The organism is Legionella fairfieldensis ATCC 49588, assembly GCF_000621525.1.
Classification (GTDB): Bacteria; Pseudomonadota; Gammaproteobacteria; order Legionellales; family Legionellaceae; genus Tatlockia; species Tatlockia fairfieldensis.
Genome location: NZ_JHYC01000008.1, coordinates 57,672 through 115,342, shown reverse-complemented (window position 1 = coordinate 115,342; position 57,671 = coordinate 57,672). Strand labels below are relative to the sequence as shown.

The window sequence follows — 57,671 nt, the reverse complement described above, 5'->3', positions numbered from 1 at the left end:
TTCTCTCTTGGATGGTCATATTGTTCTGACCCGTGAATTAGCTCATCGTGGTCATTATCCCGCTATTGATATTCTGCAAAGTGTGTCGCGTCTTGCTTCACACCTATTAACCAATAATGAATATGAACTTGTCCGAAAAATTATTGCCCTGCTAAGTCAATATCGTCAAAATCAGGACATGATTGAAATAGGCGCCTATAAAGCAGGTAACAATCTTAAGCTGGATTATGCAGTCTCTCGTATCGATGCTATTAATACACTTTTAGCACAGACTGATAAACAATGCCTGGATAGAGCTACCTTATTACAGCGTTTAGCGGAGATTGTCGATGAATAAAACGCTACTCGCTTTGATGAAAAAAATTGATTGGCAGTTGAATAATCTCTATCAACATTCGCATACCATTAGAGCAGAACAGGACGAGTTAAACAAAAAAGTTGCGGAAGTAAAGCAAAAAATTTCTGACGCTTGCGCAACATCAGCCATTATCAACCCGGAACAGGAAATCACCCGGCTAAATTTTATGATGCAACAACAACAAATTCATGAAAATTTAATTATCAAAAAGAAAGAACTTGATACTCATTACATGCAATTACAAGAAAAACAAATTCGCTTGACTAGAGAATTAAAAATGCTGGAAAAATATCAGGAAAAGAAGAAAAACACAGCACAAAAAAATATCGCTATAAAAGAGCAAAAAATCAGTGACGAATGGACATTACAACAAAGAGGACGCGTATGAAAATTAATGAAGAAATACCGATTATTAATCAGCCTCCCTTAATACGGGATAATAAGAAGATCCAGAATTTTGAACACTGGCTCCCTTCTCCCACAGGGGAAGCAACAGGCGATGAGTATTATTGGCAACATCAGCAAGATTTGCAACATTCAGCCCTTCATTTTCAACATTTTCAAAACGCCAAAAAAAATGACATCACGCCCATTGAATCCGCAAAAAATACTGATATTTCATGTTTGAAAGTTTTGCCATCAGAAAAAGCGGCAGCTCATTTAATGCCCCCTTCTCCTATAAACTCTGAGCAATTTTATCCATCAGCGTCAATACAGCGCATCTTCCAACAATTTGTTAGATTATTTGAACCTGCGTCAGACAACAATATAATTTATCAAGCTAATATTAACGAACAAAATTCATCGAATGTAGAACCATATAACAAGTCTTTAGTGAACGAACAGACTAAATCAGAGAAGTCTTTTAAAAATTACCATCTATTTATCGATGCCAATCAAGCGGAATTTACCTTCAATACAACCCATCTGGACACTCGTCAGGTAAAAGATCTGAGCCTGTTAATACGACAATGGCTGGGCAAACGAGGAATACGCCTGCAACAACTCATCATTAATGGAGTAACACAATGACTAATCCAATTACTAACTATTCTGATACAAGCATTAATCAGGCCGATTATCTGAAACTATTCATGCAGCAATTAACCTATCAGGACCCATTAAAACCCATTGATAATCGTGAATTCATGGTGCAAATGGCTCAATTTTCTGCTTTACAGGAGGCGCAGGCCACTACCTCAACATTACAAATTCTAGCTGTATTAACCAGCGCAAATCAAGCCCTGATGTTACTTGGCAAAACAGTAACCATCAAAGGTACGGAAACGCAAGGTACTGTTAATAAAATTGAATTTTCCAGCGATGGCACACCGCTTATTTATATCGATACCCAAAGAGGCAATCCGCCTGTACGGTTAAGGGACATCGCTTTTATTTCAAACCGATCTTATGATGATTTTTAAGGACATTGGATGACTACTTATTACACCAGTTTTACCGGCATGCTTGCTGCCAGTTATGCCTTACAAACAACCTCTAATAATGTTGCTCATATGCAAAGCCCCGGGTTTAAGCGCAGTGATGTATTTTATTCGTCTCTGGGTGATGGTCAAAGCCATGATGGACTGGGAGCAGGCGTATCTATTGCAGGAACTCATACCAATTTTGCAGCAGGTACGTATCTGGAAACCAAGAATCCCTCTGATCTGGCTGTGGTAGGCCCCGGATTTTTTATTGTGCGTCTTAAAAACGGCGAATTGCTCTACACTCGCGATGGTGAGTTTGAATTTAATAATGACGGGATGCTCGCTGACAAACACAGCGGCGGTTTGGTACAAGGCTATGATACGCAGGGTAACCTTGTACCCATTCATCAATTCGGCCCTAAAGTGCACACAGGTAAAACGACTCGTTATGTGGAGCTTGCAGGTCAATTAGTTCTGGTAGAAAAGAAAAAAAATGATTCACCAGCTCCCCCTGATCCAGGTTTAGGCAAGAGCAAATATGAAAATATCAGTTTCAATGTAGAGGATATTTTTGATGAGAAAGGCAAAGCGCATAAAATCGGACTTGAATTTAAACCGGTTGATTCGATTAATGAGCAAATAAACCCCGATGGATCTCAATGGGAATTAGTCAGATTAACCTGTGACGGTGAAGAGATTTCTTTTTCTCCCCAAACCTTACAATTCAATCTGGGTATCAACTCTTCGGAAGCTGCTCCTGAAGAGGGTTACAATATCATAAATTTTAATTTAAAAAACAAGCAATCCGTTACCTTAAAATTTGGCAGTTATTTCAGTGACTCTGATAAATCTGTCCGTCTAAAAAAATCAGATACCAATCTTTATACCAAGATCACTACCTACAAAAAAGATGGTTATGGTGAAGGAAAACAAATTGACTTTACTTTCGATGAGAACGGTCAGATTTCCTATAATTATGACAATGGTCAATCCATTGAAGGTATTCATGTCGCCCTGGCAAAATTTGACAATGAACAAACCTTGCAGCAGGCCAGTGATAATCTTTTTCGCACCAAGTCGAACTATGGTCGTCATATTGGCCGGGCAAATAAAGAGGGTTTTGGGAGTCTGCAACCCAAGAAACTGGAATCAGCAAACGTTGATTCAACGATGGAATTTGCCAATATTGTGGTCTTACAACGGATGTTTCAAGCCTGTTCACAAATTATGGATATTGATAAACAATTGCTGGACGATTTATATAAAAAATGAAAACTGAATTTAAACCTTACCGCTTGATAAACGCTAAAGAATTGGCCAATTTTCGTGAAATGTTTACGCCAAAAATTTGCGCCTGGAATCAATGTTATGCTATTGAATCATTCAATTTTGATATTCATTGTGCAACAGTAATAAGAAACTCACAGGAAATGCTTTTATTACGTGCCGAAGAAAATCCATTGGCTCTGCTTGATAAAAACTATCTGTCCATCTTGAAACACAGCCTTTTCGGCGATGGAGCAGACTGTTTTAACGAAGCATCTCGTACAATTTTCATGCAATTACTTAATCATCTGGCAGTTGAGGAAGCGCTTGAATCAGAAGATAATGCTACACGCGATAAAGAATGGATCTACCCAGGTTCACCCTGTCTTTGTTTACGTTTTAACAATAACAATGGATTCTTTCATCTCTATTTTCATCCCACATGGGTGTTGAAGCATTTATCTCCGATGAAAGCCGTTACATCAATAGATAGTCTTGATACAGCGCTGGCGGACAAGCCAATCGATTTATCAGTCCACCTTAAGCCATTGCGTCTTGAAGTAAACAAACTGATCCATCTTGAAGTCGGCGATGTGATTAAAACTGACCATCAACTTGATAAACCCTTATTACTGCAACACCAAAAACAATTCGTTGACAAGGTCCATTTGGGACAATGGCACGATCATAAATCCATTCAATTAACGAGATTATTATGAGTATTACTGTAAAAAAAATTGCTTTGCCTGAACAGATTAAACAAGAAACACCCATTGAAGAGAATCGCCCGCTTGTTGATAATTATTTAAATCTGGTAGGCGCGGTGGAAGTTGAGTGTCAAATTCGCGTGGGTACCCTGACCCTGACCATTGCTGAATTGAGTCAGCTAAAGCAAGGGCAAATTTTACCTCTACATCAAAAAACTCATGAACCGATTGACATCGTACTCAATAATCAGATCATTGCCCACGGCGAGCTAATGGCGGCTGAAGATCATTTTGCTATCCGGATTACTGAGATTGCATCATGATTAAAACATTGTTTTTCATTATTTGGGGACTCTTTACCCAATCTGCTTTTGCTGAAAAAATACCTTTCAAGCAAGCTACAGCGCCTGAACAGGGTTGGTTCATCTATGTAATAACATTCATTGCACTCCTTGTCATCGCATTGGTTCTTGCCTGGAAAAAACGACATCCCTTAGCCCAATCATCCTGTTTGATTGTTGATAGAAAACGCCTGGCTAATAAAACCATGATTTATGTTATTGAATATCAAAACCAGCGTTTTCTTATCGCCGATAATCAACAATCATTAATCTTGCAACCAGTAAGCAATGAGGGTTCTGTTGGATGAAAAGGTATAAAGTTTGTTTGCTAACAGGTTCGCAACTTTTTTTACCATTAACGGCTGTTGCTGCGACCAATTTTTCTGTTGGTCCTTTCCAATTTGATGAGAATTCTGTTTCTCCTGTTTTGCAAACTTTCGCGCTTTTGACTGTATTGAGTCTGGCACCCAGCATTTTAATTATGCTGTCGTCCTTTACACGCATTGTCGTGGTCCTTTCCATGCTCCGTAATGCTCTGGGATTACAGCAGACGCCACCCAATACCGTCATTATCAGTTTATCACTATTTTTGACCTTATTTACCATGATGCCTGTCGCTAAAATTATTTATGCCGAAGCCTATCAGCCTTATCAAGCCCATCAAATGAATACTGAAACGGCTTTATCTAAAGCGGCCGTGCCACTTAAGGAATTTATGCTGAAGCAGACTCGGGAAAAAGATATGCAAATGATTTTACAACTGGCTCAGGAAACACTCCCTGCAAAGGCAAAGGATATTAAACTCTACCAATTAATACCTGCATTTTTACTTAGCGAATTACAAACAGCATTTCAGATAGGATTTATGATCTTTTTGCCTTTTTTGCTGATTGATTTAATTGTTTCGGGCATTTTAATGACGATGGGAATGATGATGGTACCCCCGATGTCAATTTCATTACCCATCAAGTTATTAGTATTTATATTAATTGATGGCTGGGATCTGGTAATCCAGGCTTTAATGGGAAGTTTTCATTAAAAACAGGTAAATCGAGAGCTTGTCGACATTTCGCTAGCTTGAACCAAAATAGTAGAAATCTAAGGAAATTATTAATGGCTACACAGGAACAGCAAACCAAACTAAATCGTTATCTCCATTTTCTGGAGCAAGACCAAAACAATATCAATCTCCTGCTTGCGGTGAGTGATTGCTATTGTCAGTCAGGTGATTGGACGCAGGCACAATTCTATCTCGATAAAGCGAAACAAATCGACAGCCAGGCTTGCCTTACCCAGCAAGGTTTGCTGGATTTAAATACAGGTAAGCTTGAGCAGGCAAAAGACTATTTAAGAAAGGCACTAAAGCAGAAGGTATCCACACTCAATCGTTATAATCTGGCCTATTGTCTCTATTTAAACAGCGAGTTTGAGGAAGCGTTAGCAGTATTAACACCGGTAATTACCGCCAATGATGTTACTGTTGATAGTGAAATTTTAATGGCGAAATTATTACATCAGCTCGACCGGGTTGAGCAAGCCATTGAACTGCTTGCCAGGCAGACATTACCTCGTTACCCTGCTGATGCCAATGTTTTAGGGCTATTAGCTCTTTTATCTTTTGATAATGATGAACAAGATAAAGCGACATATTTTGCAAAACAGGCTTTAACTCTGGATGCTCAAAATTATGAAGCTCGTATAACCAGCCTGATGCTTCGTCTACTGGAAGGTACTCCAACAATCAACGAAATTAACACTCTGTTAACCGAAAAAAAAGATGATGCCCGTCTATGGTTTGCTTTAGGTACTACTCTTTTCCGTAATCTGGAATTTTCAGAAGCAGAACAAGCTTTATTCAAAGCAATTGAAATTCAACCTGCCTTCTATGATGCCTGGATAAGCCTTGGGTGGTGCCAACTCTTTCTCGACAAACTGAATGATGCTCAATCTAGCTATCAACAAGCAATCGCCATTAATAAGGAAAACTCCGAAGCATGGGGTGGTTTGGCTCTAACCAAATCCTTGACTCAAACGCTGGATGAAGCAAAAAATATGATCGAAAAAGCAATGGCCATCGAACCTGAATGCTTCCTGGCTAGTGTGGCACAAATTATTTATGACAATCACGTACATCCTGAAAGAGCTGAGAGACAATTCAACAAGACATTTCCCAAAGCATCTGAACAGATTAACGCAGCAGTAGCAATTGTTTTAAACGAAATGGATAGTAATCAAACCAGGCACTAGTGAAATTGTTTACTGTAATAGCTCAGGATCTGACTTATCCCTCACGAAGAAGCTTATTTTTACACAATTTTGATTTAATAAATAGCCTTTTTGTGTCATTCCGCGCAGGCAGGAATCCATTATGTAAATTGTCACATCACCTTGTCTTGAAAATCGTTCCCGCCTGCGCCCTGAGTAATCCTCTCATTTTTTTGTTTAATTTATTTGAAATTATTTTAATCTCTATGATTTTATTTTTGTCACCCACCGCGAAGGCGGGGGATCTGTCTTTCAATAGAACAACCGTGTAATTTGAGAAATAGATTCCCTTTTTCACGGGAATGACCTAAAAATAATTGAAAAGAGTGTTTAACAATAACACAAAAAAATGAGAGGATTACTCAGCGCCTGCGCCGGAAAGACATGAACCAAGATAAGATACATCAATAATAAAATGGATGACTATTGAAAAATTTCTTTTATATAAAAATCACCATTTTCGTGAGGATCTGTAGTTGTTTAATCATACTGAAATTGAGGATAAGCCTCATCAAAAATATTGCTTTTATTACCTTGAAATGTTTTCTCGCCCAATTGAGGTTTAAAAAAAGAACAATGCTCATGATTACTACTTACATAAACTGGGTTTGATTTTTTCATTTCTTGAGGAACAGCTTCTTTCACTTGGCGTAAATCGGCAATAACTTGAGCTAATTGAACTAACGTAGACTCGTCAGATTTTACATTTTTTATAGTAGGTTGTTTGTTATTATCACCACACAATTGGTGAAAAAACCGATCTACTTCTTTTTGATATTCACCCGATTGGTTTGCTCTTAACAAAAATCGCATAATATTTTCTATATTCTTTCTTTTTTCTTCAGGGAAAGAATTATTTTCAAGGTTTGTCATAAGTAGATAAGCACTTTGATAATTAGCCTTGGCATAAAAAAGAGCGTTGTTATCGATCGTCTGATAAAAATCAACTGCGTCATTTAACAAGCCTTTATTTTCACAATATTGACCTAATGACCACAATCCTTCTCCATTTTCAATAACATTAGCCGCCTTTAATGCATCGGCTATATCTCCCCTATCTATTTTTAATTTATTTTCTTCCAAAAATTCTTTATCAGCAACCTGATTTAAATTCAGCGCTGTTTTTATTTCCTCTCGCATCTTGTCACTAAAAAACATTACTTTATGCACGAGATATAAAAAATCAGCCAATATTTTTATATCTTCATTTTGAAATTCAATACCATTGATTACGTGATTTCCTTCCAGGAGAGCATAAGCATCTTCCTGCTTTTTAATTGCAATATTTTCTTGATCACACTTTTCTATAACTTCATTTAAACAGGACCGGCCTGACGCTGTTATTTCATTAAAGCTACCTTTGCTTAATGTAATAGTGCTTGTAGGTACTCTCACCACTATTTCCAGATTCATTTTTTCAGAAAGATAAATATAGTTGTTCATGAAAGGATTATGCAAATTACGTTCTGTCCAAAAAAAATCAGGTTTTTCGGCACCAGTTTGTTGATACATATTACCCCTCCATAATTTAAAATAATGACACGCCGATTACCTGAATATTTTTTAACACCACCTTTAAATTGATTTAAAAAATATACAGATTGTCACGGATCATCGGTCTTCCATGACTGGTATAAAAACTATTTACTAACTTGATTGGCGTTTACGTATAGATTCCAATGCATAGTCTAATCGATTTATTGTACGTTGCTTGCCGATAAAAGCCAGCGTTACATCAATGGCTGGCGACATACTGCCACCCGTTATAGCAACACGTAAAGGTTGAGCAATCTTCCCCATATTGATATCAAATTCGGCACTTACATTATTAATGCATTCCTGTAAGGCATCAGGGGTCCAATTCTCTAGCTGGGATAGCTGTTTATACAACGCCTCCAGCGGTTCTAAAACAACCGGTCTTAGATGTTTTTTAACGGCTGCTTCATCGTATTCAATAGTATCTTCATAGAAATAGCGGCTCTTTTCACAAATCTCCACTAATGTCTTACATCGTTCGGCCTGAACAGGAATCAAATCAACCAATTTTGGCCCTTGACTACTATCTATACCTTGCTGAATAAAATGCCAACTTAAAGCCTCCGCCACCGTTTCAGGCGAATCACTTTTTTGATAGTGCTGATTTAACCAATAAAGCTTATCGTAATTAAAACTGGATACTCCACGACTCACATTTTTCAAATCAAAGGTGGCAATCATTTCTTCTCTGTTAAAAATTTCCTGATCACCATTAGACCAACCTAAACGTACTAAATAATTTAACAAAGCATGGGGTAAAAAACCCAGTTCTTTAAATTGCAGAACACTCACTGCACCATGCCGTTTTGACAATCGTTTACCATCATCACCAAGAATCATGGGAAGATGCGCAAAAACAGGAACAGGCGCATTTAATGCTCTAAATAAATTAATTTGCCGAGGCGTATTATTGATGTGATCATCACCACGAATCACATGGGTGATTTGCATATCCCAATCGTCAATGACAACAGCAAAATTATAGGTTGGGTGACCATCTGAACGCATTAGAATCAAATCATCCAGTTGATTATTCTCAACATGAATTTCACCGTAAACCTGATCAGTAAAAGAGACTACCCCCATTTGCGGATTTTTAAAACGTACCACATGCGGTTCTTTACTGGCAGGCAAATTTTTATCGCGGCAATAGCCGTCATACCGCGGTTTTTCCTTCGCTGTGAGCTGAGCTTCTCGCAAAGTTTCCAAACGTTCCTTAGAACAGGTACACCGATATGCTTGTCCTTCATCAAGTAATTGCTGCGCAATTTGCTGATACCGTGCATAACGTTGCGTTTGATAAAAAGGTCCTTCATCATAATCCAGACCTAACCAGGCCATACCTTCCAAAATAGCCTGCACAGACTCTTGGGTAGAACGCTCCTGATCCGTATCTTCAATACGCAGTATAAATTCACCATCATGATGTCTGGCATATAACCAGGAAAATAAAGCGGTACGCACACCACCAACATGTAAAAAACCGGTGGGACTTGGGGCAAAGCGGGTTCTGACCACTATCAGGGTACTCCATTGTAAGCAATTAATTAATCGCGCTATAATAGCCGACTTTGTTGGTAACGCAAAATAACCGGATAACGATTATGTCAACTACTTTTACCTTTTGTAGCTTGATTCCCGGACAGGTTAATTCATGAAGGGCCTTGGCATCAAATACCAACTGCGAATCACAACTTTAATACCTGTTTTCCTGGTTGCCTTGCTTTTTGCGGTATTTTACAACGGACAGTTCAATAAAGATTTAAACCAGCATATGTTAAGATTGGGCGAAGCTTATATTCGTCAACTATTGCCCGCTGCGCAGTTTGCCATTCTGCATAATGATAGCCGGACATTACAGGGCTTAATTAATGCGTCAACAGTAAATCCTGAAGTTAAAGCCTTGGCGTTTTACAATGCTCAGGGATTACTGCTTGCTTACCGGGGAGGTAAACATTCTATTCATAAGCCATTTATTCCCCCGGAATTTACCGGCGATTATATAGAAAGCAAACAAATTCAACCTTATACCATTAATTTTCTGGCACCGATTACTATTCCCAAGTTTAATCTTTATTCACCTCCCCCTTTTAAACGTCCATCAACGCCGGTTGATTTTCAGGCCGATGATATTTTAGGCTGGCTTTCTCTCGATATCGATACACAATCCATGTTGATTAAACGCTATCAGATGTATATCGTAACTATTTTCATTACTCTTCTCGGCCTGCTGATCAGTTTAACTATCCACTATTTTTTATCCAAACGCATTTATCTACCTATTTCCCGCTTGCGCCGCAGTATGAAACAAATTTTAAGTAATGAATTTGAGACGCATATCAGTGTGACAAGCCCGGGAGAGTTAGGTTTGATTGAGCAGGGTTGTGCCCACTTGCAAAAGCAGTATATAGATACCATTCATGATATTAATCATCATATTGAAGTAGCTACCGGCGATTTGCAGCAAAGCCTGGAATTACTGGAAGAAAAAAACATTGAATTATCATTAGAAAAAAAGAAAGCAGAAGAAAAAAGCCGGCAAAAATCTGAGTTTATCGCCAATATGAGTCACGAAATTCGTACACCCATGAATGGAGTAATCGGTTTTACCAACGTCTTGCTAGAATCAAAATTGGATCATTTACAATTGGATTATGTAAAAACAATCAAATCATCTGCCCAGGATTTATTAACTATTATTAATGATATTCTTGATTACTCTAAAATTGATGCCGGAAAATTGCATCTGGATTGTATTCCGCTTGACATCCGCAGCTGCATTGATGAAGTGTTAGCTCTCATGGCGCCCAATGCACATAAAAAAGGGGTCGATCTTATTCCCTCCACCTCTACTGACGTTCCTAAAACGGTATTGGGCGATCCCTTGCGTCTAAAGCAAATTATCGCCAATTTAATCAGCAATGCCTTAAAATTTACCGATCATGGTTATATTCTTATTCGCACAGTTATTGAACAAGAAACGGAAAAAGACTACACCCTGTGTCTCTCTGTTACTGATACAGGCATTGGTATTTCCAATGATGATCAAACCAAATTATTTAATGCCTTTAATCAGGCTGACACTACAATTACCCGGCGCTTTGGCGGTTCCGGCCTGGGTCTTGTTATTTGTAAAAAACTGGTTGAAGCCATGCACGGGCGAGTTACATTAACGAGTGAACTTAACAAAGGTTCGACCTTTGCCGTGACACTTAAATTTGCCAAATTGGCCGCCTATGAAGTAGAAAAAAATCAAAGCCACCGCTTCGAGCACCTTAAAGTGCTCTGCTATGATGATAATCCTTTATACCTCGAAGCCATGTGTAATGGTTTAGGTTATTGGGGAATTGAATGTGTGCGGATTACCGCCTTTAATCAACTGGCCAATGCACTAAATCAACACCACGATTGCTCTCTTGCTTTTATTAATGTCAATGAGGGATGCGAGCAACAAGTGGCTCAAATTTTACGTAACAAAACAACACCATGCATTCTGGTTTCCAAGTGGATCATTCATGAACCTCAATCATTGGGTGCTCATGCTTTTTTATTCAAACCAATCAGTATTCAAAAATTACACGAAACTATCGAATCATTACTCAATCAGGCCTCCCGGATTTTAACGTATAATCATGAACTCGACAGTGTGCGTACTCAGCTTCGCCTGGCTTACCCCAAACTCTTAATTGCTGAAGACAATCCGGTTAATCGTATGTTACTTCATTCATTATTACATAATCATACCTCTATCGAAGCAGTAGATAACGGTGAAGAAGCGGTAGAAATTTGTCAAAGAAAACGTTTCGATGTCATTCTTCTCGATCTGCAAATGCCTAAACTCGATGGCCTTGAGGCAGCTTATATCATCCGACAGGAATCCCTGTTGAATAAACAAACGCCTGTTATCGTTATCAGTGCTAATAGCGGCGACCTCAATAACGAACGACTGAAACAAGCTGGCGTTGATTTGTGCCTGCAAAAACCAATTGATGAAAAGCAGCTCTTCAATCATCTTTTGCATCTTTTAAAAAAGACAAAACCTACCGTTATAGACTGGCAACTTTGCGTTCAAAAAGTATCTGGAAATAAGTTATTGGCAGAAGAGTTTCTCACCCGTTTTATTGATGAACTACACAAAAATCGTACTGAATTTTTGCACTTATTTCAAGATAAAGACATTAAAGGATTGGAAAGTGCAGCACACAAATTACACGGTGCATGCTGTTTTTGTGGTGTCCCTCGCTTGCAAAATCATGTTATTTGTTTAGAGAAACTGGCGAAACAAGTTGGAAATATAGAGGAGCTTGAAACCGCTTTTACAGAACTTATTCAAAGTATTGATGAAGTCATTGATGAATTTGATAATTTATACCAAAATCAACCTCTTTAAGTAATGGAGATTTTATGTCTGTTAAAAATGCAATTTATGCACAGTCTGGTGGTGTAACAGCTGTCATTAATGCGTCTGCCTGTGGCGTTATTCAAACAGCCCGACTCTACCCTGAAAAAATAGGGAAGGTTTATGCCGCACAAAATGGCATTATCGGTGCACTCAATGAACTGTTAATTGATACCTCTCTGGAAAGCGATGAAGATATTGGCAAACTAATGTATACCCCTTCGGGCGCATTTGGCTCCTGCCGCTACAAGTTAAAAGATGATGGCGCGGAATACGAGCGATTAATTAATGTTTTCAAGGCACATGACATCGGCTATTTCTTTTATAATGGCGGCGGCGATTCCCAGGATACCGCCCATAAAATTTCCAAACTCGGCAGTCATATGAGTTATCCTGTTACTTGTATAGGCATTCCCAAAACCGTAGATAATGATCTTCCTTTCACTGATACATGTCCCGGATTTGGTTCAGTTGCAAAATATATAGCTATCTCTACTCTGGAAGCTGGCTTTGACGTAGCTTCCATGGCCGCCTCATCAACCAAAGTTTTTATTCTTGAAGTCATGGGACGTCATGCCGGATGGATAGCCGCAGCGAGTGGTCTGGCTGGTGAAAGTGCTGAACAACCTCCTCATATTATTTTGTTCCCCGAAGTACGCTTTAATCAGCAACGCTTCTTAAATAAAGTAAAAGAATGTGTTCAACAATATGGCTATTGCGTTATTGTGGTTTCGGAAGGCATCCGTAATGAGCAAAATCAATTTTTAAGTGATGCAGGATTGCGAGATGCGTTTGGCCATGCCCAACTGGGCGGAGTCGCGCCTGTTCTTGCCCAGTTAGTCAAAAGTGAATTAGGTTATAAATATCACTGGGCTGTCGCTGATTATTTACAACGCGCGGCCCGTCATATTGCTTCGCAGGTTGATGTCGAACAAGCCTATGCTTTGGGTAAAGCGGCCGTTGAGCTGGCTTTAAGCGGACATAACGCGATTATGCCTATTATTAAACGCGAACAAGACTCACCCTATCGCTGGTCAATTGACCATGTACCTTTGGCAGAGGTAGCCAATCAAGAAAAATCAATGCCCGAGGAGTTCATTACTGCCGATGGTATGGGAATTACTGCTGCATGCCGTCGTTATCTGGCACCATTAATCCAGGATGAAGCTTATCCACCTTATAATAATGGTTTACCCGATTATGTTCGCCTTAAAAACGAGCTGGTTCCACAAAAACTACTTTGCGCCGGACAATTTTAAAAAAGCCTGTCCTTCCCGCGCAGGCGCTGAGTGCTCCTCTCATTTTTTGTATGATTTGTTAAACGCCCTTCTCAATTATTTTTGAATCATTCCCGTGAAAACGGGAATCTATTTCTCAAATTACACGGTCACTGCCTTCTCTATGGGCCTCGTGGTCAAGGCCACGAGGCTCTGTGCCGGACAAAAAAATGCAAACGATACCAGAGTGATTCTTACTAACCCCCTAAGTTATGGATAAACATCCCTCCTTTTTGACCATTATATTACATCCCGAATCACCGCGGCATCACCGTTCTAGCAACTCCGGAGAAATCTTTTTTTAAAAAATAAAACAGTTAAATCAAATAATTCATTCTATTTTTTCGTCATGGCACATATTACGAATTGCAAAGCTAAATAGGACACATGATGATTTTATTTTATACAAAATCCGCTTAGAAAGTGCTACACTTCAATTAAGTAAAAACAGCGGAGATAGTATCATGAGTAAACCTAAGCAAGTTACTTTACCCTTCCTAACAGCGCGTATTAAAGAAGAATATATTTATATAAAAGATAGTAACGATGAAGATGAAATTAAAGAAGAAATTTTAAAGCAATTAAAAAAAAGAACACTTGATTACCCTTTTTTGGAAACCAAATCTTTCGATGAAACTGATTTTACTATTATGAAAGTTCCTCAAAACGATGATAGCATAGAGATGCAAGTCAATGATAAAAACAAACTACGATCTATTCGACATATACAAGCAGAATGCTTTATTGAAAACATATTGAATAATAGCGGGCAGCAACTGGTTAGTCCTAGCAAAGATTCCTTAATTGATTTTAAAGGAATACTAAATAAATATAAAGAAATAAAACCTCACCTTTTTCCTTCCACTCAAAAAAGAGCTGAAGAAATGATTGAAAAATACGCTCCGATTGCTGAAAAAATTAATGACGAATGGAAAACAAATAAAACAGAAGCAATATCTAATGCTTTGCAATTCTTTCCTTCAAGAGAAACACTTAAAAAAATAGACAGCAAGAATCTTGAAGAGGATGAAACTAAAATCAATAGTGTTGATTCAACTGGGTCACCCCAGTCATTTCCCTAAGCCTCTAAATTTAAACGATTATCGAAATAAATTTGAAGCTGAGAAATGATAAGCGTCCAATTGTGCATAAGTGGGGTTCATTTTTCCAGCTTATCTACAGCTCATCGGTCGATACTGTTTTGGCAAAGTTCCTTCCGTGCAAGACCAATTCAGATCACCACCGGGCTGTAGGGTGGGCACCAGCAAAAGAGTACCATTACCAGCCAGCTTGGTATAAGTAATAGCGATAACGCCTTTAGGCTCTATTGAAATGGATTGAACATTCGCAGTTGATTTCGGACTCGTGTAGCCTGTCACCTCCTGTGTGGCAGGTAGGGCTTGATTAGTCATTGTTGCTTCAGCGACAGCAAGTTTTGCGGTTGTAGCCAAATTTAACCCTTCGGTTACACGCGCTCTGATCATATAATTCTGATAGGCAGGAACAGCTATAGAAAGCAAAACCCCTATAATAGCGATAACAATCATTAACTCAATGAGGGTAAACCCTTTCTGCTTCATATTATTTTCCTTTCAGAACAAACGATAAGACATCATATTATCACAATCAGACTGTAAAGTTTCTACCATTTTAATAAAGACACTACATTGGAGTAGTCGTCTGTCCACAATTGATTCTTTGTTTCAGCAACAAACCGCCATCCTTCATCTCTCATTAACTCTAAAGCCAAAGGCTCATTTGCAGTAAGCAAGACCCATTCTGCAAGGAATTGACCTTTCTTATTATTTCCCGGTTGTAGTTTGTGTAATACCAGTAGGTCGAGCTGACGACCTGCTGCAGTTAAAACTGGAAGTAAATGGAGGTGACGATTACTGACATTAGCCATAATAACGCCTTCATGAGAAATTTTTTGTTGATAAAGTTTAAATGCTTCCAATGTTAATAAATGAGTAGGAATAGCATCCGATGAGAACGCATCAATAACCAATAGCTCGGAAACTGTTTTTCTTTTTTGCAAAATCAAGCGTCCGTCCCCTTCAATAAGTGAGATAGCCGGTGGGCAGTCACGTATATAAGTGAAAAAATCAGCGTTACTCGCAATCTCAATAACTTGTCTGTCCACATCAATCATATCCAGCTTGTCACTTGCTCGAAACTGACAGGACATCATCCCTGTACCCAGACCTAATACTGTCCCTCGTATCGATTGATGCGATCGTTGCAGGCGTTGCACCACGGGCAATACAGGCCCATAATAAGCCATTGCTCGATTATTCAAAATAGAGTCATTTTGCAATTGAAAACCATGCAATGTACTCTGACTTAGTAAAGCATGCGCGCCGGGTGTGGCAATGACCTGTTTTATGCCATAAAAATTACGTTGCTGCCCTATTGTTTTTAACGGGCCGAACCACGGAGAAAATAAAAAAATAACTAAAATAGCCATACTGGTAAAAAGGTTTATTCGGTTTGTAGATTGACTCAGAATAAGCCCCAACGCTAAAAACTCCATAATATGGTTAGTTTTTACCCATTGAGTCCATCCTTGATTAGGTAAAAAATAATTTACTATTAATAAAGAAAATACGATAAAAGGAGTAAAACGTGTACCGGTAACTCGGGGTAAAGTAATGCATAGCATGGCAAGACTTAAGATTATAGGGTATTCATAAGCGCCAGAAAAAAGTCGTGGGGCTATCAAGCCATTAAATAACCCCGCTAATCCTCCTCCTAAAGCGATACAAAAATAAAAGCTTGTTAACCGATTAACAGGTGGACGAATACTGACTAACTCTCCATGACACAAAAGCGCCAGCATAAAAAAACCTGTCAGATGAAAAATAACAAGCTCCCAAGCACGGAGTGCGTTAGCTCCGGCAATAAAACCCACTAATGGAAAAAAAAGAAAAAACAGGATATTACGTCTAATCCATGCTTGGGAAATAACAGGTTTCCTGGCAAAAGTAATAATAAAAGACAATAAATAAAACGCTAGAGGAAGCATCCAGATTAAAGGAGTTGCTGCGATATCAGTAGAAATATAAAACGTCACACCAAGCATTAAACTACAAGGAAGGAAGCTAAAGCCAAGCCAGCGTACTCTTATCAATAAAGGTAATCTGTCAGCTTGCGCAGTACTCTCCGATAAAAATGAGTTGTTCTTTGCGTGGTTAAAAGAAGCCGATTGCCAATAAGGTAATAGAAGTATCACCATTAAAAGTAACAGATACAAAATAAAAAGAACATTCCAATAATAAAATTGCTGGTTCAAACCGCTATAACTCTCAATTAACCAGGGGTAACTCACTAAAGCAAGAAAGCTGCCTACATTACTGCTTACATACAGAAAATAAGGATCATTAGCCTGTTTTGCTTTAGTCTGACTATAGACAAATTGCAAAAGGGGGGCAGAAGAGGCAATAATCAATAGAGGCAATCCGGCCTGTTTGATCAGGAGAGTTAACAACGACAAATCTGGCGCACCTTTTTCATAAAAAGGAGAAAGTGCTAAAGGAAAACCAATCAAACTTAATAAGACCAGGGATAGATGTAAAAAACGCCAAAACCAGGGATGAGCCAAACGACTAAGAAACCAGACATAACCATAAGCCACGAGCAAAAGCCCTTGGAAAAAAAGCATGCATATCGTCCATACAGCAGGCGTACCTCCATATACAGGAAGCATAAGTTTCGCGCTCATGGGTTGAATGGTAAATAGCAAAAAGGCACTTAAAAACAAAGTGATTGAAAAAAGAACTTGAACCATTTTTCTTCCTGAAAGGTGATCAACCAGATTAAACGTTATTCATAAACAATAAACTCAATAAAAAACCATCCGGATCTCGAAAACCTGCTCGTTCCCTCGATCAAGTAACCGATCAACAGATTGAGGACACGCCCTAAAGGATGATCTACGATTTTCTATGATAATTCACGTCCGTAAAAATTATGTCATCCTATAACAATAGGGACAAACAATGCAATTTCTTACATCGCTCATAGATTACCATTCAGGCCCCCCAGTAAATTGCTCAGCCTGTCTTTTTTGACGTTTGGATGGGGGTTTAAAAAATCCAATCAGTCGACTGAATAATCCAGGCCCGCTATTTACTGTTGCATGCTCATCAATTAAAACCGGATTAATTGTCTGTTGTTGCTCTTCTTTTAAAATTTCATTGCTCACATAGTCTTGGATTACAGCCTGACCTTGTTCACATGCGAACCTGTATTGGATACATAAGTCAATCAGCGTATTAAAATGAGCCATGGTCATATAACCAGGCGGAATATCACACCAGTTAACAGGGGCTAAATTATTCTGATAGGTGATTATCTCTTCAAAACATGATTGCTTTTGCTCTTTTTCCCTGGTACGCAAAATAAGATCGTAAAAAGATTCGAATACTCTGGATAATCCTTCCAGGTTTTCATGACTGATGAGAGCTAAAAAATTAACTTGCGTCAAGAGATCGACCTTTAATAATTTAGAGAGAACCTGGGCAAGATCGCGTGGATTTTGATGCATTAAAAGCTTCGCAAAATTAGCTGGCCCTTGTTCCTGCAAAAGACCTGCATCCTGAAGATAAGACATTGCTTCACTCACCTCATCTAATTTCATATCATTCAAAATAAGGGAATGCATCTTATGACCAATTAGAGTTTGCCCTCCATTTCTCAAAAAACCGATAAGCCCCGCTTGATAAGCGTAGCCCAAAATTTTAACACGACTAATTGGTTTGGGTATTCGTGTAAGCGCCAGGAAATTAGCTTGACTTTCCTCACCATCTAAAACAAGTGAAATCGTTTGGTGGGAAAGGGCTTCAGAAAAAGCTTGCAATTCGGGACAGGCCAGAAGAGCTTCAAAATTAGATTGCGCATTTTGACCACTTAAAAAAGTTATTTTATCTATCTGTATCAAGTCCTGTAACACTACAGCAAGCTCTCTTATTTGTTTATTTCTTACAATGGCTAAAAAATTGGCTTGGGCATATTGCTCATCTAAAAAAATATCCGGTGGTAATCTATTTAAAACGTTAGAAAGCGAATTGGGATCAGGATGTACTATCATGCATTGACTAGACTGTACATTTTTTATGAGGCCCAATTCAAATGCACGAGATAGAGCATCTATGAGTTCATCAGGAGTATCATGTTTGATAATTTCATTAAAATAAAATTGACCCTGCTCACTATTAAAAAGTTTTTCATTAGACGGCTTATCGAATGTATCAAAAGCTAATTTTTTACCTGCAAGCAGCTTGAAATAAGCTTGCATATGCTCAACGCTTAAAAGCTGGAGCTCTTCTGCCCGATTCAATGCGCTGACAAGGTTTTCAAGATCAAGAGCAGACAAACGGTTTTCTACTATCAAATTAAAATTAACCTGGGTTAGTAAATTTCTATTGCATAACTTAATCATACTTTTCGTTAAACAACTTTCGATAAAAGGTCTGATTCCAGGGCGAAAATCAGATAATCTGGACAAAGAAGAAGCTGAAGCTTGATAAACTGCTATTATGGATGCAGTACTTTTCGAATGATATTCATTGAGTGCTTTCTTTAAAGCCGGAGGGAAAACTTCCTTTTGCGTCTTATAATCACGATACAATTCAGTAATATCGTTTTTTATAACATCTTGAATATTCGGCAACATTACAATTCTCGTAAAAAAATAAAGCCCTTATGTCGAGTCAGAATACTTATTGAATCAAAAATAATCAAGAAAAACAAATCGTTTATCAAAATATTTATGTTATTTCTTATAGTCGATAATATCGGAGACAGTTTCTCCTGTAATAGCAGAAATCATTTTTTTGGAAAGAAATTTAGGATACTCTCTTTTAAAAGCAGACTCGCCGTATTGTCGTCCGAATTGATGATGATTGGTTTTTATTATTTCCATATCGATGGCTTTTTCTTCTTTATAATCTTTTTTAGTGAAAGGCCGACTCACAACGCGATATTGATTATTCATTTTTATTTCATTTAACGAGCCTAAGTTTTGCCAGTTTTCATCATCACTTTGTATCCCTTCAATAAAAGCACGAATACTGGGGTGATGTGGATGCAAGTTCGCAAGAAAGGATAATTTGTTAATCAAACGATCAATATCAAATTGTTGTATTTGTTCTTCAGACAATAAAGTATCTAAACCCGATTGTGATTGCTCATACTTTAGTTCTCCTAAGCTGTCTTTCAAACATTGCCATGCTTTTGCATAAGAGGTGTCCGGATCTTGGGGAGACTTCCCATACTTGAGAGAAACCCATCTCCTTTGGGGTGTAAGAGGCGAAATTTCATCTTGTAATGCAACTGCGCCAATGCAAGCTAATACAAAACCCGCACAGGAAAACCCCTTAACCCGTCCATCATAATTAGCGCCTTTTTTCATCAATTTTAAACCCACATTCACTACACTTGTCGGAAGATTTAATGAAGGGGCAACAAAAAATGAGCCCAGAACCGAACTAACACTCGCTCCTGGGTAAGGGAAAAAAGGAGTTTTAATAGGCGCTGTTTCACGTCGTGCTGCGAATTTTAAATATTCAAACACATTTAATATTTGCACTTCTCTACTTATTTTCTGATGTTCATTACAGTTTTCAACTGTATCCGCTAATCTTTTTTCATCATAAGTTACACCTTGTAATAGCCAACGCTCTGCCTGATTTGCAATAGCTTCACCACTTAGAGTTTTACTTCGAAAAATATGTATTTCAAGTGTATTTTTTTGACTGAGGTGAAAGAAATTACCTGCTTTGTTCATACCATGATGAAGATGATACAAGTGAGCAAGAGTCCCTCGTGTTACACCAGAGCGTTTGAACCCTGAACAAGCGTGAATAACATCACCAATATACTCAGGGTTAGAGGCATAAATAGCGGCATGATAAGGGGTGCCATTGTGCATGACAATAATAATGTCCCCTCGCTGTAATTCGGTAATGTTAATCATTGTGGATGATCCTTTAGTTACATTTGAAATGTTCTATCAAGAATTTTTTTAAAATGGAAATACCAATATTTATTTACATGATTAATAGATTCCAGAAATACAAACTAATTTTCTACTTTTAAATACAATGATTCATCGTTGTAAAGTTAACCTTCTCTATTGGTGAATTAACTTTAAAAACCAAATTTAATAATATTATTCTCTCTTGCAATATCATATTCATCATGAGCATCACAATAAAAGCTACCTCTTTCTATAAAATCAGTTTTTAAAGTCCTTTTTTGATATTTATTTTTTATAAAAAATGATTCCGAAATTTTACTATTCTGAATCTTTTTTGTAATACATTCTAAAAAAACATCACAAAAAATTTCTGTAATCTGACGAGCTTGATTAATATGTTCTTGTTCTGGAAAAATAAATTCAGGTAGAGGCAAAGTGGTTTTATTTAAAGTAGCACACCTTTGGACTTTCCTATTTTTGAATGAGGTTAGTGGACCTCCGTTAAATAAATTATTCGCCCTCCCAATACAACCAGACCAATAATCAACAACAATCACAGCATCATCATAAAAATTTTCAAGGCTTATTTCATCTCTCCTGCCAATTAACAACAAACAATGGGCAGATTTTTTATCAGATGCCTCTAATTGGACAAATTCAATGGGTCTTATAGTGGAATGTCCCAGTAGCAAAAACATCATACAAGTCATGTTATTGCACCTTCCTGTTCCCCATAATGCGAAAGCCTCTGCCTCTTTAATGACCTGCTCCATGCCTCTGAGTTTATTTTTACTATATGTATAACATGTTAGACAACTCAATAAAGTCGCGATACTTGCGAGCAAATATTGTTTATTATCAGGAGAAAAATATTCTGATGAAATTTTTAATCCCGCAAAAACCCTTTCCATGTTTTGAACTAATTCGGAAATTGAAGCTTCTTTTATCCCGCTTTTCCTAAACTCATTAATATGCTCTACGAGCTCATTTGCAAAAAATGCGGCCATACCCCTATTTCCTATTGGATATTGTTTATATTTATCCATTAATTGCCAGGCATCTTTAATGAATTTATAACTCTTTTCATCTAACATGTAATTTCCTAATTTTTTATTAAGAACCATAAAAAATATGATTAAATTTTTAAAGTTAAATATATAATTTTTACTCGGATAGAACAATAGAGATATTGGCTAATTTTGTGAAATCAATAAGTCTTGATGCTAACTAACAATATCCAGTGTGATATCTGTATTTTTATTCAATGTTTCGTTTTCTAAATAAAAAGCAATCTCTTTGCAATAAACTACAATGGAAGCCAAATCCCTTCTTTCAACTGCAAGAATATTATTGGCTTCACCAATCAAGTCAGTTTACGCAGCGCCTGTTACCTCAAAATCAACAGCAATATTGCCTCGCGTTGCATGAGAGTAAGGACAAATTTTTTCATGAGCTTCTTTAACTAACTCTGCCAATTCACGCTGAGGTAAATTGTTGTCTTCGACTCGCATTTTAACGGCTAGAGCAAATCCACCGGCCTCCCGCGGACCAATAGAAACACTGCAATCAATTGTTGCTTTGGAAGCATCTTTTTTATGCATTTTAGCCACATAATCCAGAGCGCCGCCAAAACAGGCAGCATAACCTGCTGCAAATAAATGCTCGGGAGTGACTGTATCAGGTTTTGCGGCTCCCCCCATTTCTTTGGGTACACAAAGTGCTACTTTTACAGCGCCATCGCTTGTTTCACTTCGTCCGTTACGACCGCCTGTCGCTGTCGCTGTAATTGTAAAAAGCGGCTTTATTTTATCCATTTTCCTCTCCTTGTTATGCCAGTCGTTATAGTATAATCACAAAAACAGCAAATTAGCGCCCCTGATTAATAAGATTTTATGAACATTTCAAACCCTATCGCCGCAGTCTACATTGCAAAACCCGAATTTCTTTCCGAACTTTGCGAAGAGCTTGGGCATGTTTCTGAAGTGATTGACAACTTAGTCTTTTCCTCTATTAAAAAGCCTGATGTCTGTTTTGCTCTGGATATTTGGTTAGACCCCCACATTATAACATTTCAATCCATATCCGAAGCTGTAAAAATTCTCCGTCAGGCCGGTAAATTCTGGTACTTACACCCTCTTCATCAAATAAGACGTTCTCGATTAATTGAAGAGCAATTACGAAAGTGCCCAACCTTAACGCAATCTTTTCCTGTTCAGCAGGAAATTCCGTTAATAGGAAGCTTCAGTTTACTGGATCAGCATACTTTAATTTACAGCACAACACGTTTAAAAAAATGGCCGGATGGACATTGTTTTTTTGTGGAGGATAAAATTAATCCTCCCAATCGCGCCTATCTAAAGCTATGGGAAGCCCTTACGTTGTTAAACAACTACCCAAAACCGGGTGAATCGGTGCTGGATTTAGGCGCCTCACCGGGTGGATGGACTTATGTGATGCAGTCTTCAGGTACCGTGGTCACCGCTGTTGACAAAGCTGATCTGCACGAAAAAATCGCACAACTTCCCCGCGTTAACTTTTTAAAACAAAGCGCATTTGCCTTAGACCCTGCAACGTTAGAGCAAACGTTTGATTGGGTTTTATCCGATGTGGCCTGCTATCCCGCACGCGCTTTTCAACTTATTATGAAATGGATAAATTCTGGTAAAGCAAAGCAGCTTATTTTTACTATAAAATTACAGGGTAAAACCGATATAAACCTGCTTAAACAATTTCAGGCAATCCCTGATTCCTGTTTATTAAATCTATTTTACAATAAGCACGAAGTCACTTTTTTTTATCCAGCCCCTCGTATGAAAACCTATGACAAAACATAAACAATGCGTATACTTTAGAAAATTATCCAGGTTAATTAACCATGATGTCTCGCGAACACCGAATAAATCAGCTCATTACTGAAAACTTGCAGCCTTCTGTGTTGAAAACTGTCAATGAATCAAATCGCCACCATGTTCCGGAAGGCTCAGAAACTCATTTTAAATTAATTATTGTTTCTGACAAATTTAAAAATACAACAAAAATTAACCGCCATCGCCTGATCAATAAGCTTCTGGCTACTGAATTAAATACCGGTCTGCACGCTTTAAGTCTCTATTTATACACTGGTGAAGAATGGCACAAACTTAAAAACAACCTCCCCGAATCACCAGCCTGCCGGGGCGGCTATGAAGAATAACTCTCCTGTCTATTGGCAAGGTGAATGTATAGTGACCAATAAATCACGCGGCTTTCACTTGATAACGCATGAACTAAAAAAAAGCATGTCTTCCATGCCTTTTATAGGCACAGGTCTACTGCATTTATTTCTTCAACATACTTCTGCCTCACTGGCAATTAATGAAAATGCGAGTATTGACGTCTCTCAAGACCTGGAATCCTATTTCAACAACCAGATTCCCGACAGTAACACATTATATCGCCATACTATAGAAGGCAGCGACGATATGCCGGCGCACATTAAAAATGTTTTATTGGGCGTAAGTCTTACCTTACCGCTGAAAGAAGGACAATGGGCGCTGGGGCAATGGCAAGGCATTTATTTATGTGAACATCGAAACCAACCTTCTATCCGCCGAATTATTATTACAGCTCATGGTATTTAAATAGAAAAAATACTTTTCATGGCTTCCTTCATTCCTTTATAATGACTATCTTTTTACCAATTAAGGCTATCAACAATGAAAGTATGGTCTTCTGAAAAAATTTCAATGATAGCCTTGGTGTTATTAATCACAGGGGCCATTGACAGCATACGAAACCTGCCTGCAACCGCTCTCTTCGGCTCGTCTCTTATTTTTTTCTTTATTTTTTCAGCGCTTGTTTTTCTGATTCCTGTAGCCCTTGTTTCAGCTGAGTTATCTTCCACCTGGGCTGAAGAAGAAGGAGGAATCTACAGTTGGGTTAAACATGCTTTTGGTGAAAGTATGGCATTTTTTACTATTTGGCTACAATGGATTAATACGATGGTGTGGTATCCTACTATCCTGTCTTTCATTGCGGGCACTCTGGCTTACTTGATCAACCCGGCGTTAGCACAAAATAAATATTACTTAATTTCAGTAATACTGATTGTATTCTGGTCATTGACTTTATTAGGTCTTTCTGGTTTGCGCGCCTCAGCGGCCTTTGCCAGCTTTTGTGCCATCGTCGGCATGATTTTGCCCATGGGTTTTATTATCCTCCTTGCAATTATCTGGCTTTTGAAGGGAAATCCTCTTGCTATTGATCTGAGTTTCTCTAACCTGATCCCTCATTGGAAAGACAGCCAATCCTGGGTTTCTTTAACAGCCATTATGACCTCCTTCCTGGGTATGGAATTGGCAGCAGTTCATGTGCGTAACGTGCGTGACCCTCAACGTAATTTCCCGCGCGCCATGTTTTTCTCAGTCTGTCTGATTTTAACGACAATGATTTTTGGCTCCCTGGCTATTGCTTTTGTATTGCCTCAGGAAAAAATTAATCTGGTTGATGGCGTTATGCAGGCTTTTACTGATTTCTTTCAAGCCTATCATTTAACTGCACTGATGCCTCTCATTGTGATTTTATTATTGCTGGGTAGTCTGGGCAGTATGATTAACTGGATTATTTCACCAGCCAAAGGTCTGTTATTAGCCGCAGACAATGGCTTTTTGCCCCATTTCCTTTATCGTTTAAACCGGCATGGTATTGCTTCTCGTATTTTATTGTTGCAAGCCATCCTTGTCACTTTATTATGTAGTGGCTTTTTACTTTTTCCAAGTGTAAATGCCATCTATTGGTTATTCACTGCGTTAAGCACTGAGCTTTATATCATGATGTATGTGTTAATGTTCTTTGCAGCCTGGCGTCTAAAAAGAAAATTCGCTAGCTTACCGCGCCCTTTCGTTATTCCGGGGGGACAATATGGCTATTATCTGGTTTGTCTGTTAGGTTTGACCGGTTGCGCTATTACCTTAATCGTTGGATTTATTCCTCCGGAAAACAGCATGGACGTAGGTGGCGCTAATCATTTTCGTTTGGTTTTTGCTACAGGTATTTTTCTTATGATTATGCCCGCATTTTTACTTTATTTGCGCAAAAAGCGACTGGCGTCAGAGTTATTAAACATTAATAAAGCTATTTAAATAACAATTTTGGTCTAAAATTATACATAAACAATCATTTATCATGCTTGTTCAAGGAACAGGCTTAATCTTGGGCAGAATGCCTGCGGGTGAATGCTTACCCATTTATCAGGGCAAGTAGAAAGCAACCTGTAGGGAAAACGCTGACAGGGAGGAATGCTGCAATGAAAAAAGAAGATGACGCTTTGTTTATTTCCAATCCTCGGCTAATTTCTGCGGCCTATTTTGGAGTATTGGCAGTTGTAGTGACCATTATTATTGATTCTACGCTGTATGCGATTGGCATAAAACAAATATTACCTGCTTTTCAGGCTATTCTTTTAGCAGTGGTGGTTGCGTCTCTTTTCGGTGCAATATTTGGCAAACAAATTATTTACAGTAAAAAACCCTATCGTTGGAAGGCTTTTTTATGGGGGTTTTTGATGGTTATTGCTGCTCTGCCGTTTTATGATTTAATTTTTTTCTTTCTTTTCAAGAAACATTCTTCTCATGCTTTTCCTGGAGACGCAAGCTTGGGAGAACTGGCATTTTCCTATTTATTAATTGTAATATATAGTTTTCTGGTAGCAGGTTTATGGCTGGCGATTGCAGCGGGATTGGCAGCAATATATTTACGCGGTAAACTGGTTTACGACATACTCCATTCAAAATCCGATGGACAAAAACTATCGCCTGAAGAAAAAAAGATGAGTCCAAAACTCCAGGAAACCAAACCAGATAAACATCTTCTTGATTAATGAGCTGAATATATGAGTCAAACTATTAATGCCAAGCGTCCTTTAAGTCCCCGACTTGCGGGAGCCATTTTTTTTGCTATTTATGCTTTACTGTTTACGCTATTTGCTAAATATACCTTATTATCCTTAAGGGATAGCGCGCTACTCCCCCTCTTACCTGCATGCCTGACAGCTCTGATTACCGGTGCGTTCGCTGGAAGTTTATTTGGTGAAACCCTGGCAAAAAAAGCGCATTGGTCGCGCTCTTTATTATCAGGTATCTTACTTGCCTGCTTATCCCTGCTATTAGGCACGCTGGCTATTCTCACTTATCATTATTTGAACAATGCAAGTTTCTTCAGCAATTTTCATCGTTGGCAAGATTATTTATTAATTTATGGAGCCATTCTCCTCTCACTTGTTTTAACAATCGGTGTATGGCTTATTCCGTTGACCGGATTAATCGCTATTTACTTTAATAATTATTTTCTACCGGGCCTGATGGCGATTGATCAAAAACGTTTGCAAAGTGAAAATCAGCCTGTCACCAAAGCATCAAACGATGAAGAAGTCTAATAAAGCCTGGCTTTTAACAGCTCTCCACCAAGGAGCTACTGTTATTACGCCCAACAAACGTTTAAGTATTGAACTGCTACGTGATTTTGCTCATTTCTTTCCGCAAAAAATACAGGATAAACCTGTTTGTCTCTCTTATTCTGCTTTTTTGCATAGCAGTTTCCTTCAATGTTGTCATCGTTATTCACCCTTGCCTCATCCTCTCATTTTAACCGACCATCAATGTCGACATTTATGGCGGTTGACTATTACTTCCTCTCTCAATGAATTGGTTAATGAGGGACTGCTACACGCGGTGGAAGAAGCCTGGACGCGATGCCATTTTTGGCGCCTTGATTTTTGCCATCCTGCTTTCTCTTCTACACCCCAAACAAGGCAATTTCAAAATTGGGCAATGACATTCCAGCAAAAGCTCGACAAACTGGGAGCGATCACTGAGGAACAAATAGCAAACTATCTACTTTCCCAATCGCCCATCTGGCAAAAAAAAACTCTGATATGGGCTTGTTTTGATGATTACACACCTCAGCAGCAAGCCTTGCAACAACATTTTGATAATCAAGGTTACGAACTTTATCATTATGATTTAAGTAGTGAAGAAACAAAGCCGGCTTATTGTTATGAAGCGTCCGATGAAAACGATGAGTTACAACAGCTTATTGGCTGGTTAAAAGAGCGTCTTGCCCAAGGTGAAAAACATATCGGGGTTGTTGTTCCCGATTTGCAAACATGTTCCCTGAGCCTGCAACGCCGCTTGCAACAAGAAATTCCAGCTGATCAGTTGAACGTTTCTTTAGGCCAGGCTCTAAGCGACTATCCCTTGGTTGCTCATGCTTTTTGCTGGCTTCAATTGGATAAAAATAAGCTAAGCGCTTCTCAGGCACGTTTACTATTACACTCACCTTATCTTGCCTGTTCGCAATCAGAAATGCTTGCCAGAGCTCAATTCATGGAAGACAGTACTGTTCTCCAAGAGCATTATTTTACCCAGGATTGTTTTGTTAAAGAATTGCAGTCTACTGCACCTGAACTGGCAAAATTACTAAAGGAAATGGTTGACTATCCTGAAGAGGCATCAATCCAGGCATGGATTACTCTTTTTAAAAATCGGCTTAAAAGTCTGGGTTTTCCAGGTGAATACCCCCTGAATTCTGCAACGTACCAATGTTATCAACGATTTTCAGATTTATTCGATGAATTTAAGCAACTCACTTTACTAACCACTCATTTAGCTAAACGAGACGCGCAACGTGCCTTGATTGATATAGCAAAATCAATTGTTTTCCAACCTGAAACAACGACTTCATCAGTTCAGATTCTTGGTTTGCTTGAAGCATCGGGATGTACCTTTGATAGCCTTTGGGTTACGGGAATGACTGATCAATGTTTACCGCAGAAGCCAAGGCTTTCAGCCTTTATTCCTCTTTCGTTGCAACGCGAGAACAGGATGCCTTATGCTGACCCCGAGAAAGAATTACAATTGGCACAAAAAACAGTAAACCGATTAAACGCCGGCAGCGATTATCTTGTATTCAGCTATCCGCGTTCAAGTGAAGATAAGCCTAATCTGCGAAGCCCTCTTCTTACTGATCTGATCCCTTTTCATGCGCTTGAATGGAACAGAGCTACTGCGTCCATAGACTTGATCGAGACGACAGAAAATTATCAGCTTCCTCTTACCGATCACGAAAAAACAACCGGAGGAACTGCTATTTTGGCTAATCAGGCCAAATGTCCGTTCCGTGCATTCGCTGCACATCGCCTGCATGCCAAAACTGCCAAAATAATCTCTGACGGACCCGATGCCAGAGAACGGGGACAGTTAATTCATCAGGTAATGGAGCTGTTATGGCAGGCATTAACCTGCCAGACAACCCTTTTAGCACTTGATGAAAACCAGGTGAATGAATATATCGAATCAGCTATTAAAACGGCTCTCCAGCCCTTAACCAAACAACGTCCTCATTCTTTCTCTTCACTTATTCAAGAGGTTGAACTCACTCGGCTTAAACGTCTGGTGAAGGTTTGCCTCGATTGGGAACGACAACGACCTTCCTTTATTATTGAAGCATTGGAGCAGGATTTCACTATTAATCTGGCGGGTATTGATTTTAGAGTAAGGGTCGATCGGCTAGATAGAATGGAAAACGATAAAAAGTGGGTCATTGATTATAAAAGCAGTTTACCCGCCAGCTTGCCCTGGAAAGAAGAACGTCCCAAAGAACCGCAATTATTACTCTATGCACTTCTGGATGAGGCAATCAATGGGTTGCTATTTGCACAATTAAAGTCTGGTCAATTAACTTGCAAAGGTCTAAGCGAAGAGAATTGTTCGCTTGTCGGAATAAGCACCATAAAAAAAGAGGAAAGTTGGTCTGAATATAGACAACATTGGCAAACCCGGTTAAATGAATTAGCCACAGAATTCGCTGAAGGTCATTGCCCTCCCAAGCCCCTCAACACCTCTATATGTCAACAATGCGACTACCAAAATCTTTGTCGTTATCACGATTAGTCAATTAATCTCAATTTAAAAAAAGCTTTCAAAAAATGGAAATAGGGAAAAATGTGTAATTAAAACCTGGAAATAAATTTCCCGCTTGGTCCATATCCTGCAAAAAAATTATGCTATTAGGTGAATTTTCTTTGTTATCAATACCATAACCGTTATTTTGTTTGTTTTTTTACCATAATATTATCTCCCTGGAAATTAGACAAAATTCAACGTATTTGTTAGCATCAATCCAGATTAGTTATATTCCGATTCAAAATATATTATTAAACACGGAGGAGTGATGCTTAAAAGGAATTTCTTAATAGCTATGGTTAATATTATAATAATTAATATAACCTGGATAAGTAATGCATACGCTTATTTTGATTATGGAACAGGAAGTTTGCTAATCCAATCGATGATCGCCGGCTTCGGCGCAATTATTATGTTCTTTAATCGCATCAAACACTATTTACATTCATTATTTTGTAAAATCTTTTTTAGGAAAGAAAAGCAAATTCTCCCTCATGACGATTTAAAAAACAACGATGAAGTGATTTGATGACACAAATAGCTGAAGAAGAAATTAGAATGCCATCTTCATTTAGAGATCCGGATGGTTTTATTATTTTTAACAATAACAAAGTACAACGCGTTATCTTACCTTCTTATTATCCACAATATGCTCATCTCATGAACAGCGGGCTATATGCTCATTTGGTTAATTGCCAAAAGCTTGTTAGTCACGATGTAGTTTATGAATCTGAAGCCAAAATCATAATTGAGCCGAAACAAATTCCTTTTGTCAGCTATTTTTATGAGTGGCCTTTTCATGTGTTGAAGGAAGCGGCTTTATTAACATTGGATATCATAAAAACAGCTTTGCAATATGGGATGTGTTTAAAAGATGCCTCCAGTTTTAATATACACTTAATGGCTGGTAAACCCATTTTTATTGATACTTTATCCTTCACTCTGTACCGTGAAGGAGAACCATGGGGAGCTTACGGGCAATTTTGCCGTCATTTTTTGGCCCCTCTCCTTCTTATAAAATATAAACATACCAGCTTTTCAAAAATTCTAAATAACTTCATCGATGGATTACCTCTGGATTTGGTGAGTGGATTACTTCCTGCGAAAACTCATTTTTCTCCTTTTATAAAGTTAAATGTGCACTCCCATGCCAAAAAACTCAGAAAATACAATAGTTCAACGACTTCCCATGTTTACCTGCCTAAGAATAAATTACTTCATATCCTTAATTATATGACGTCCTTTATAAATGCCCTGGATTATTCAGAGCACAAAACTGAATGGAGTGATTACTACCACATCACTAATTATTCACAGGACGCCTTTAATAAAAAGGCTGCAATCGTAAGCAAATGGGTTGAGCAGATTGAAGCTAAAACGATTTGGGATGTCGGAAGTAATAATGGACATTTTTCAAGACTGATTGCACAAAAAAAGGAACTTGTTATTTCTACTGATATTGATCCCGTGGCTGTAGATAACAATTACCTGCTCAACAAAAAAAAGAAGGTCTCATCGATTATTCCTCTTATTATCGATGTAACCAATCCCTCGCCTTCAATAGGTTTTAACAATCAGGAGAGATTTTCATTTTCTGAACGATTATTAACGAGTAAAATTGATTGTGTCCTTGCTCTTGCTCTTATTCATCACCTATGTTTGTCGAATAATTGCACTTTTTCGATGGTTCTTGATTATTTCAAAAAACTGACTCGCTTTTTAATTATTGAATTTATTCCTCCCGGAGATTCCTGGGTTGATGAGTTATTAAACCGAAAACGAGGCAGCAAACATTTGTTTCATTTTTATAATCAGGATGCATTTGAAAAAGCATGTTTGGTTGATTTTTTAATCGTCAATAAAACAAAGATCGAAGGTTCTCAGAGAACCCTTTATTTATTAAAAGTCAAATAAAAGGCCCATCAGATTGTGAAGAAATACCTTAGCCTGTTTTGTATCTGTACGCTTATTGTTGCTTACCCTATTCTTTTTCATGTTTCTAATAATCAGAATAGTTTTTATTTTAAAGATGTTCTTTTTTCTTTTTTAATTATTCTCGGTATAACTCTCGTTTTTTTAACAGGTATTTTTTTAATATTAAACGTTTTGTTCAAAAAAAATGATGAATTTATTTTCAAAGTAAGTACGGGTTCCTTATTTGTTTTACTGCTTATTATGATGCGGCATACAATTTTTAATAATCCTGAATTACCTTTTCTCTTTTATTTAAATCAATCTTCTTTGTATTCAAAATGGATTCTATTTATTTTTTGTTCTGTTTTATTTTTCAGCATGGGATATGTTTTAGTTAACAAGATAACGAAAAATTTCATTTTTATTCTTTTGCTTCTCAATTTGGTTAATCTCATTCCTCTTGTGAAACCGAAAGCCTCTGATTATTTTCATCATTTATATACTCAAAACACTTCATCAGAACCCTCTTTAAAAACAAAACCCAATATATTTTTCATCCTAGTCGACAGTTTAACAAGTATGAAAGGGATGGAATCTCTGGGAATCAAAAAAGAACTTGAAGCGTTTATGAATCAATTAGCCCAAATCGGATTTACGCATTACCCTGATTTTTACACTTCATTACAGCCTACCAAGTATGCTTTACTCACCTATCTTAATATGAGTTACAAAATAAATGAAGAGAATGCCTATCGGATTTCAAAACAGGAGTTGATGTCTTACTCGCTTAATAAGTCCAGAATATATCATGTTCTTAAGAAAAATGGCTATACTCTTAACATTATCCATCAAATGGAATATTTTCTTACCGAAAATTGTCGCGCAGACAGCTGTTATTTTGCATCTAAATTGGAAGATTATTCCTCAGCTCAACGAATTGCATCTATTCTTAATTTTCTTTTGCCTCTTACAACCTATTTTGCCAGGCAAAATATAAATCTTTTCTTTGATCCCAATAAAATGATTGATAACCCCAATGATCGGGATACTGTGGGCTGGTTTACTCAGTTCACTCTTCATCATATTAGCGAGTTAAACTTACACAAACCAAATTTTACCTACATTCACGCATTCACCTTTCCTGGTCACACCGCAGAGCATATCTGTGATGAACAGAAAGAAACAGAGAAATACCTCGAACGTATACAATACACTAAAAAATTTATTAACTTAGTAATTGACAGGATTCAAACCATCGATAAAAACGCAATTATTTTGATAGCGGGTGATCATGGTCCCTATATTTTTAATAAATGCACCAGAGAAGGTATTCACAAAAAAGAGGAAGTTGCTGAACGGCAAGGTGCTTTTTTATCCATTTATTGGGGAGATGATTATAAAGGCCAGTATGATGCTCAAATCAAATCATCTCATAACTTATTTAGATATCTCCTTGCCTGGTTAGCAAAAGATGAAATATTTCTATCAGGACGTGAAAAAGACAATGCTTATACTCTGTATAAAAATGGTTCTATTGCGCTCACAGTTCATGATTGTCAATATCAAAATAATGCTGTTCTCCTCGATAGAACGCATCAAAAAAATTCTTATATCTCTTGATGAGATCCGTGAGCTGATTGTCAATTCCTGGTGACCTCACGCTACGCTTCATTAGAGTTCTTGCGATAAAAAAATAAAAATGATACCTTTCACCTTTACCTGCTTGTTAAGAAACATGAAATGGACATCAGTAAGCGGATATTATTTCTTGATTGGTTAAGAATTTTTTCATTTTCCAGCGTACTGATTGGCCATAAATTTTATGATCTTCTTTATACTATTTCCCAAAATGACTTTATTCATGAATCATTACGATTGATCATTAAATTGTTATTGCCTTTCTGTTTTGGCGGTGGGGCTGGTGTAGTTGTTTTTTTCTTGATTTCAGGTTATGTCATCACTCATGTTTTGCAAAAAGAGCAACCTCTAGAATTTTTTATCAAACGTATTTTTAGAATATACCCTCTTTATATTGTGGCTGTTTTATTGCAATACTGGTTCATGCATCTCCCTGTAACTCCTCACATCCTGATACCACAATTACTTTTACTTGGGGATTTTTTTGACACGCCACACACATTGTCCGGGGTTGAATGGACGTTGAGAATAGAAGTGTTATTTTATATTTTTATGTTATGTTTACGCCATCTTAAAATTATTGGCCAATATGACTATACTTTACCCTGGATCATCATGGGTACAACCTTACTATTAGGGTATATCTCTCCCTTACCACGTGAAACGCTTGCAAACCATGGCTATGTGAATATTTATGCCCCATTTTTGTTTATAGGGGTATTTGTTTGGCTCTATGAATATAAAAAAATTAACCTCACCTTCATTGGCGCTTTTTCTTGCCTGGTCCTGTTACAACACTGGCATCTTATAGACACTTATCAACCTGATTGGCGACATGCCAATTTTGCCATTTTAGGAACTCTTTTATTTTTTGCCTTTTGGCTGCTAAGAGAGCATCTGATCTACAATCGAGTAATCTTCTACGTTTCCAAACTGACTTATTCGGTTTACCTTTTTCATTGCCTTCTTTTTGATGTAATGAAGCGATGGCTAGATTGGAGTGGTCTACTACACTACCATAATCCAATTATTTTAGCCTTGCTGTTTGCGATTTGTGCTTTGCTGGTGAAATTCATTGAACAACCTGGGATTAAAGCAGGCTATCATGTACTTCAATACATCATTACTTTAAAATATTCGCGAAGACCTAAAAAAATAGCGGTAAGTGATTTATTGTAAAAACATGACGAATCATAGGATTTTAAGTTTACTTGACTATGATGCCTACGTACCGTGGCTTGTCCGCGATACCCAGAGATTGTGGCACGAAACTCGACTCTTCCTGCCTGGACCAGCCGGGCTTTGCAAGTGTCAAGTAAAATTTAAGCCTCATTGAAAGAGTCGCTATCCATAGGGATCTTTAACAAGACATTGGATACAGGCTTTCGTTGGCAATTCAATACGCTTTGAATTTTTTGTCCGGCACAAAGCAATAAAATACCAACCAGGTTGTCTATTTTGCTCTTAAAAAAATCATATTAATTACTATTAAATCATAATAAATTTATTATCATGAACTTATGGGAAAAATTATTGATATTGCTATTGAATTGAGTAGAATGCTTTCTAGCATTTAGAGCTTAAGGAATCGCATGATTTATGACAGGAACATTACTTTTCGCCTTCGATTGGTAGAAAGTTATGACGCAGATTTTTTACTTGCTCTCCGTTCTGATCCTGAAATAATCAATAATCTCAGTAGTTTTGTCTTCTTAAATCAAACATTGCAAAAATCATGGATTGAAAACATTAGTAGCACTCAAGATAAAAAATACCTGATTTTTGAAAAAAATGATGAAAATCAATGGATCCAATTAGGTTTGGTTCGGATAGATTGTATTGACTTTGTTAATCGATCAATGCGAGTAGGAGGAGATATTCACCAAAATTACAGAGGCTATGGTTATTCAAAAATCATGTATTCGCTTATTTTTGAACTTGGCTTCCGCGTATGGAATCTTAACCGTTTGTGGTTATTTTTATTATCCAGTAATTCAAGAGCCTTCAATCTTTATAAGAAACTTGGTTTTCAACAAGAGGGCATCCAGAGACAGGCTATTTATAGAAATGGTGTGTATCTTGATCATATTATGATGTCTTTTTTGCAAATAGATTACATTAAGATGTATTGTGCTAACTTTAAGGAAAATACTCATGAAAAACATTCCCTTGTTTAAAGTTTTTATGTCTCCGGATGTTTCTGCTACGCTCAATGAAGTACTTCTTAGTGGTTATGTTGGTGAAGGAGATACTGTTGTAGATTTTGAGTCTCAACTTTCTCGATACATAGGAAACAATCATTTAGTAACCGTAAATAGTGGGACCTCAGCTCTTCACTTAGCCTATCATATGGCTTTAGACGGTCAGACCCCAAAGAACAACACACAGTTTGAAATTATTAGTACTCCTATGACCTGTACAGCAACTAATACTCCAATTATTGCTAATGGGGCAAAAATTGTATGGGCAGATGTAGATCCTTTGACAGGTAATATCGATCCACAAAGCATTAAAGAAAAAATAACTGAATTTACCAAAGCGATTGTCATCGTTCATTGGGGTGGGAATCCTTGTAAAATTGACGAGATTAAGCAAATAGCAAACACACATAATATTAAAGTAGTAGAGGATGCTGCCCATGCGATGGGAGCAATATACAAAGAAAAACTCATTGGAAATCACTCTGATTATACCGCCTTTTCTTTTCAAGCCATCAAGCACTTGACTACAGTGGACGGCGGGCTTTTAGCGGTAAAAAACGAAGAGGATACCAAAAGAGCAAAATTACTTCGTTGGTATGGAATTGATAGAACTGTCAGAGAGGGAATTGATTTAAGATGTGAGCTGGATGTTAAAGAAGCGGGTTATAAGTTCCATATGAACAACGTCTCTGCAGCGATTGGTCTGGAAAATTTAAAATTTCTTGATCAAATAGTAGCAAAACACCGTTCTAACGCTGAATTTTATAATCAGGCTTTCAATAATATTGCAAACATCCGGATTGCCAAAACTGAAAAAGAGGCTGTTTCAGCCTATTGGTTATATACCATGCATGTCAATAATCGAGATGAATTTATGAAAAAAATGGCTTTGGACGGTATCACTGTTTCCAAGGTTCACGCACGTAATGATACGCATACAATGTTTCGTGCATTCTCTGCTTCTTTACCACAAGTTGATGAATTTAATCGTACTCATGTCTGCATTCCTGTAGGTTGGTGGGTAACTCAGGAAGAGCGAGAATACATTGCTGAGAAAGCTATTCAGCACGCCAGCAGTCACTCAAGTAAAAAAGTAGATTCTTGTATAGCGTAAAGGAGAAAAGATGGTGTCTACTAAAAAAAAATGGACGGTTGGATTTGTTAACTTTCATACGAATGTCTATCTAAAATGGCAGTTTAAAATACTGTATGAATTTAATGATCCAAAAGATTTTGACGTTATTTTAGTTGATAACTCTTCTCCCTTTGAAAAACAAGCGCTTGAAAGTTTAAAAAATCATTATGGCCATTACAATAACATCTCTATCATTTATAATGATCAACCTATCCCCGATGCGAAAGGATCAGCACATCACGCGCTGGGGATAGAATTAATAATGCAACATTTAAATAGTGATTATTTGTTAATCCAGGACCCTGATTTCTTTTGGGTAGTTAAACATCATCTAAAGATTTTAGAAAGCTATTTTAAAAAAGGTTATATTGCTATTGGAGCACCTTATAAAAGACCTGTGGGATTTGGCGATCCGACTTTTCCTACAGCGTTTGGTTGTGCTTATAAAGTATCAGAACTAAAAAAAGACGATTTTCTTCCGCTTATGGAAGAAGCGAAAGTAGCCGAAGTCAATGAATTATATCCACATCCCCAATTCGACTTTTCAGGGGATGTTGGCTGGAAAATTCGGCAAAGATTGTCACCATTACCTTTTATTTCTTTTTCTCAACATGATGCATCCGAGCTTACGAAAATTTTGGGGGATCACTCTTTCGAATGTGCTCCTTGTGAATATTTATTAGAAGGAAAAATGTTTGCATTTCACCTTTTTAGGGGAAGCTTTCCCATGGAGTCTTCAAAACTGGCAGATTCTACGGTTTTCTTACCTCCAAAGGCATGGGTTGACGTAAGACGTAAATACGCAAAAGCCTTTTATAACATAACAAAGAACCCTTTAGCCCGAATTCTCTTTCAATTGAAACGTGAATTTACTAATTATCGGTATCAGTCCCAATTATTGCCTCTCAAGCATCAAATTATTTTCATGCAGAATTATAAATATAAGCAAACCGATATTATTTACATGAAAAAACGACTTTCTGAACAATGTAATTATTTAATGGAACAAATAAAATATATTAAAAATAACACACGTTTTATAGAAATTAATTTTACTGAATCAGAAAGTAATCCTTATCTTAATTTAGATATTAATTTTTTCAATATTAAATTTTGGAAAATCAGAAAAGAAAATTTTGCTTTGTTTGGAGAAAATACTAAAACAGCAGAACTGATTCCCATTGAAAAATTATTCACAAAACTAGACGAACACATTTTGAATTTGTCTCATTTTATTGGGGAAATCCAAATAAAATGGAAGCTCTCTAATTTAAAAGAACAAACTGATTTTATTAATTCTCATATAAAATTTGTGGAAGAAAAAATAGAAACCGACATGAAGGACAAGGAGCAGGGAAATGATTGGTTGAAATTTGTCTCATTAGAGCAACCAGCAACATTAATGTTTAAGAACAGTAGAACTCATGAAACACTACCTTTTATTGAGCTTCTTCATCAGCTAGATAATGAAATTACAAACCAATCTAAAATTATTCAGAATATACAATTAAAGAAAGAAGAGTTAATGTCCTGATTATGGATTTTATTTGCTCTCATAGAGGCATTAAAAAAGAAATGGAGGTTAAAGAATCTACACTTTCGTTAACGTATTTGTAGCCCGGCTCTCATAGCCATGATGACGATGATATAAATTTCATTTTTTCTGAAGATAGAGAGGAGCAACAATCCACTGATAAGATAATTCCTGCCAACCTTATTGAGCACAAAAAAAATACTTCAAATCAGCATGATTTCTCCACTACTAAAAATCAACAAAATAATGCTTCTTCCGCAAGAGGTTCTTTTTCATTTTTTGATAGTGCAGCACCTGTTGATAAACACAGTATTGAGAACATGGAACAGCCGCCAGCCTTGACCTAGCAGGATGGAATAATTTACCTGATATAATTATATGATGTCCTACTCTCTGGATTAGACTTTATTCTCTAAAATTTCGAGACGCCACTAAGGTGGTGACTCGGACTGAAGTGAAAGAACTTGAACGACTTTCTCCTCCCTTCGATTTAGAATAACAAGTAGACAGCGTTATATAACATCCTTCTTTTTCAATCATTAATTACCCTTGGTAATAGATTACAACCGCATTTTTCATTTAATTCTCTTTTACTATATAATGAAGCAAACATTCAAGGAAGTCACATGAATCTGTTAATTGCCGGAGCTTCTGGTTTTGTCGGGCGACATTTAGTTAATGCGCTACAAACCACTCATACTATTACTGTCCTGGGCCGCGATCGCACGTTGCTGGAGCGACTCTTTCCTGCATCTGTAAAATTATGTACCTGGCAATCATTAGAAGGGCTGGATGCTAACAATTACGATGTGGTTATTAATCTTTGCGGCCACAATATTGGTGCGTCACGGTGGAACAAAGAAATAAAACAACAACTCATTGATTCGCGTGTTAAAACAAGTACCAATCTGATTAACTGGGCCATTAACTATCATGCCAAACCTCATTTTTATTGCGCGAACGCTGTCGGTATTTATGGCATGCAAAAAAATGGCGATGCCCACGTTTTTGATGAAGATAGTGTTATTGATTTTAATCATCCGCGCGATTTTTTAAGTGAAATTGGCATACGTTGGCAGCAAGCCATGCAACCTGCATTAAATCATGGTATGAAAGTAACCATTACACGTTTTGGCGTTATTTTAGAGAAAGGCGAAGGGATGCTCAAAAAACTTGGCCCCAGTTTTTATTTTGGGTTAGGCGCAGTCATCGGAGATGGACGCCAAGTGATTTCCTGGGTACATATTGATGACGTTGTCAGTGCTTTTTTATTTTTACTCCACAATGAAGAGCTCACTGGCATTTTTAATTTCACTGCCCCTCTTCCTGTCAGTCAGGCCCAATTCGCTCGCACATTAGCTAAAGCAATGCATCGTCCCTTATTATTTAAAATTCCAGCCTTTATAATTCGCGGCTTATTTGGCGAAATGGGCGAATGTTTATTGCTTAACGGCCAACGCGTTGTTCCCAAACGCTTAATTGAAGAAGGCTATCAATTTCACTACCCGGAATTGACAAGCGCATTAACCAAAGAATTTCGGTAGCTCAACAGATGCTATCCTTTCTCGCCATTATTTCTGAGTAGATAGGAAACTATATGAAATCCAATGACAGTTTAGCTCGTTTCAGGTTGAATCTCTTTAAAATTAAGACAGCTCTTTTCCAGATTAAGGCGAACGAAGAATTAGATAAAATTTTAGCTCATAGTCATGATAAGACAGAAGCTGATATTTATGCAGAAACAGAAAAGTTTTTATCCATCAACCAAAAACTGAGACAAGATATTTTACCGAATAATACTCATTTATCTGATGACTTTCCTTCTCACTCTGTAAGCATTGAAAATTTTAAGGCGCTGCTTTTAAGATGCTCTTCAAAAGAAGAACGAGTTGTTCTATTTAAACTCATGGAAGAGAGACTTCCACAAATTATTACAAAAAACGATCAGTTTATTAATATTTGTTTAACGATACCCGAAAAAATAAAAGAAGAACGTATTATTGTTTTACGTACAATGCAAAACAATCTTCCTTTACTGATTACCCAGGTAGAGCAATTTACTTCCATGGAAAGATATCTTACAAACGAACAATTTAACTTTGCTTTTAACATCTTGCAATACAAACTTCCTGAATATATTCACATTAGCTTTCATTTCGCAGTTTGCATGGATCGGATTAACCAGTTTGCTGCTGAGCAATCGGATACTTTTTTGATAAAATTACAGGAGAAGATTCCGTCTCTCATTGATAGCGCCGATGATTTCCGGACAATACTTATATATCTTTCTCTTGAACAACGTACGATAGTATTTAAGCTTATTCAGAACAGGATTAATGACCTGCTTCAGAAAGCAGATGATCTTTCCGATATTCTTTACTATCTTTCTGAGGAACAGAAAAAAATAGTATGCGAAGAGATCTCTCAGGAAAAGTTATTCACTATTATTAAAACCGGGGGAGATTTATTACACATAGAAAACCAGCTCTCTTCTGAGCTATTTACTATTATTTGCACCAGAATACAAGAGAAACTACCCGAGATATTCTTGAAGAAAGGATCAGAGTTTATCAAAATTCTGGAAAGAATGACCCCTGATAACTTCATTATACTTTGTAACTTCATGCAAGAAAAACTTCCCCAAATGTTGGAGAACTCATCAGACTTTGTTAAAATCCTGCAAAAATTGTCCCCTGACCAATGCGCTATATTTTGTAACTTAATACAAAGCAAAGGACTTTTAAAACTCCTCGGAAAACCTCGTTATGCTTTTGCCCAGGAATGGCTCAATAAATTGTCACAATTACAACTGGTAAGTATATTTTTGACCGACGCAATGAGTGAATTTATGGCTCAAGGCTCAATAGATGTTAGAAAATCACGGTATACTTTTAACCATAGGATGTCGGTTTCTTATATTGCTTTTACTCAATGTTATTTTAAAAGTCTTCTAATTACCCTTAAAAAAGTAGAACAGGAAATACCAGCAGAAGAGTCCGACGACAGGGCAGTTATTAAAGAGCTTTACACCAAATTAAAAGAAGAATCTATCGATTATTTTGATAGGTTATTACCCTTTATTGAAAAAGATCTTGTACAGTTAAATGAAAAAGAAACTAATGACATCTATCTCATGTTTCAGAAAAAATGCAGGCAATTTTTAAACCAGGCAAATAAGGCTTTAAATGGGAAATCATGGTTTAGGCAAATTGCTTACTCCATCGATTACTTTTTAGGTGTTCCTACTTCCATGCGTCTCAGAAATTGGATTAATCAAGGAAAACCTGGTTTCTTTGATCAGCAATTTCTTCCTGTTACAGAAAAAATAAATGAATTCCATGGAGACATTACTGGTTTAAATGAAGCACGCTTTTACTAAAGCGGCAAGCAATACCTCGATTCAAGCTCTTAAAAAATCAAAAGCCATTGTCTTGGTAATGGCGTTTTGTTTCAAGGCTAAAGCAATCAATCGGTCTATTCCTAAAGCAACGCCACTACAAGATGGCAAACCATGAGCTAACGCTTGTAAGAGATATTTATCCGGGCCTGATGAAGGTAAATTTTGCTTTTGTCGTATTGCCAAATCCTCCTCAAAACGCGCTGCCTGCATGTTTGCATCCGTTAACTCATGAAAACCATTGGCAAGTTCAATACCCTGCACATAAATTTCAAAGCGCTCCGCCACACCTTGATTCACTTTAGCAAGAGAAGCCTGCGAAGGAGGGAAATTATAAACAGCGACAGGAGTCGATTCTTTAGCTAAAGCCGGCTCCACCACATGACTCATTAATAAAAATAAATAGGGATCAATACATTGTTCATCAGCGGATAACACCTTATCCAAACCAAAACGCATGAGAACCGTTTGCAATTGATCAATGGTTGCTATGAAAGGATCCAGATTACAGACCTCAAGAAAAACATCCTGGTAAGTTTTTCTAAGCATGGGTTTGCAGTGCAATAACGTTTGCAATAAACTATCAACTTCGTCCATTAAGGCGTGATGATCAATATTTAATTGATACCATTCCAGCATAGTGAACTCAGGATTATGCCAACGCCCCAGCTCATCATCGCGAAATACCCGCATGAGCTGAAAAATGGGGCCACTGCCTGCTGCCAGTAAACGTTTCATGTGATATTCAGGCGAGGTTTGCAGATAATAAGAACGCCCTCTGAATGAAGCTTGTATGTTGGATAGATAAACATCGGTAATACCATAGCGTGACAGAGCGGGGGTTTCCACTTCCAGATAACCGCGCTGATTAAAAAAATCGCGGAGTTTCGCTATAAGGCGAGCGCGCGCTCGTAAGGTTTCAATCGATGCTGAAGGCCACCAGAGTTCTTCATTGTTCATTAATAAAAGATCCCAAGCTCCAGACGTGCTGCCTCGGTCATACGCTCTTGAGTCCAGGGTGGCTCCCAAACCAGTTCAACCGTACAATCATTCACACCTTCTACCTGATTGACAGCCTGTTCTACCGTACCGGGAAAAGTTTGCGCTACTGGACAACCCGGAGTAGTAAGCGTCATTTGCACATGAACATGCTGTTCGTCATTAATAGCAATATCGTAAATTAATCCCAGATCATAGATATTAACGGGAATTTCCGGATCAAACACACCTTTAAGAGCTATAATTACCTTGTCTTTCAAAGGCTCATTATCCTGTTTCTTCTTAAGACCAAACATGATAATTACTCCGTACTTACTGTTATGGCATCTTTTTTGAGTGCTGCTTCCAAAGTATGCCAGGCGAGTGTTGCACATTTTACTCGAGCAGGATAAGCCCTTACCCCGGCAAGAACCGTAAGCTTGTCCAGAGAAAATAGTTCTCCTTCATTATCGCAGGTTACCATCGTATGAAAACGCTCAAATAATTCATGGGCCTCTGAAACCGTTTTTCCACGTAGCGCTTCGGTCATCAGGGAAGCAGACGCTTGTGAAATGGCACAGCCACATCCCACAAAACTAAGATCGCTCACTATGTTGTCTTCAAGTTTCAAATACAATGTTAATTTATCCCCACACAGCGGATTAAATCCATTCGCCTGCGCCGTTGCATCCGTCATCACATGGTGATTCCGTGGATTACGATTATGATCAATAATGATCTCTTGATAAAGCTCCCGTAAATCCATCGTCATGCAAATACCTCTTTGACTTTATGCAAGGCTTCTACGCAACGATCAATTTCTTCCTTCGTGTTGTAAAAAGATAAAGAAATACGAGTAGTCGCTGCAACTTCAAAAAAATTCATTAAGGGCATGGCACAATGATGACCACTACGAATTGCAATACCTGCGCTGTCCAGGATGGTGCCAATATCATGAGCGTGAATTTTGCCATGAACAAAAGAAACAATAGGTACTTTTGCCTGAGCAGTGCCTATCAGATTAAACCCTTTTACTGATTTGACTGCCAGAGTCGCATAATCCAGCAAATGATTTTCATAAGCTGCAATTGCTTCCATATCTAAAGACCAGAGATAATCCATGGCAACACCAAGACCAATCGCTCCGGCAATATCAGGAGTCCCCGCTTCAAATTTATGCGGTAAAGAAGCATATTCCGTGGCATCAAACGTTACATGACTAATCATTTCACCGCCACCCTGATAAGGCATCATATCAGCCAATAAGTCTTCCTTACCCCACAGTACACCAATACCCGTAGGACCGTACATTTTATGCCCTGAAAAAGCATAAAAATCGCAGTTTAAATCTTGAACATCAATCGGTAAATGGGCTGTGGATTGTGCGCCATCTAAAAGTACAACCGCGCCATGCGCATGCGCCATTTCAATCATTTTTTTAACGGGATTAATCGTACCAAGTGCATTGGAAGCATAAGTTAATGCGACAAATTTGGTATTGGCAGTGAGTTTTTTTTCAAACTCATCTAACAGAATTTCCCCATCAAATGAAATAGGTGCTACTGTCAAACGAGCGCCCGTTTTTTTACATACCATTTGCCATGGCACAATATTGGAGTGGTGTTCCATACAGGTAATAAGAATTTCTTCACCAGGTCTTATCCGAGGCGCTACAAAACTTTGCGCAACAAGATTAATCCCTTCTGTGGTGCCGCGAACAAAAATACATTCACGTGCTGTTTTGGCATGAATAAACCGTTGTACTTTATTACGCGCTTCCTCATATTGTTGCGTGGCTCTTACACTCAGAGTATGGACGCCACGATGTACGTTAGCATTATCATAAGTGTAATAATGAGCAAGTGCGTCAATCACTGCTTTCGGTTTTTGCGTAGTGGCCGCATTATCGAGATAAGTCAGTGGATACTCATTGACAGTTTGTTTAAGCAAAGGAAAATCATTACGTATTGCATCAATATCCAATGTTTCAATCAAGGCTGTTGCCGTACTCATTTTTAGTTACCTCAATTGTTTATTTAATAAAGTAGCCATCCACTCTGCAAGTCTTTGATGGGGCACCAAACCTAAATTCTCCGCAGCAAAAGCCTGAATTAAATAACGATTCGCTTCAACTTTGCTTATTCCACGGGCGGCCAAATAAAACAATGCTTCTTCATCCAATTGTCCCACAGTAGCTCCATGCGTACAAATCACATCATCGGCAAAAATTTCCAGTTGCGGTTTGGTATCAATTTCAGCCTGAGAGGATAAAAGCAAATTTTTATTTTGCTGCTGCGCCTTCGTATGTTGGGCATCTTTGGCAACAAAAACCTTGCCATTGAATACAGCGCGGGAACGCCCCGTTAAAATGCCTTTATAATTTTGTTCACTTTGACAATTGGGAACAAGATGCTGAACCCTGGTATGGTGGTCGATATGCTGGCCTTCTGTAGGTGCATAAATACCATTCATAAGGCAGCCGGCGCCCTCTTCTTCCAATGCCAAATCAAGATCACTTCGCACTAATTGACCCCCAAGACTCAAAGAATGGCTATTAAACTGGCTGCCAGCAGCCTGTTTAATAGCAAGATGCCCCATATGATAAGCATTTTTTCCTTCACATTGAATCTTATAATGAACAAGTGTTGCGCGAGTAGCTGCAAAAATTTCCGTAATTGTATTGGTAAAATAACTACAATGCTCAGCACCGCGATATTCTTCCACAATAGCGGCCCGGCTGCCTGCTTCGGCAATAATCAAATGGCGACTGTAAATGGCCTGATTGGGTTCATCCTGCCAATGCGATAGTACAATGGGCTCTTCAATAAACACATCTTCAGGTAAATAAATAAATACACCACACTGAAGCATTGCCGTATTTAAAGCCTGAAAACCATGTGTGTGATGTAATATCTTACCTAAATAAGCCCTTATTTTATCGTCATGCTGCTCAATAGCCTGGGCCAGAGGTTGTACAATGACACCCGCGGGTAATTGCCTGGCCAGCTCATCAATACCTGAAATATATCCATTTTGCAGAGTCACTTGCAAAGTGGCAGGTAAATTGGAGCGAGGCACCTTCTCGGTTATTTTCTGGGACTTTTGTGGTACAAAGTGCTGCTGCAGCAATGAGTCAACCACAGTATATTTCCAATCTTCATCATGGCGTGTTGGAAAACCAATAGTGGCCAATGCTTGTAACCCTTTTGCCTGTAATTCGGCTAGCCAGGGAATAGTTGATTGACCTGTTGTTGCCTGTTGTTGATAAAAATTGAGAATATCGCTCATGCTCGCTCCATCTCCTCAAGCCAGCTGTACCCTTTTTTCTCTAATTCCAGCGCCAGGGATTTATCACCCGACTTAACAATACGACCGTTAGCCAATACATGAATAAAATCAGGCTCGATATAATCGAGCAAACGTTGGTAATGAGTTACCAAAATAATAGCTCGCTCAGGGGAACGCATGGCATTAACCCCTTGAGAAATAATACGTAAGGCGTCAATATCCAAACCGGAATCTGTTTCATCGAGAATAGCAAGCCTGGGTTCAAGCGCCAGCATCTGAAGAATTTCATTCCGTTTTTTCTCACCCCCTGAAAAACCTTCATTAATACTGCGATATAAAAAACTTTCATCCATGTCCAAAAGCCTGCATTTTTCGCGAATAAAACTTAAAAATTCAATGGCATCCAGCGTATTTTTACCTTGACCCTTTCGCACCGCATTAACGGCGGCTTTAAGAAAATTAATGTTGGTCACACCAGGGATTTCAACCGGGTATTGAAAAGACATAAAAACCCCTGCCCGCGCACGCTCTTCGGGCGCCATAGCCAAAAGATCCTGATTCAGATAACTCACTTGACCATCGGTTACTTCATAGGCAGGATGACCAGCCAAGACCTTTGACAAGGTGCTCTTACCGGAACCATTAGGCCCCATAATGGCGTGGACCTCACCAGACTTTACAGTCAGATTAATGCCTTTTAAAATGGGTTGCGCATTAATAGCAACATTTAATTGATCAACGACTAACATATTAACCTACCGCCCCTTCCAAACTAATACCTAACAACTTGGTGGCTTCCACCGCAAATTCCATGGGTAATTCTTTTAATACCTGTTTGCAAAATCCATTCACTATCATTGACACAGCATCTTCCATATCAATACCTCGCTGCTGGCAATAAAATAGTTGTTCTTCGCTAATTTTTGAAGTAGTAGCCTCATGTTCCAACTGCGCCGTTGGATTCTTCACTTCAATATAAGGAAAAGTATGCGCCGAACAATCAGACCCCATCAGCATGGAATCACACTGTGTGTAATTACGTGCATTAGCGGCTGTGGGAGCAATCCGCACCAAACCGCGGTAAGCATTGTGTGCCTGACCTGCGCTAATTCCTTTGGCAATAATAGTAGAACGGGTATTTTTACCCAAATGGATCATTTTCGTTCCCGTATCCGCCTGCTGATAGTTATTAGTCAGCGCTACAGAATAAAACTCCCCGACAGAATCATCGCCTTGTAAAATGACACTGGGGTACTTCCAGGTAATTGCCGAGCCGGTTTCAATTTGGGTCCAGGAAATTTTAGATCGTTTTCCGCGACATACGCCACGTTTGGTCACGAAATTATAAATCCCCCCCTTTCCTTCTTTATCGCCGGGATACCAGTTTTGTACAGTTGAATATTTGATTTGCGCCCCATCAAGAGCGACCAGTTCAACCACAGCAGCATGCAATTGATTTTCATCACGCATTGGCGCGGTACACCCTTCGAGATAGGAGACGTAACTATTGGTATCTGCAATAATAAGTGTGCGTTCAAATTGTCCGGTTGACGCCGCATTAATACGAAAATAGGTAGATAATTCCATTGGACAACGGACACCCTCAGGAATGTAAACAAAGGAGCCGTCACTAAAAACTGCTGAATTAAGCGCAGCATAAAAATTATCCCGATAAGGCACTACTGAACCTAAATACTGACGTAATAAATCAGGATATTTGTGTACTGCTTCAGAGAAAGGGCAGAAGATAACCCCTACTTCGGCCAGTTTGGCCTTAAATGTAGTTGCTACAGAAACACTATCAAACACAGCATCTACCGCAACCCCGGCAAGCATTTCCTGCTCTTTCAATGGAATACCTAATTTCTCATAGGTACGTAATAATTCCGGATCAACTTCATCAAGACTTTTAGGCGCATCTTTCTTTGATTTTGGTGCTGAATAATACGAAATGGCCTGATAATCAATCGGTGGATAATGTACACTTGACCATTCTGGCTGTGGCATGGTAAGCCAGTGCCTGAACGCTTTTAAGCGCCATTCCAACAAAAATTCCGGCTCCCCCTTCACTGCGGACAAACGGCGAATAATAGCTTCATTCAAACCAGGTTCAAATGTTTCTACTTCGATATCTGTGAAAAAACCATGTTGATATTCTCTTTCGAGAAGCGAATTAATTTGTTCACTGCTTTTAGCCATGACTCACTCCACTTGCTAACTGCCTGATACGTTCAATATCTGTCGCTGGAAGTGAAGGTTTAGCCAGTACATCCAGACTTACACTATCAAGTGCTGTGTGTATGGCTTGACTGATTAACCGCCAATTGCCTTGAATATGACATACTTCTTGCAAAGAACACTCATTAGGGTGCAAACTACATTCAGTCAATCCAAGTTGTTCTTCCAAAGCAGAAATAATTTGGGCTACCGATATTTCTGACGCTGCTCGTTTAAGACGATAACCACCGCTTACACCTCGCACCGAAGTGAGTAACCCTGCTACAGTTAAACGTTTTAGTAATTTGCTGACTGTGGGGACAGTAAGATGAGTATGTAAAGCGATATCGCGTGCATTACAAAGCGTTTGTTCTCGTCTGGCGAGATACACCATCACTACTGTTCCATAATCGGCCAATTTGCTGATGCGCAGCATACCATCCTCAATCTCAATTATCTAGTACTAAATAAGTCTTGATTTCGAATTAACTCTACTTATATAAAATCAAGCCATCTAATGGCGTCAACTTAAGCCAGTTTTCATTACCTGCGTCCCATAGCTTGTTGCGGGAGCCAAATGAATGTACGTTCTGGATTCCACGGACAAGCCGTAAAACGTAGGTATTCTTCTTAAATTACGTCATTGCGTGAACGCTTACTTTTAATATAGTACCTATTTGGTTCTATTTAAAGCAAAAGGCGAATAATACTCTATTGAATCGAGCGAAGCAAATATTGCATCGTTTATTGCAAAAAAATTACATAATTGACAAAGATACTTGTCAAGGTATAATTTGGCCTTTTATTTTGACCAAATAACAATGATTATTGAGACTTCCGGGACATTTTTTCGCTTATCTTCTATTGTATGTGGTTTTATTTTTCTCTTTTCCACATCTTATGCCGAACCTTTAAATTTTACTGAGCCTCCCAATCTTAGTCTTGTAAAACAGCAGGTAAAAATCTATCACGATTCTGGTCGTTATGAAAAAGAGTTAGCCAGTGTGATTGCAAAAGCACAAGATTATATTCTGCAACAGATCACTGACAACGCTCAACACGGCAATAAAAAGAAACTGGCTGTAATTCTTGATATCGATGAGACTAGCCTGAGTAATTATAATCGAATGGTCCAACGAGATTTCATAGGCGACAAGAATCTCATTCATAAAGATATCCTTGCTGCTGATGCTCCAGCTATTTATCCTATGTTATCTTTCTATCACAACGCACAAAAACATGGCGTAAATATCTTTTTTGTAACAGGAAGACCTCAATCAGAGTTACAGGCCACCAAAATTAACCTGACCAGAGCAGGTTATCATCATTGGGCCGGCCTTTATTTACGTCCTAATCATTATAACCAATCCTCCATTGTTCCCTTTAAATCCCAAACCAGGGCGGCTATTGCTCAACAAGGCTATACCATCATTGCCTCAATTGGTGATCAATACAGTGACTTAAAAGGAGGGTATGCACAAAAAGGGTTTAAGCTGCCTAATCCCTTTTACTATCTGCCGTAATACCTTCGCGCTTTGAAGGGAAAGAGATGTGAACCTTCAAGCAAATGCTTACCGGGGATACCCGCCTATATACAATATTAATTCGAATGTGGCAAAATCAATAGGGTGTACTCAGAGCAACGTTCAAGGATTATTTTGACTAGGATTAGAAAATACCTCTTATGTGGCCTGGCTTTCTTTACTTTAATTCACTCTCCTGAAGGGGTGTGTACTACCGAACGTGATTTCCAATCCTGGCTTAATTTAACGGTAACAGGGAATTTTTCGAAAGAAAATACATCATGGCATGCTTTTAAATACTGGCTAGAAGGTCAAGAACGCATTGGCGATGATAGTAGTCGTTTTTCACAAACTTTATTAAGAACTGGTCTGGGATATTCCATCACCAGAAACACCAGTATCTGGCTTGGCTACGCATGGATTCACACGGGTATACCTTTTACCCGTGTGCCCTTTAAAGAAAACAGAATTTGGCAACAACTTTTATGGATTAAATCGAATCCGCATTTTACATTTTCCAGTCGAACCCGGACAGAGCAACAATTTTTTTTAGAACATCGCCTCAAAGTTGCATATAGAATAAGACAACTGGTTAAAATAATGGTTCCTTTCCAATATTACCCCCATTTTAGCTTCGTAAGCCATGATGAAGTATTTTGGCATACCAACAATTTCATTGGAAAAAATGGCAGAGGGTTTGATCAAAACCGATTTTTTATTGGTATTGGTTATAAAACCCACGCAAACGCAGTGTTTTCTACTGAGATGGGTTATATGAATCAATATATACGACGTTTTGAAGTGCCTAATTTCCTATCTAATATATTATCGATTAATTTTTTCTTAAATTTTGATTAGAGATTCACGGGATATGTCATTAAGGAGCATTTAACGCCATTGTCTTTCCCGCGCAGACGGGAATTTATCCTACAAACGGGACATCACTCCGTCTTGAAAATGGTTTCCCGCCTATGCGGGAAGGACATGAAGCAAGATAAGATAACATCACTTATAAATTTCATTGGAATTGAAAAATATCTTTTATACAAAAATCACCCTTTTACTGAGAATAGGATAGCTATCTATAGTAAGGTTTCTATATTTAGAAAAATCTATTTCAAGTGTAATCCACTTCAATAATTTCATATTCGACTACCCCCCCAGGCGTTTGGACGGATACAGTATCTCCTACTTCCTTACCTATCAATGCGCGACCGATCGGGGAGCTATAGGAAATCTTGTTGATTTTAATATCCGCCTCATCTTCGCCTACAATTTGATAGCTGATTTCAGCTTCAGTTTGCAGATGGCAAACGCCTACCTTAGCCCCAAAAACCACCTTTCCATTATTGGTTAATTTACTAATATCCACGATTTGAGCATGCGACAACTTTGCTTCCAGCTCTTGAATACGACCCTCATTGAAACTTTGTTGTTCACGAGCAGCGTGGTATTCTGCGTTTTCTTTTAAATCACCATGCTCGCGTGCCGTAGCAATCGCTTCGATAATAGTAGGGCGATCTACAAATTTACGTCGTTGTAATTCTTCTTTCAGTGCCTGTGCACCTTGAACTGTCATTGGATGCTTTTGCATATCCACCTCTAATGTAAATCCTGTAATCGAGTGACCGTTTCCCGGTCTTCATATTTCATGGCCAAACAAGCGGCTTCTGCGCCAGATAAGGTAGTAGTATAGCTGACCTTGTGTTGTAATGCATTGCGTCTAATCGCAAAAGAGTCCGCAATTGCCTGTTTTCCTTCAGTTGTGTTTACAATAAAATCAATTTCATTGTTTTTAATAAAATCAACTATATGGGGCCTACCCTCAGCCACTTTAAAAACCCGGCGGCAATCAATCCCTGCTGCCTGAATGACCAAAGCAGTCCCTCGAGTTGCTATCAGTTCAAAACCTAACTGAATAAGACGCTTTGCTATTTCGCCAACCCGTGTTTTATCAGCATCCCGTACGGATACAAAAGCCCGCCTTCTTTTTACTATATTACAGCCAGCTCCTAGTTGAGCTTTCGCATAAGCCTGACCAAAGCGTCTGGCAATACCCATCACTTCGCCCGTTGATTTCATTTCCGGGCCTAAAATGGAATCCACTCCTGAGAATTTGATAAAAGGAAAGACGGGAAGTTTAATGGAATAAAACGAAGGCATGGGATAATGCTGACTTAAACCTTGTTGTTTTAAACGTTGTCCTATCATACAACGGGCAGCAATTTTTGCCAGTGCCAATCCCGTTGCTTTGGAAACAAAAGGCACTGTACGTGAGGCACGAGGATTAACTTCCAGCACATAAATATCATCAGCCTGAATAGCAAATTGTGCATTAATCAGCCCAACAACACCCAGCTTCAATGCCATTTGCCGGAGTTGCTCAATTAAATCCTGTTGTACTACCACACTTAAGCTAAAAGGCGGTAACGTGCAAGCGGAATCGCCGGAGTGGATGCCTGCCTGTTCGATATGTTCCATAATAGCGCCAATCATCACGTCCTCTCCATCGCAGACCGCGTCGATGTCCACTTCAATGGCGTCATTTAAAAATTTATCCAATAATACGGGTGAATCATTCGATACTTCCACAGCATGAGCTAAATAATGTCGTAAATCATCTTCCTGATAGACTATCTCCATAGCACGGCCACCCAATACATAAGAAGGTCTTACTACTAAAGGATAGCCAATACGTTTGGCCAACAAGAGCGCCTCTTCTTCACTACACACTGTACCATTTGCAGGCTGATGCAAACCAAGTTCAGCGACCAGTTTCTGAAAGCGCTCCCTGTTTTCAGCTTTATCAATGGCATCAGGCGAGGTGCCAATGATAGTGACTCCATTCGCTTCCAGCTGACGAGCCAGCTTAAGCGGTGTTTGACCACCATAATGCACAATAACACCTGCGGGTTTTTCAATGGCAACAATGGCCAGAACGTCTTCAAGGGTAACCGGTTCAAAATAAAGTCTGTCAGACGTATCAAAATCAGTAGATACCGTTTCTGGATTACAATTTACCATAATTGTCTGATAACCGGCTTCTCTTAAAGCCATCGCTGCATGAACACAACAATAATCAAATTCAATGCCTTGGCCAATCCGATTGGGTCCACCACCTAAAATCATGATTTTTTTCTTATCGGATTCTGGTTGAGCTTCACAAACCGTTTCATAGCAAGAATAAAGATAGGCGGTATCGGTAGGAAATTCTCCCGCACAGGAATCAATCCGTTTAAAAACAGGCGCAACGCCCAGTTCCAAACGGCGAGATCTTACCTCCTCTTCGCTGCAATAGAGTAGCCTGGCAAGATAAGCATCAGCAAAACCGCGGCGCTTTAGCCGATGCAGTGTGTCTTTATCCACCTCATCAATAAGTTTTCCTGATAGTGTACTTTCCAAAAAAACAAGTTCCTGAATCTGCGCCAGGAACCAGGGGTCTACTTTTGATTCCTGATAAATTTCTTCCAGCGACAGTTCACAACGAAAAGCATCGGCGATGTACCATAATCTATCCGGGGTTGGCTCGCGTAAATGACCTCGTAACCTTGCCATATCATCTTCCTTTTTGAAAAGAGGATGTAATCCGAACTGACCTGTTTCAAGACTGCGAATGGCTTTTTGTAAAGACTCCTGAAAATTGGCGCCAATAGCCATTACTTCGCCCACAGATTTCATTTGAGTAGTTAATGTCCTGGAGGTTTGAGGAAATTTATCAAAGTTAAACCGAGGTATTTTAGTCACTACATAATCAATGCTCGGCTCAAAAGAAGCGGGGGTTTTACCCCCGGTAATTTCATTGTCCAATTCATCGAGCGTATAACCTATTGCCAATTTAGCCGCTATTTTTGCTATGGGAAAACCGGTTGCTTTGGAAGCCAGCGCGGAACTACGCGACACGCGAGGATTCATTTCAACAATTAACATACGACCATCTTCAGGATTAATGGCAAATTGCACATTTGATCCACCTGTGTCTACCCCTACTGCACGTAACACTTTGATTGCCGCATCACGCATCCGTTGAAACTCTTTGTCGGTTAACGTTTGAGCGGGAGCCACTGTGATGGAGTCACCGGTATGTACACCCATTGGGTCTAAATTTTCAATAGTGCAGACAATGATACAATTATCATTTTTATCTCGCACTACTTCCATTTCAAACTCTTTCCAGCCCAGAACAGATTCATCAATCAATAATTCATGGGTTGGGGATAGTTCCAGACCCCGAGTACAAATTTCTTCAAACTCTTCTCGATTGTAAGCAATACCTCCGCCACTGCCACCCATGGTAAATGAAGGACGGATAATAGTCGGAAATCCAAGTTGAGCCTGCACCTGAAAGGCTTCTTCCAGTGAATGAGCGATTGCTGAACGAGGCATTTCCAAACCAATTTTTTTCATAAGCTGGCGAAACTTGTCCCTATCCTCTGCTCGATCAATCGCTTCACGACTAGCGCCTATCATTTCGACAGAATACTTGGCCAACACGCCTTCACGAACCAGATCCAATGCACAATTAAGTGCAGTTTGCCCACCCATTGTCGGCAATAAAGCATCTGGCCGTTCTTTTTCAATAATTCGTGCTACTTCCTGCCATTGAACCGGCTCAATGTACGTCGCATCGGCAAGTTCCGGATCCGTCATAATGGTTGCTGGATTTGAATTGACGAGGATGACTCGGTATCCTTCTTCTTTTAATGCACGCACTGCTTGAGTGCCAGAATAATCAAACTCACAAGCTTGCCCAATAACAATGGGTCCTGCTCCAAGAATAAGGATGGATTGGATATCAGTTCGCTTTGGCATGAGACCATCAAGGTAATAAAAGTGGCTTATTTTACCTAATTTTAGCTGGAGATTATAGCGGCTCTTTTTATTTCTTATTATTTGTTTTCTGCAGAAACGTTTTTAGAGCACATAAAATTTAGATTCGTATAAGTGATCTTTATCCTTCTTTTTTTATTAATAATGGTATTGTAAAAAATTAATTCATTCTGTGGATAAACCCACACTCATGCGATTAGTTCAGCAATTTGAAACCAGTTTGTGGCATCAGCAGTTTCTTTTGGAGCAGGAACTAAACGCAGTCAACCTGATGAAACGTTGCGCTTAAGTTAACGAAGTGTGCATTACTTCAGGTTCAGTTGCTGCCGCGAAATGTTTTAGGTGTGCCCGGGCTTTTACCCCTTTACCCCTTTAACCTGATGTGGTCTCGTTACCTATCAAATTTAATGCGTTTCGTTTACAGTAAGCCTTATTCCCTCTGCTTCTTGCAGAACATGAATAACTGAAAATAATGACTGCGCCGTAGGGTTGCCCTTGGGACTAAACATTCTTTGTAAACTTTTACTATTTTTATGAACCCTTTCTGCTAAGGGCTCAAATAAAATAGATGCATTAATATAATCTTTTAATAAAGACTTTGCGACATCAAGCTCATCTGCTAATAAAGAATTAACAGCCTCGATTAATAGAGCCTTTCTAAATTCAGAGTCTTTTTGAGCTCTGTCTCGGATGGTACTTTTAAACTCTCTTGTTAAGGCCATAATACTACCCTCGTCTTTTTGCTAACGTATACTCTTGCCAATAATTTTTAGCGATTTTAATATCTTTATCCTGTTGCTTTTTTGATCCACCACCCACTAAAATCACTAGTTCCTCACCATCTTGTCCAAAATATATACGATATCCAGGGCCAAAATCAATCTTATATTCAAAAACACCATTCCCCAGAGATTTGACATTAGAATAATTTCCTAACTCCATACGATATAGCGCCGTAGATACCTTTGCGGCAGCAATAGCATTTAGTTTATCAAACCATTTAGCAAATGGATCAATGCCGTCTTTTGTTATATAAGATGCAATTTTTATTTTCATATTTAAAAAGTAACCTATAAGTTACTTTTTATCAAGCTTAGAAGGCCGCTCACATAGCTCCTTCAAACTTTCTCTTAAAGAATCTAAAATAAATGTTCCTTGCTGAAGTTCACCTTTTCTATAAAGAGCTTCGATCTGACAAATAGGTTATTAAATAAACATTCAGGGAAGCAAATGGAGAAACCGAATTAATAATTAGTTAAGGTAAAATTATTATACTATCTGCGTAATTTAATAATTAGAAAGAACTATTAGAAAGAAAATATGCCTCAAAAATATATTAGCACAGAAGACGAAGAGTCAGCCTATGAAAGTGACAATGATACCTATTATCTCGATAAACGGAAGGGAAAAATAGGAAAAGGAGGTTACAATAGAGCTCGTTTATTTTTATCCACTACAACAAATACATCAAAAGTAATTTTATCTCCCTTGAAAAAAAAGGAAGAGGAAGGAAAAAAAATAGATGAAGAAGAAATTTTCAATAAGTATTGGTTTTATCGAACTATTTACTCCAACGAAAAAATTTCTTTGTTTAAGAAAAACAAAAATACCTGTCAACTGATTGTCCCAGAAATTAATGCGAATGAACAAACTTTTTCATTCAATGAAGGAGAAAGTTACCGATTAGTTGTTCCAGAAATTTCTGGAAAAATTTATTCCCTTTTAGAAATAAAAACCCCAACATATTTTATAAAAATTTATCTTTCAGCAATTCAAGTATTAAAATACGCTCACAGTAAGGGAATAATTATTATCGACTTAAAAGAAAATAATATTATTTATAATGAAAAGCATAAAGAAAGTTTTTTAATCGATGGAGGGTTCTCAAGAAAAAAAGGAGAATTTCTATCCTCTCACTTCGCTTGTAAGGATGCTGCCAATAAAGCGAAGAACATTAACAAATATAATTATTTACCTCCCGAATGTTGGTTTTTAGAGGAAAGCGGTCCTCTTCGCGCTGTTCCCTCCATGGATGTCTATGCATTAGGTACAATGATGCAGCGTTTGCAGGAAATAAATAACCTGTCAAGCCACGAAATTACTCAATTAATTAACACCTGTAAAAATGAAGTGATCGAACAGCGCCCTTCCCTGGAAAAATTAGAAGTAGAATTGACTGCTCTTCTTCTGCATTATGAGAAATTAAGCCTCTCAGAAGAAATAAAAGATTTTTATGATGAGTTTAAATCAATTAGAAATACGGAAAAAACGGCACAACGTAAAGATTATTTATTAGCTAAGTATCCTGAAGAGAGAGAAAATATTTTACGCTGTTATCAAAAAAGAAAAAAAATTATTTGTGATGCAGAAAAAATTATTGAGCAAACTGAATCAGCTCTTTTGGATTTGCCGATAGATGTTAATACTGAAGAAAATATAAAGCGATTAATCGAGGACGAAAAATTACAACATGCCTATAAAGAATTGGGGTTACAAGACTCCGATGATATCACTATAGCAGTGAGTTTCGTAGAAGAACAAATAGCTAAATTTCAAACAAATGCGGTTAAAGAAAGAAGTAGAACGCAATTTTTTTCTTCATCACAAGAAACAAAAAAGATTCCTTCTGTTAAGAAAAAAGTTAGTTGTTTAATATGTTAATTCTATTAGAATCAGATAATCTGACTTGAGGTTAAATCATTCACAAGTTTGCTTTATTTCACAATGATAGATTTCACTGACCAACGCGCTTCCGTGATACGTTTAACTTTGTCACGAGAATCTTTAATACGAAATTGGATGCCGACTTTCGTCGGCAATTCGCCGTTAATGGCTTTTTTGTCCAAGTACAAAGAAAACAAAAAAATAATAGCGCTGATTTAATAATGGGTTAAGATTAAACAGTTATTCTATTTGCATTATTTAACAATTAATAAAACCTATGCCTCAAAGATACATTAGCCCCGAAGACAAAGATTCAACCTATGAAAGTGACGATGAAAATAACAAAGACACCTATACTTTCCGTGAATCAAAAGGAGAAGGAAGTTATTGTATAGTCCGTTTGTTTTCATCCTCTACAAATAAATCAAGAGTCATTTTATCTCCCCAAAACAAGGAGATAGATGCGGAAGAGGTGTTCCATAAATATTGGTTTTATCGAACGATTTACCCAAGAGAAAAGACTCGATTGTTTAAGATAAAACAAAATACCTGTCAATTAATTGTTCCGGAGATGACTATTGATGAAAAAAACTTTTCATTGATGGACAAAGAAAGTTATCGATTAGTTGTTCCTGAAATTTTTGGGACACTTTATTCCGAGTTATCAATTAGAAATTCAAACAATTTTATACAAATATATCTTTCAGCAGTTAAGGCATTAAAATATGCTCATAGTCGAGGACTAATAATCATCGACTTAAAGGAAGACAATATCGTTTATAATGAAAAAAGCAAAGAAAGCTTCCTGTTGGATGGCGGATTTTCAAGAAAAAAAGGCGAGCTTCTGCCCTCTTTATTCTT

The 57,671-nt window shown here is 38.2% G+C and carries 53 protein-coding genes (2 of these 53 cut by a window edge); 33 read left to right on the top strand and 20 right to left on the bottom strand.

The features are described 5' to 3' along the window. The 10 genes from T345_RS0102915 to T345_RS0102870 all read left to right on the top strand — a co-directional run. On the top strand, nucleotides 1–337 hold the 3' end of the coding sequence (locus T345_RS0102915; protein WP_242604566.1) for a FliI/YscN family ATPase. The gene continues 962 nt to the left of window position 1, outside the view; the window shows 337 of its 1,299 coding nt (coding positions 963–1,299); its start codon lies off the left edge, out of view; it ends in the stop codon at nucleotides 335–337. Beyond that, nucleotides 330–746 (top strand): hypothetical protein, encoded by a 417-nt coding sequence (locus T345_RS0102910; protein WP_028388032.1) that lies wholly within the window; start codon nucleotides 330–332, stop codon nucleotides 744–746. Before T345_RS0102915 ends, T345_RS0102910 begins: the two co-directional genes overlap by 8 nt. After that, on the top strand, nucleotides 743–1,390 hold the full coding sequence (locus T345_RS0102905) for a hypothetical protein (RefSeq protein ID WP_028388031.1): 648 nt from the start codon (nucleotides 743–745) through the stop codon (nucleotides 1,388–1,390). The genes T345_RS0102910 and T345_RS0102905 overlap by 4 nt, the downstream gene beginning before the upstream one ends. Further along, on the top strand, nucleotides 1,387–1,782 hold the full coding sequence (locus tag T345_RS13365; RefSeq protein ID WP_051555101.1) for a flagellar hook assembly protein FlgD: 396 nt from the start codon (nucleotides 1,387–1,389) through the stop codon (nucleotides 1,780–1,782). The genes T345_RS0102905 and T345_RS13365 overlap by 4 nt, the downstream gene beginning before the upstream one ends. Nucleotides 1,783–1,791: 9 nt before the next feature. Next, nucleotides 1,792–3,057 carry a flagellar hook-basal body complex protein gene (locus T345_RS0102895; RefSeq protein WP_028388030.1) on the top strand — a complete coding sequence of 422 codons (1,266 nt, stop codon included), beginning with the start codon at nucleotides 1,792–1,794 and terminating at the stop codon, nucleotides 3,055–3,057. Next, complete coding sequence (locus T345_RS0102890; protein ID WP_028388029.1) at nucleotides 3,054–3,770, top strand: FliM/FliN family flagellar motor C-terminal domain-containing protein; 717 nt, start codon at nucleotides 3,054–3,056, stop codon at nucleotides 3,768–3,770. Before T345_RS0102895 ends, T345_RS0102890 begins: the two co-directional genes overlap by 4 nt. After that, nucleotides 3,767–4,081, top strand: coding sequence for a FliM/FliN family flagellar motor switch protein (locus T345_RS0102885; protein ID WP_028388028.1), 315 nt, complete (start codon nucleotides 3,767–3,769; stop codon nucleotides 4,079–4,081). The genes T345_RS0102890 and T345_RS0102885 overlap by 4 nt, the downstream gene beginning before the upstream one ends. After that, complete coding sequence (locus tag T345_RS0102880) at nucleotides 4,078–4,407, top strand: hypothetical protein (protein WP_028388027.1); 330 nt, start codon at nucleotides 4,078–4,080, stop codon at nucleotides 4,405–4,407. Before T345_RS0102885 ends, T345_RS0102880 begins: the two co-directional genes overlap by 4 nt. Further along, complete coding sequence (gene fliP, locus T345_RS0102875) at nucleotides 4,404–5,138, top strand: flagellar type III secretion system pore protein FliP (RefSeq protein WP_028388026.1); 735 nt, start codon at nucleotides 4,404–4,406, stop codon at nucleotides 5,136–5,138. The genes T345_RS0102880 and fliP overlap by 4 nt, the downstream gene beginning before the upstream one ends. A gap of 74 nt (nucleotides 5,139–5,212) precedes the next feature. Continuing rightward, on the top strand, nucleotides 5,213–6,346 hold the full coding sequence (locus T345_RS0102870) for a tetratricopeptide repeat protein (RefSeq protein ID WP_028388025.1): 1,134 nt from the start codon (nucleotides 5,213–5,215) through the stop codon (nucleotides 6,344–6,346). A 498-nt stretch (nucleotides 6,347–6,844) separates the two neighbouring features. Here the strand turns inward: T345_RS0102870 and T345_RS0102860 are convergent, their stop codons facing one another. Together T345_RS0102860 and gltX are read right to left on the bottom strand one after the other, a co-directional pair. Further along, on the bottom strand, nucleotides 6,845–7,876 hold the full coding sequence (locus tag T345_RS0102860) for a hypothetical protein (protein WP_028388023.1): 1,032 nt from the start codon (nucleotides 7,874–7,876) through the stop codon (nucleotides 6,845–6,847). 135 nt (nucleotides 7,877–8,011) lie between these two features. Then, nucleotides 8,012–9,421, bottom strand: coding sequence for a glutamate--tRNA ligase (gltX, locus tag T345_RS0102855; protein ID WP_028388022.1), 1,410 nt, complete (start codon nucleotides 9,419–9,421; stop codon nucleotides 8,012–8,014). 133 nt (nucleotides 9,422–9,554) lie between these two features. Between gltX and letS the strand changes: the two genes are divergently transcribed. The 3 genes from letS (at nucleotide 9,555) to T345_RS0102840 (ending at nucleotide 14,658) form a co-directional block, all read left to right on the top strand. Further along, the gene (gene letS / locus T345_RS0102850; protein WP_028388021.1) at nucleotides 9,555–12,290 is read left to right on the top strand and encodes a two-component system sensor histidine kinase LetS; all 2,736 of its coding nucleotides are present in this window, start codon (nucleotides 9,555–9,557) and stop codon (nucleotides 12,288–12,290) included. Between the two features lie 14 nt (nucleotides 12,291–12,304). Beyond that, nucleotides 12,305–13,558, top strand: a complete 1,254-nt coding sequence (locus T345_RS0102845; protein WP_028388020.1) for a 6-phosphofructokinase — start codon at nucleotides 12,305–12,307, stop codon at nucleotides 13,556–13,558. Nucleotides 13,559–14,040: 482 nt separating this feature from the next. Continuing rightward, the gene (locus T345_RS0102840; RefSeq protein WP_028388019.1) at nucleotides 14,041–14,658 is read left to right on the top strand and encodes a hypothetical protein; all 618 of its coding nucleotides are present in this window, start codon (nucleotides 14,041–14,043) and stop codon (nucleotides 14,656–14,658) included. Between the two features lie 90 nt (nucleotides 14,659–14,748). Here T345_RS0102840 and T345_RS0102835 read toward each other — a convergent pair whose 3' ends face one another. From T345_RS0102835 to T345_RS0102805, 6 genes are all read right to left on the bottom strand, one after another. Then, nucleotides 14,749–15,156, bottom strand: coding sequence for a pilin (locus T345_RS0102835; protein WP_028388018.1), 408 nt, complete (start codon nucleotides 15,154–15,156; stop codon nucleotides 14,749–14,751). A gap of 62 nt (nucleotides 15,157–15,218) precedes the next feature. Further along, on the bottom strand, nucleotides 15,219–17,363 hold the full coding sequence (locus T345_RS0102830; RefSeq protein WP_028388017.1) for a spermidine synthase: 2,145 nt from the start codon (nucleotides 17,361–17,363) through the stop codon (nucleotides 15,219–15,221). Between the two features lie 237 nt (nucleotides 17,364–17,600). Then, nucleotides 17,601–19,250 carry a hypothetical protein gene (locus T345_RS0102825; protein WP_028388016.1) on the bottom strand — a complete coding sequence of 550 codons (1,650 nt, stop codon included), beginning with the start codon at nucleotides 19,248–19,250 and terminating at the stop codon, nucleotides 17,601–17,603. Nucleotides 19,251–19,349: 99 nt separating this feature from the next. After that, complete coding sequence (locus T345_RS0102820; RefSeq protein ID WP_028388015.1) at nucleotides 19,350–20,552, bottom strand: hypothetical protein; 1,203 nt, start codon at nucleotides 20,550–20,552, stop codon at nucleotides 19,350–19,352. Between the two features lie 173 nt (nucleotides 20,553–20,725). Next, the gene (locus T345_RS0102815) at nucleotides 20,726–21,649 is read right to left on the bottom strand and encodes a hypothetical protein (protein WP_028388014.1); all 924 of its coding nucleotides are present in this window, start codon (nucleotides 21,647–21,649) and stop codon (nucleotides 20,726–20,728) included. A 279-nt stretch (nucleotides 21,650–21,928) separates the two neighbouring features. Further along, a complete protein-coding gene (locus tag T345_RS0102805; RefSeq protein ID WP_028388013.1) occupies nucleotides 21,929–22,369 on the bottom strand; it encodes an Ohr family peroxiredoxin in 441 nt (146 codons plus the stop codon). Between the two features lie 78 nt (nucleotides 22,370–22,447). On the opposite strand from T345_RS0102805, the gene T345_RS0102800 reads away from it, so the two are divergent. The 16 genes from T345_RS0102800 (at nucleotide 22,448) to T345_RS0102725 (ending at nucleotide 41,295) form a co-directional block, all read left to right on the top strand. After that, entirely contained in the window at nucleotides 22,448–23,389 is a 942-nt protein-coding gene (locus T345_RS0102800; protein WP_028388012.1) for an SAM-dependent methyltransferase, read from the top strand. A 41-nt stretch (nucleotides 23,390–23,430) separates the two neighbouring features. After that, nucleotides 23,431–23,748 carry a BolA family protein gene (locus T345_RS0102795; RefSeq protein ID WP_242604565.1) on the top strand — a complete coding sequence of 106 codons (318 nt, stop codon included), beginning with the start codon at nucleotides 23,431–23,433 and terminating at the stop codon, nucleotides 23,746–23,748. Further along, on the top strand, nucleotides 23,738–24,175 hold the full coding sequence (locus T345_RS0102790; RefSeq protein WP_028388010.1) for a secondary thiamine-phosphate synthase enzyme YjbQ: 438 nt from the start codon (nucleotides 23,738–23,740) through the stop codon (nucleotides 24,173–24,175). The genes T345_RS0102795 and T345_RS0102790 overlap by 11 nt, the downstream gene beginning before the upstream one ends. A 75-nt stretch (nucleotides 24,176–24,250) precedes the next feature. Beyond that, entirely contained in the window at nucleotides 24,251–25,675 is a 1,425-nt protein-coding gene (locus tag T345_RS0102785) for an amino acid permease (RefSeq protein WP_028388009.1), read from the top strand. 164 nt (nucleotides 25,676–25,839) lie between these two features. Beyond that, entirely contained in the window at nucleotides 25,840–26,412 is a 573-nt protein-coding gene (locus T345_RS0102780; protein ID WP_028388008.1) for a hypothetical protein, read from the top strand. Between the two features lie 12 nt (nucleotides 26,413–26,424). Continuing rightward, on the top strand, nucleotides 26,425–26,967 hold the full coding sequence (locus tag T345_RS0102775; RefSeq protein WP_028388007.1) for a hypothetical protein: 543 nt from the start codon (nucleotides 26,425–26,427) through the stop codon (nucleotides 26,965–26,967). Beyond that, a complete protein-coding gene (locus T345_RS0102770; protein ID WP_035918008.1) occupies nucleotides 26,954–29,482 on the top strand; it encodes a PD-(D/E)XK nuclease family protein in 2,529 nt (842 codons plus the stop codon). The genes T345_RS0102775 and T345_RS0102770 overlap by 14 nt, the downstream gene beginning before the upstream one ends. Before the next feature lie 307 nt (nucleotides 29,483–29,789). Continuing rightward, nucleotides 29,790–30,023 carry a hypothetical protein gene (locus T345_RS0102765; RefSeq protein ID WP_131777716.1) on the top strand — a complete coding sequence of 78 codons (234 nt, stop codon included), beginning with the start codon at nucleotides 29,790–29,792 and terminating at the stop codon, nucleotides 30,021–30,023. Beyond that, nucleotides 30,023–31,408 (top strand): class I SAM-dependent methyltransferase, encoded by a 1,386-nt coding sequence (locus T345_RS0102760; protein WP_051555100.1) that lies wholly within the window; start codon nucleotides 30,023–30,025, stop codon nucleotides 31,406–31,408. Before T345_RS0102765 ends, T345_RS0102760 begins: the two co-directional genes overlap by 1 nt. A 15-nt stretch (nucleotides 31,409–31,423) precedes the next feature. Then, the gene (locus tag T345_RS0102755; RefSeq protein WP_028388003.1) at nucleotides 31,424–33,028 is read left to right on the top strand and encodes a sulfatase-like hydrolase/transferase; all 1,605 of its coding nucleotides are present in this window, start codon (nucleotides 31,424–31,426) and stop codon (nucleotides 33,026–33,028) included. A 120-nt stretch (nucleotides 33,029–33,148) separates the two neighbouring features. Beyond that, nucleotides 33,149–34,225, top strand: coding sequence for an acyltransferase family protein (locus T345_RS13360; RefSeq protein ID WP_051555099.1), 1,077 nt, complete (start codon nucleotides 33,149–33,151; stop codon nucleotides 34,223–34,225). 413 nt (nucleotides 34,226–34,638) lie between these two features. Then, nucleotides 34,639–35,223: a GNAT family N-acetyltransferase gene (locus tag T345_RS14480; protein WP_051555098.1), complete on the top strand. Its 585-nt coding sequence runs from the start codon at nucleotides 34,639–34,641 to the stop codon at nucleotides 35,221–35,223. Beyond that, nucleotides 35,201–36,361 carry a DegT/DnrJ/EryC1/StrS family aminotransferase gene (locus tag T345_RS13350; protein ID WP_051555097.1) on the top strand — a complete coding sequence of 387 codons (1,161 nt, stop codon included), beginning with the start codon at nucleotides 35,201–35,203 and terminating at the stop codon, nucleotides 36,359–36,361. The genes T345_RS14480 and T345_RS13350 overlap by 23 nt, the downstream gene beginning before the upstream one ends. A 10-nt stretch (nucleotides 36,362–36,371) precedes the next feature. Further along, nucleotides 36,372–37,916, top strand: coding sequence for a glycosyltransferase family protein (locus T345_RS0102735; protein WP_028388002.1), 1,545 nt, complete (start codon nucleotides 36,372–36,374; stop codon nucleotides 37,914–37,916). A gap of 626 nt (nucleotides 37,917–38,542) precedes the next feature. Continuing rightward, nucleotides 38,543–39,460: a TIGR01777 family oxidoreductase gene (locus T345_RS0102730; RefSeq protein WP_028388001.1), complete on the top strand. Its 918-nt coding sequence runs from the start codon at nucleotides 38,543–38,545 to the stop codon at nucleotides 39,458–39,460. A gap of 53 nt (nucleotides 39,461–39,513) precedes the next feature. Then, nucleotides 39,514–41,295, top strand: coding sequence for a hypothetical protein (locus tag T345_RS0102725; protein WP_028388000.1), 1,782 nt, complete (start codon nucleotides 39,514–39,516; stop codon nucleotides 41,293–41,295). 21 nt (nucleotides 41,296–41,316) lie between these two features. Here the strand turns inward: T345_RS0102725 and epmA are convergent, their stop codons facing one another. The 8 genes from epmA to T345_RS0102685 are packed head-to-tail and all read right to left on the bottom strand — an operon-like array spanning nucleotide 41,317 to nucleotide 48,232. Then, the gene (gene epmA, locus T345_RS0102720) at nucleotides 41,317–42,273 is read right to left on the bottom strand and encodes an elongation factor P--(R)-beta-lysine ligase (RefSeq protein ID WP_028387999.1); all 957 of its coding nucleotides are present in this window, start codon (nucleotides 42,271–42,273) and stop codon (nucleotides 41,317–41,319) included. Next, nucleotides 42,273–42,608, bottom strand: coding sequence for an SUF system Fe-S cluster assembly protein (locus T345_RS0102715; protein ID WP_028387998.1), 336 nt, complete (start codon nucleotides 42,606–42,608; stop codon nucleotides 42,273–42,275). Before T345_RS0102715 ends, epmA begins: the two co-directional genes overlap by 1 nt. Nucleotides 42,609–42,613: 5 nt before the next feature. Then, nucleotides 42,614–43,063 carry a Fe-S cluster assembly sulfur transfer protein SufU gene (sufU, locus tag T345_RS0102710; protein WP_028387997.1) on the bottom strand — a complete coding sequence of 150 codons (450 nt, stop codon included), beginning with the start codon at nucleotides 43,061–43,063 and terminating at the stop codon, nucleotides 42,614–42,616. Then, on the bottom strand, nucleotides 43,060–44,304 hold the full coding sequence (locus T345_RS0102705; protein WP_028387996.1) for a cysteine desulfurase: 1,245 nt from the start codon (nucleotides 44,302–44,304) through the stop codon (nucleotides 43,060–43,062). The genes sufU and T345_RS0102705 overlap by 4 nt, the downstream gene beginning before the upstream one ends. A gap of 6 nt (nucleotides 44,305–44,310) precedes the next feature. Then, the gene (gene sufD / locus T345_RS0102700) at nucleotides 44,311–45,579 is read right to left on the bottom strand and encodes a Fe-S cluster assembly protein SufD (RefSeq protein ID WP_028387995.1); all 1,269 of its coding nucleotides are present in this window, start codon (nucleotides 45,577–45,579) and stop codon (nucleotides 44,311–44,313) included. Next, nucleotides 45,576–46,328: a Fe-S cluster assembly ATPase SufC gene (sufC, locus tag T345_RS0102695; RefSeq protein ID WP_028387994.1), complete on the bottom strand. Its 753-nt coding sequence runs from the start codon at nucleotides 46,326–46,328 to the stop codon at nucleotides 45,576–45,578. Before sufC ends, sufD begins: the two co-directional genes overlap by 4 nt. Nucleotide 46,329: 1 nt before the next feature. Then, on the bottom strand, nucleotides 46,330–47,778 hold the full coding sequence (sufB, locus tag T345_RS0102690; protein WP_028387993.1) for a Fe-S cluster assembly protein SufB: 1,449 nt from the start codon (nucleotides 47,776–47,778) through the stop codon (nucleotides 46,330–46,332). Further along, nucleotides 47,771–48,232 (bottom strand): SUF system Fe-S cluster assembly regulator, encoded by a 462-nt coding sequence (locus tag T345_RS0102685; RefSeq protein ID WP_028387992.1) that lies wholly within the window; start codon nucleotides 48,230–48,232, stop codon nucleotides 47,771–47,773. Before T345_RS0102685 ends, sufB begins: the two co-directional genes overlap by 8 nt. 385 nt (nucleotides 48,233–48,617) lie before the next feature. On the opposite strand from T345_RS0102685, the gene T345_RS0102680 reads away from it, so the two are divergent. Further along, nucleotides 48,618–49,319, top strand: a complete 702-nt coding sequence (locus T345_RS0102680) for an HAD family acid phosphatase (protein WP_028387991.1) — start codon at nucleotides 48,618–48,620, stop codon at nucleotides 49,317–49,319. A gap of 135 nt (nucleotides 49,320–49,454) precedes the next feature. Beyond that, the gene (locus T345_RS13345; RefSeq protein ID WP_242604564.1) at nucleotides 49,455–50,177 is read left to right on the top strand and encodes a DUF2490 domain-containing protein; all 723 of its coding nucleotides are present in this window, start codon (nucleotides 49,455–49,457) and stop codon (nucleotides 50,175–50,177) included. Nucleotides 50,178–50,436: 259 nt separating this feature from the next. Here the strand turns inward: T345_RS13345 and greA are convergent, their stop codons facing one another. The 4 genes from greA to T345_RS0102655 form a co-directional block, all read right to left on the bottom strand. After that, the gene (gene greA / locus T345_RS0102670) at nucleotides 50,437–50,913 is read right to left on the bottom strand and encodes a transcription elongation factor GreA (protein WP_028387990.1); all 477 of its coding nucleotides are present in this window, start codon (nucleotides 50,911–50,913) and stop codon (nucleotides 50,437–50,439) included. Between the two features lie 8 nt (nucleotides 50,914–50,921). Further along, on the bottom strand, nucleotides 50,922–54,128 hold the full coding sequence (gene carB, locus T345_RS0102665) for a carbamoyl-phosphate synthase large subunit (protein WP_028387989.1): 3,207 nt from the start codon (nucleotides 54,126–54,128) through the stop codon (nucleotides 50,922–50,924). A gap of 422 nt (nucleotides 54,129–54,550) precedes the next feature. Beyond that, on the bottom strand, nucleotides 54,551–54,868 hold the full coding sequence (locus T345_RS0102660) for a helix-turn-helix domain-containing transcriptional regulator (RefSeq protein WP_028387988.1): 318 nt from the start codon (nucleotides 54,866–54,868) through the stop codon (nucleotides 54,551–54,553). A gap of 4 nt (nucleotides 54,869–54,872) precedes the next feature. Next, nucleotides 54,873–55,202 (bottom strand): type II toxin-antitoxin system RelE/ParE family toxin, encoded by a 330-nt coding sequence (locus T345_RS0102655; RefSeq protein WP_035918006.1) that lies wholly within the window; start codon nucleotides 55,200–55,202, stop codon nucleotides 54,873–54,875. A 264-nt stretch (nucleotides 55,203–55,466) separates the two neighbouring features. Here T345_RS0102655 and T345_RS0102650 point away from each other — a divergent pair, with 264 nt between their 5' ends. Beyond that, nucleotides 55,467–56,807: a protein kinase domain-containing protein gene (locus T345_RS0102650; protein WP_028387986.1), complete on the top strand. Its 1,341-nt coding sequence runs from the start codon at nucleotides 55,467–55,469 to the stop codon at nucleotides 56,805–56,807. Nucleotides 56,808–57,087: 280 nt separating this feature from the next. Then, on the top strand, nucleotides 57,088–57,671 hold the 5' end (the start) of the coding sequence (locus T345_RS0102645) for a protein kinase domain-containing protein (protein WP_028387985.1). 712 nt of this gene lie beyond the right edge of the window; 584 of the gene's 1,296 nt are visible here — the first part of the coding sequence; the start codon lies at nucleotides 57,088–57,090; the stop codon falls past the right edge of the window.

Coding starts and splice junctions, on each gene's coding strand:
- T345_RS0102910 (WP_028388032.1), top strand. CDS start 330: ATGAATAAAACGCTACTCGCTTTGATGAAAAAAATTGATTGGCAGTTG.
- T345_RS0102905 (WP_028388031.1), top strand. CDS start 743: ATGAAAATTAATGAAGAAATACCGATTATTAATCAGCCTCCCTTAATA.
- T345_RS13365 (WP_051555101.1), top strand. CDS start 1,387: ATGACTAATCCAATTACTAACTATTCTGATACAAGCATTAATCAGGCC.
- T345_RS0102895 (WP_028388030.1), top strand. CDS start 1,792: ATGACTACTTATTACACCAGTTTTACCGGCATGCTTGCTGCCAGTTAT.
- T345_RS0102890 (WP_028388029.1), top strand. CDS start 3,054: ATGAAAACTGAATTTAAACCTTACCGCTTGATAAACGCTAAAGAATTG.
- T345_RS0102885 (WP_028388028.1), top strand. CDS start 3,767: ATGAGTATTACTGTAAAAAAAATTGCTTTGCCTGAACAGATTAAACAA.
- T345_RS0102880 (WP_028388027.1), top strand. CDS start 4,078: ATGATTAAAACATTGTTTTTCATTATTTGGGGACTCTTTACCCAATCT.
- fliP (WP_028388026.1), top strand. CDS start 4,404: ATGAAAAGGTATAAAGTTTGTTTGCTAACAGGTTCGCAACTTTTTTTA.
- T345_RS0102870 (WP_028388025.1), top strand. CDS start 5,213: ATGGCTACACAGGAACAGCAAACCAAACTAAATCGTTATCTCCATTTT.
- T345_RS0102860 (WP_028388023.1), bottom strand. CDS start 7,876: ATGTATCAACAAACTGGTGCCGAAAAACCTGATTTTTTTTGGACAGAA.
- letS (WP_028388021.1), top strand. CDS start 9,555: ATGAAGGGCCTTGGCATCAAATACCAACTGCGAATCACAACTTTAATA.
- T345_RS0102845 (WP_028388020.1), top strand. CDS start 12,305: ATGTCTGTTAAAAATGCAATTTATGCACAGTCTGGTGGTGTAACAGCT.
- T345_RS0102840 (WP_028388019.1), top strand. CDS start 14,041: ATGAGTAAACCTAAGCAAGTTACTTTACCCTTCCTAACAGCGCGTATT.
- T345_RS0102835 (WP_028388018.1), bottom strand. CDS start 15,156: ATGAAGCAGAAAGGGTTTACCCTCATTGAGTTAATGATTGTTATCGCT.
- T345_RS0102830 (WP_028388017.1), bottom strand. CDS start 17,363: ATGGTTCAAGTTCTTTTTTCAATCACTTTGTTTTTAAGTGCCTTTTTG.
- T345_RS0102825 (WP_028388016.1), bottom strand. CDS start 19,250: ATGTTGCCGAATATTCAAGATGTTATAAAAAACGATATTACTGAATTG.
- T345_RS0102820 (WP_028388015.1), bottom strand. CDS start 20,552: ATGATTAACATTACCGAATTACAGCGAGGGGACATTATTATTGTCATG.
- T345_RS0102815 (WP_028388014.1), bottom strand. CDS start 21,649: ATGTTAGATGAAAAGAGTTATAAATTCATTAAAGATGCCTGGCAATTA.
- T345_RS0102805 (WP_028388013.1), bottom strand. CDS start 22,369: ATGGATAAAATAAAGCCGCTTTTTACAATTACAGCGACAGCGACAGGC.
- T345_RS0102800 (WP_028388012.1), top strand. CDS start 22,448: ATGAACATTTCAAACCCTATCGCCGCAGTCTACATTGCAAAACCCGAA.
- T345_RS0102795 (WP_242604565.1), top strand. CDS start 23,431: ATGATGTCTCGCGAACACCGAATAAATCAGCTCATTACTGAAAACTTG.
- T345_RS0102790 (WP_028388010.1), top strand. CDS start 23,738: ATGAAGAATAACTCTCCTGTCTATTGGCAAGGTGAATGTATAGTGACC.
- T345_RS0102785 (WP_028388009.1), top strand. CDS start 24,251: ATGAAAGTATGGTCTTCTGAAAAAATTTCAATGATAGCCTTGGTGTTA.
- T345_RS0102780 (WP_028388008.1), top strand. CDS start 25,840: ATGAAAAAAGAAGATGACGCTTTGTTTATTTCCAATCCTCGGCTAATT.
- T345_RS0102775 (WP_028388007.1), top strand. CDS start 26,425: ATGAGTCAAACTATTAATGCCAAGCGTCCTTTAAGTCCCCGACTTGCG.
- T345_RS0102770 (WP_035918008.1), top strand. CDS start 26,954: ATGAAGAAGTCTAATAAAGCCTGGCTTTTAACAGCTCTCCACCAAGGA.
- T345_RS0102765 (WP_131777716.1), top strand. CDS start 29,790: ATGGTTAATATTATAATAATTAATATAACCTGGATAAGTAATGCATAC.
- T345_RS0102760 (WP_051555100.1), top strand. CDS start 30,023: ATGACACAAATAGCTGAAGAAGAAATTAGAATGCCATCTTCATTTAGA.
- T345_RS13360 (WP_051555099.1), top strand. CDS start 33,149: ATGGACATCAGTAAGCGGATATTATTTCTTGATTGGTTAAGAATTTTT.
- T345_RS14480 (WP_051555098.1), top strand. CDS start 34,639: ATGATTTATGACAGGAACATTACTTTTCGCCTTCGATTGGTAGAAAGT.
- T345_RS13350 (WP_051555097.1), top strand. CDS start 35,201: ATGAAAAACATTCCCTTGTTTAAAGTTTTTATGTCTCCGGATGTTTCT.
- T345_RS0102735 (WP_028388002.1), top strand. CDS start 36,372: ATGGTGTCTACTAAAAAAAAATGGACGGTTGGATTTGTTAACTTTCAT.
- T345_RS0102730 (WP_028388001.1), top strand. CDS start 38,543: ATGAATCTGTTAATTGCCGGAGCTTCTGGTTTTGTCGGGCGACATTTA.
- T345_RS0102725 (WP_028388000.1), top strand. CDS start 39,514: ATGAAATCCAATGACAGTTTAGCTCGTTTCAGGTTGAATCTCTTTAAA.
- epmA (WP_028387999.1), bottom strand. CDS start 42,273: ATGAACAATGAAGAACTCTGGTGGCCTTCAGCATCGATTGAAACCTTA.
- T345_RS0102715 (WP_028387998.1), bottom strand. CDS start 42,608: ATGTTTGGTCTTAAGAAGAAACAGGATAATGAGCCTTTGAAAGACAAG.
- sufU (WP_028387997.1), bottom strand. CDS start 43,063: ATGACGATGGATTTACGGGAGCTTTATCAAGAGATCATTATTGATCAT.
- T345_RS0102705 (WP_028387996.1), bottom strand. CDS start 44,304: ATGAGTACGGCAACAGCCTTGATTGAAACATTGGATATTGATGCAATA.
- sufD (WP_028387995.1), bottom strand. CDS start 45,579: ATGAGCGATATTCTCAATTTTTATCAACAACAGGCAACAACAGGTCAA.
- sufC (WP_028387994.1), bottom strand. CDS start 46,328: ATGTTAGTCGTTGATCAATTAAATGTTGCTATTAATGCGCAACCCATT.
- sufB (WP_028387993.1), bottom strand. CDS start 47,778: ATGGCTAAAAGCAGTGAACAAATTAATTCGCTTCTCGAAAGAGAATAT.
- T345_RS0102685 (WP_028387992.1), bottom strand. CDS start 48,232: ATGCTGCGCATCAGCAAATTGGCCGATTATGGAACAGTAGTGATGGTG.
- T345_RS0102680 (WP_028387991.1), top strand. CDS start 48,618: ATGATTATTGAGACTTCCGGGACATTTTTTCGCTTATCTTCTATTGTA.
- greA (WP_028387990.1), bottom strand. CDS start 50,913: ATGCAAAAGCATCCAATGACAGTTCAAGGTGCACAGGCACTGAAAGAA.
- carB (WP_028387989.1), bottom strand. CDS start 54,128: ATGCCAAAGCGAACTGATATCCAATCCATCCTTATTCTTGGAGCAGGA.
- T345_RS0102660 (WP_028387988.1), bottom strand. CDS start 54,868: ATGGCCTTAACAAGAGAGTTTAAAAGTACCATCCGAGACAGAGCTCAA.
- T345_RS0102655 (WP_035918006.1), bottom strand. CDS start 55,202: ATGAAAATAAAAATTGCATCTTATATAACAAAAGACGGCATTGATCCA.
- T345_RS0102650 (WP_028387986.1), top strand. CDS start 55,467: ATGCCTCAAAAATATATTAGCACAGAAGACGAAGAGTCAGCCTATGAA.